45 protein-coding genes (1 of these 45 running past the window's edge) are annotated in these 57,671 nt (G+C 38.4%); 22 read left to right on the top strand and 23 right to left on the bottom strand.

Annotation, left to right across the window (positions count from 1 at the left end; all coding sequences use genetic code 11):
• On the top strand, positions 1–280 hold the 3' portion of the coding sequence (locus tag IW22_RS11255; protein ID WP_034726541.1) for a DUF417 family protein. The gene continues 170 nt to the left of window position 1, outside the view; the window shows 280 of its 450 coding nt (coding positions 171–450); its start codon lies off the left edge, out of view; its stop codon occupies positions 278–280.
• Positions 281–297: 17 nt separating this feature from the next.
• On the top strand, positions 298–1,401 hold the full coding sequence (gene msrB, locus IW22_RS11250) for a peptide-methionine (R)-S-oxide reductase MsrB (protein ID WP_034726810.1): 1,104 nt from the start codon (positions 298–300) through the stop codon (positions 1,399–1,401).
• A gap of 371 nt (positions 1,402–1,772) precedes the next feature.
• On the opposite strand, the gene IW22_RS11245 is transcribed toward msrB, so the two are convergent.
• The 3 genes from IW22_RS11245 to IW22_RS11235 all read right to left on the bottom strand — a co-directional run bounded on the left by IW22_RS11245 (position 1,773) and on the right by IW22_RS11235 (position 4,328).
• Positions 1,773–2,408 carry a hypothetical protein gene (locus IW22_RS11245; RefSeq protein ID WP_034726809.1) on the bottom strand — a complete coding sequence of 212 codons (636 nt, stop codon included), beginning with the start codon at positions 2,406–2,408 and terminating at the stop codon, positions 1,773–1,775.
• A 170-nt stretch (positions 2,409–2,578) separates the two neighbouring features.
• Positions 2,579–3,424, bottom strand: coding sequence for an ABC transporter permease (locus tag IW22_RS11240; protein ID WP_034726540.1), 846 nt, complete (start codon positions 3,422–3,424; stop codon positions 2,579–2,581).
• Positions 3,417–4,328 (bottom strand): ABC transporter ATP-binding protein, encoded by a 912-nt coding sequence (locus IW22_RS11235; protein ID WP_034726539.1) that lies wholly within the window; start codon positions 4,326–4,328, stop codon positions 3,417–3,419. The genes IW22_RS11240 and IW22_RS11235 overlap by 8 nt, the downstream gene beginning before the upstream one ends.
• A gap of 194 nt (positions 4,329–4,522) precedes the next feature.
• Between IW22_RS11235 and IW22_RS11230 the strand changes: the two genes are divergently transcribed.
• The 4 genes from IW22_RS11230 (at position 4,523) to IW22_RS11215 (ending at position 9,038) form a co-directional block, all read left to right on the top strand.
• Positions 4,523–5,518 (top strand): alpha/beta hydrolase, encoded by a 996-nt coding sequence (locus tag IW22_RS11230; protein WP_165571877.1) that lies wholly within the window; start codon positions 4,523–4,525, stop codon positions 5,516–5,518.
• Positions 5,519–5,827: 309 nt separating this feature from the next.
• Positions 5,828–7,192 (top strand): AAA family ATPase, encoded by a 1,365-nt coding sequence (locus tag IW22_RS11225; RefSeq protein WP_034726534.1) that lies wholly within the window; start codon positions 5,828–5,830, stop codon positions 7,190–7,192.
• Between the two features lie 239 nt (positions 7,193–7,431).
• The gene (locus tag IW22_RS11220) at positions 7,432–8,538 is read left to right on the top strand and encodes an NAD(P)/FAD-dependent oxidoreductase (RefSeq protein ID WP_034726532.1); all 1,107 of its coding nucleotides are present in this window, start codon (positions 7,432–7,434) and stop codon (positions 8,536–8,538) included.
• 17 nt (positions 8,539–8,555) lie between these two features.
• Entirely contained in the window at positions 8,556–9,038 is a 483-nt protein-coding gene (locus IW22_RS11215) for a hypothetical protein (protein WP_034726529.1), read from the top strand.
• A 7-nt stretch (positions 9,039–9,045) separates the two neighbouring features.
• On the opposite strand, the gene IW22_RS11210 is transcribed toward IW22_RS11215, so the two are convergent.
• Complete coding sequence (locus IW22_RS11210; RefSeq protein WP_034726526.1) at positions 9,046–9,327, bottom strand: hypothetical protein; 282 nt, start codon at positions 9,325–9,327, stop codon at positions 9,046–9,048.
• A gap of 255 nt (positions 9,328–9,582) precedes the next feature.
• Between IW22_RS11210 and prfB the strand changes: the two genes are divergently transcribed.
• Positions 9,583–10,695: a peptide chain release factor 2 gene (gene prfB, locus IW22_RS11205; RefSeq protein ID WP_034726524.1), complete on the top strand. Its 1,113-nt coding sequence runs from the start codon at positions 9,583–9,585 to the stop codon at positions 10,693–10,695.
• An 87-nt stretch (positions 10,696–10,782) separates the two neighbouring features.
• A complete protein-coding gene (locus tag IW22_RS11200) occupies positions 10,783–11,478 on the top strand; it encodes a DedA family protein (protein WP_034726522.1) in 696 nt (231 codons plus the stop codon).
• A gap of 42 nt (positions 11,479–11,520) precedes the next feature.
• Here IW22_RS11200 and IW22_RS11195 read toward each other — a convergent pair whose 3' ends face one another.
• Positions 11,521–12,390 (bottom strand): alpha/beta hydrolase, encoded by an 870-nt coding sequence (locus IW22_RS11195; protein ID WP_034726519.1) that lies wholly within the window; start codon positions 12,388–12,390, stop codon positions 11,521–11,523.
• A 279-nt stretch (positions 12,391–12,669) separates the two neighbouring features.
• Positions 12,670–14,058 carry a serine hydrolase gene (locus tag IW22_RS11190; protein WP_081873937.1) on the bottom strand — a complete coding sequence of 463 codons (1,389 nt, stop codon included), beginning with the start codon at positions 14,056–14,058 and terminating at the stop codon, positions 12,670–12,672.
• A gap of 163 nt (positions 14,059–14,221) precedes the next feature.
• On the opposite strand from IW22_RS11190, the gene IW22_RS11185 reads away from it, so the two are divergent.
• On the top strand, positions 14,222–15,121 hold the full coding sequence (locus IW22_RS11185; RefSeq protein ID WP_034726515.1) for a DUF808 domain-containing protein: 900 nt from the start codon (positions 14,222–14,224) through the stop codon (positions 15,119–15,121).
• A 102-nt stretch (positions 15,122–15,223) separates the two neighbouring features.
• On the opposite strand, the gene dnaJ is transcribed toward IW22_RS11185, so the two are convergent.
• From dnaJ to proS, 5 genes are all read right to left on the bottom strand, one after another.
• Positions 15,224–16,345, bottom strand: a complete 1,122-nt coding sequence (gene dnaJ, locus IW22_RS11180) for a molecular chaperone DnaJ (RefSeq protein ID WP_034726513.1) — start codon at positions 16,343–16,345, stop codon at positions 15,224–15,226.
• 81 nt (positions 16,346–16,426) lie between these two features.
• On the bottom strand, positions 16,427–16,963 hold the full coding sequence (locus tag IW22_RS11175; protein ID WP_034726511.1) for a nucleotide exchange factor GrpE: 537 nt from the start codon (positions 16,961–16,963) through the stop codon (positions 16,427–16,429).
• Positions 16,964–17,447: 484 nt separating this feature from the next.
• On the bottom strand, positions 17,448–18,779 hold the full coding sequence (locus tag IW22_RS11170) for an Nramp family divalent metal transporter (protein ID WP_034726508.1): 1,332 nt from the start codon (positions 18,777–18,779) through the stop codon (positions 17,448–17,450).
• 114 nt (positions 18,780–18,893) lie between these two features.
• Positions 18,894–20,192 carry an OmpA family protein gene (locus IW22_RS11165; protein ID WP_034726506.1) on the bottom strand — a complete coding sequence of 433 codons (1,299 nt, stop codon included), beginning with the start codon at positions 20,190–20,192 and terminating at the stop codon, positions 18,894–18,896.
• Between the two features lie 118 nt (positions 20,193–20,310).
• Positions 20,311–21,786, bottom strand: a complete 1,476-nt coding sequence (gene proS / locus IW22_RS11160) for a proline--tRNA ligase (RefSeq protein ID WP_034726503.1) — start codon at positions 21,784–21,786, stop codon at positions 20,311–20,313.
• 144 nt (positions 21,787–21,930) lie between these two features.
• Between proS and IW22_RS11155 the strand changes: the two genes are divergently transcribed.
• Both IW22_RS11155 and IW22_RS11150 read left to right on the top strand, forming a co-directional pair.
• Positions 21,931–23,067 carry a hypothetical protein gene (locus tag IW22_RS11155; protein WP_034726501.1) on the top strand — a complete coding sequence of 379 codons (1,137 nt, stop codon included), beginning with the start codon at positions 21,931–21,933 and terminating at the stop codon, positions 23,065–23,067.
• A 29-nt stretch (positions 23,068–23,096) separates the two neighbouring features.
• A complete protein-coding gene (locus tag IW22_RS11150; RefSeq protein WP_034726498.1) occupies positions 23,097–24,500 on the top strand; it encodes an OmpP1/FadL family transporter in 1,404 nt (467 codons plus the stop codon).
• Between the two features lie 86 nt (positions 24,501–24,586).
• Here IW22_RS11150 and IW22_RS11145 read toward each other — a convergent pair whose 3' ends face one another.
• Complete coding sequence (locus IW22_RS11145) at positions 24,587–25,306, bottom strand: ZIP family metal transporter (RefSeq protein WP_228384032.1); 720 nt, start codon at positions 25,304–25,306, stop codon at positions 24,587–24,589.
• Positions 25,303–26,031, bottom strand: coding sequence for a class I SAM-dependent DNA methyltransferase (locus tag IW22_RS11140; protein WP_034726496.1), 729 nt, complete (start codon positions 26,029–26,031; stop codon positions 25,303–25,305). The genes IW22_RS11145 and IW22_RS11140 overlap by 4 nt, the downstream gene beginning before the upstream one ends.
• 135 nt (positions 26,032–26,166) lie before the next feature.
• Between IW22_RS11140 and IW22_RS11135 the strand changes: the two genes are divergently transcribed.
• Together IW22_RS11135 and IW22_RS11130 are read left to right on the top strand one after the other, a co-directional pair.
• A complete protein-coding gene (locus IW22_RS11135) occupies positions 26,167–27,330 on the top strand; it encodes a class I SAM-dependent RNA methyltransferase (RefSeq protein WP_034726495.1) in 1,164 nt (387 codons plus the stop codon).
• A 202-nt stretch (positions 27,331–27,532) separates the two neighbouring features.
• A complete protein-coding gene (locus IW22_RS11130) occupies positions 27,533–27,928 on the top strand; it encodes a hypothetical protein (protein WP_034726493.1) in 396 nt (131 codons plus the stop codon).
• 287 nt (positions 27,929–28,215) lie between these two features.
• On the opposite strand, the gene IW22_RS11125 is transcribed toward IW22_RS11130, so the two are convergent.
• The 3 genes from IW22_RS11125 to IW22_RS11115 all read right to left on the bottom strand — a co-directional run bounded on the left by IW22_RS11125 (position 28,216) and on the right by IW22_RS11115 (position 31,167).
• Positions 28,216–29,139: a hypothetical protein gene (locus tag IW22_RS11125; protein ID WP_034726492.1), complete on the bottom strand. Its 924-nt coding sequence runs from the start codon at positions 29,137–29,139 to the stop codon at positions 28,216–28,218.
• A 169-nt stretch (positions 29,140–29,308) separates the two neighbouring features.
• Entirely contained in the window at positions 29,309–30,115 is an 807-nt protein-coding gene (locus IW22_RS11120; RefSeq protein WP_034726489.1) for an AraC family transcriptional regulator, read from the bottom strand.
• Between the two features lie 38 nt (positions 30,116–30,153).
• The gene (locus IW22_RS11115) at positions 30,154–31,167 is read right to left on the bottom strand and encodes an SDR family NAD(P)-dependent oxidoreductase (protein WP_034726487.1); all 1,014 of its coding nucleotides are present in this window, start codon (positions 31,165–31,167) and stop codon (positions 30,154–30,156) included.
• 189 nt (positions 31,168–31,356) lie between these two features.
• Here IW22_RS11115 and IW22_RS11110 point away from each other — a divergent pair, with 189 nt between their 5' ends.
• Positions 31,357–32,361 carry a glycosyltransferase gene (locus IW22_RS11110; RefSeq protein WP_034726486.1) on the top strand — a complete coding sequence of 335 codons (1,005 nt, stop codon included), beginning with the start codon at positions 31,357–31,359 and terminating at the stop codon, positions 32,359–32,361.
• A 482-nt stretch (positions 32,362–32,843) separates the two neighbouring features.
• On the opposite strand, the gene IW22_RS11105 is transcribed toward IW22_RS11110, so the two are convergent.
• Positions 32,844–34,070 carry an aminotransferase class I/II-fold pyridoxal phosphate-dependent enzyme gene (locus tag IW22_RS11105; protein WP_034726484.1) on the bottom strand — a complete coding sequence of 409 codons (1,227 nt, stop codon included), beginning with the start codon at positions 34,068–34,070 and terminating at the stop codon, positions 32,844–32,846.
• A gap of 159 nt (positions 34,071–34,229) precedes the next feature.
• Between IW22_RS11105 and IW22_RS11100 the strand changes: the two genes are divergently transcribed.
• The gene (locus IW22_RS11100; protein ID WP_034726483.1) at positions 34,230–34,688 is read left to right on the top strand and encodes an Lrp/AsnC family transcriptional regulator; all 459 of its coding nucleotides are present in this window, start codon (positions 34,230–34,232) and stop codon (positions 34,686–34,688) included.
• A 126-nt stretch (positions 34,689–34,814) separates the two neighbouring features.
• On the opposite strand, the gene IW22_RS11095 is transcribed toward IW22_RS11100, so the two are convergent.
• Together IW22_RS11095 and IW22_RS11090 are read right to left on the bottom strand one after the other, a co-directional pair.
• On the bottom strand, positions 34,815–35,840 hold the full coding sequence (locus IW22_RS11095) for a bestrophin family protein (RefSeq protein WP_034726482.1): 1,026 nt from the start codon (positions 35,838–35,840) through the stop codon (positions 34,815–34,817).
• A 128-nt stretch (positions 35,841–35,968) separates the two neighbouring features.
• Entirely contained in the window at positions 35,969–38,041 is a 2,073-nt protein-coding gene (locus tag IW22_RS11090) for a thiamine pyrophosphate-dependent enzyme (protein WP_034726480.1), read from the bottom strand.
• Positions 38,042–38,572: 531 nt separating this feature from the next.
• Here IW22_RS11090 and dnaE point away from each other — a divergent pair.
• From dnaE to IW22_RS11075, 3 genes are all read left to right on the top strand, one after another.
• Complete coding sequence (gene dnaE / locus IW22_RS11085) at positions 38,573–43,240, top strand: DNA polymerase III subunit alpha (protein WP_034726479.1); 4,668 nt, start codon at positions 38,573–38,575, stop codon at positions 43,238–43,240.
• 334 nt (positions 43,241–43,574) lie between these two features.
• Positions 43,575–46,676: a fibronectin type III domain-containing protein gene (locus tag IW22_RS11080; RefSeq protein ID WP_034726478.1), complete on the top strand. Its 3,102-nt coding sequence runs from the start codon at positions 43,575–43,577 to the stop codon at positions 46,674–46,676.
• Positions 46,677–46,875: 199 nt separating this feature from the next.
• The gene (locus tag IW22_RS11075; protein WP_034726476.1) at positions 46,876–48,468 is read left to right on the top strand and encodes a GEVED domain-containing protein; all 1,593 of its coding nucleotides are present in this window, start codon (positions 46,876–46,878) and stop codon (positions 48,466–48,468) included.
• A 286-nt stretch (positions 48,469–48,754) separates the two neighbouring features.
• On the opposite strand, the gene IW22_RS11070 is transcribed toward IW22_RS11075, so the two are convergent.
• A complete protein-coding gene (locus tag IW22_RS11070) occupies positions 48,755–49,582 on the bottom strand; it encodes an ion transporter (protein WP_034726475.1) in 828 nt (275 codons plus the stop codon).
• Between the two features lie 61 nt (positions 49,583–49,643).
• Here IW22_RS11070 and IW22_RS11065 point away from each other — a divergent pair, with 61 nt between their 5' ends.
• Together IW22_RS11065 and IW22_RS11060 are read left to right on the top strand one after the other, a co-directional pair.
• A complete protein-coding gene (locus tag IW22_RS11065) occupies positions 49,644–50,741 on the top strand; it encodes a Nif3-like dinuclear metal center hexameric protein (protein WP_034726473.1) in 1,098 nt (365 codons plus the stop codon).
• Positions 50,742–50,743: 2 nt separating this feature from the next.
• Positions 50,744–51,520 (top strand): zinc ribbon domain-containing protein, encoded by a 777-nt coding sequence (locus tag IW22_RS11060; RefSeq protein ID WP_034726472.1) that lies wholly within the window; start codon positions 50,744–50,746, stop codon positions 51,518–51,520.
• 209 nt (positions 51,521–51,729) lie between these two features.
• On the opposite strand, the gene IW22_RS11055 is transcribed toward IW22_RS11060, so the two are convergent.
• A complete protein-coding gene (locus IW22_RS11055; protein ID WP_034726471.1) occupies positions 51,730–53,508 on the bottom strand; it encodes an AMP-dependent synthetase/ligase in 1,779 nt (592 codons plus the stop codon).
• A 243-nt stretch (positions 53,509–53,751) separates the two neighbouring features.
• On the opposite strand from IW22_RS11055, the gene IW22_RS11050 reads away from it, so the two are divergent.
• Positions 53,752–54,891, top strand: coding sequence for an acyl-CoA dehydrogenase (locus tag IW22_RS11050; RefSeq protein WP_034726469.1), 1,140 nt, complete (start codon positions 53,752–53,754; stop codon positions 54,889–54,891).
• A gap of 23 nt (positions 54,892–54,914) precedes the next feature.
• Complete coding sequence (locus IW22_RS11045; protein ID WP_034726468.1) at positions 54,915–55,280, top strand: hypothetical protein; 366 nt, start codon at positions 54,915–54,917, stop codon at positions 55,278–55,280.
• A 94-nt stretch (positions 55,281–55,374) separates the two neighbouring features.
• On the opposite strand, the gene IW22_RS11040 is transcribed toward IW22_RS11045, so the two are convergent.
• Entirely contained in the window at positions 55,375–56,406 is a 1,032-nt protein-coding gene (locus IW22_RS11040; protein WP_034726467.1) for a cupin domain-containing protein, read from the bottom strand.
• A gap of 111 nt (positions 56,407–56,517) precedes the next feature.
• Positions 56,518–57,474 carry a DUF4349 domain-containing protein gene (locus tag IW22_RS11035; protein ID WP_034726465.1) on the bottom strand — a complete coding sequence of 319 codons (957 nt, stop codon included), beginning with the start codon at positions 57,472–57,474 and terminating at the stop codon, positions 56,518–56,520.
• Between the last annotated feature and the right edge of the window lie 197 nt (positions 57,475–57,671).

Here is a 57,671-nt window from a genome sequence, read left to right as displayed (position 1 = left end):
CGTATATAAAACAGCAAGCGTTCAAATGGTGTCAAATGCTATCGGAGCGATAGAAATTATCATTGCCTTATTACTGATATTTAGTGTGAAATTTGCATCTCTAAGAAGGTATGCCGGAATCGGGCTGATCATGACATTTCTGGTAACGCTGAGCTATCTTTTTACAACACCCGGAATCTGGAAAATAGTGGATGGTGTTCCTGTCACAGATTTTTTCATCCTGAAAGATCTGATGTTGCTGGGATTCGGGTTAATGATCGTACAAAACAATAAAAAGTAATGGATAAAAAGAAAAAAATGAAAAATATATTTATCGTACTCGGAATTATTCTGGGTATCGCAGTTTTTGCTGCAGGATCAGGGCTTTTTAAAAATTCTAAGTCCAAAGAGCTAACAAACGGAAAAGAAAAAGAAAATCAGGAAATTATGGATAATAAAAATGTCAGAGAAATCTATTTTGCAGGCGGATGTTTTTGGGGTACAGAGCACTTTTTTCAGCAGATTCGCGGAGTGGTGGGAACTGAAGTAGGTTATGCCAACGGGAATACCCAGAATCCAACATATGAAGAGGTGGTGAGCCATACCACAGGTTTTGCGGAAACGGTAAAAGTAAAATATGATCCTGAACAGGTTGATCTTAAACTGCTGATCGATCTTTATTTTAAAACAATCGATCCTACAACTCTGGATAAGCAGGGTAATGACAGAGGAAATCAGTACAGAACCGGTATTTATTTCACCAATAAACCAGATGAAACTTTAGTGAAAAATGAAGTTCTGAAATTGGCTAAAAACTATTCTCAGCCTGTGGTTGTGGAAACAGTAGCATTGAAAAACTTCTACAAAGCGGAAGATTATCATCAGGACTATCTCGATAAAAATCCGGGAGGTTACTGTCATATCGAGCCGGGACTTTTTGAAATGGCTAAAAATGCAAACCCGCTTCCCAAAGCAAAATACCAGAAGCAGGATAAAAAAGTTTTAAAAGAAAAACTGACTGCAGAACAATATAACGTAACGCAGGAAAATGCCACAGAAAGACCTTTTCAAAATGAATACTGGAACGAAACCCGTGAAGGAATCTATGTAGATATCACCACTGGCGAACCTTTATTTATTTCAACTGATAAGTTTGAATCAGGGTGCGGATGGCCAAGTTTTTCAAAACCGATCACTAAAAAACTGATCGATGAGAAAATGGACAAAACTGCCGGAATGGTAAGAGTGGAAGTAAGAAGTAAAACGGGAGATGCTCACCTTGGGCACGTTTTTACAGATGGTCCTACCGATAAAGGAGGCCTTAGATACTGTATCAACAGTGCTTCGCTGAAGTTCATCCCAAAAGCTGAAATGGAGAAAAAAGGCTACGGAGATTATATATCTCTGTTGGATAAAAAGTAATATGAAGAGAGACCGCTGAAAGGCGGTCTTTTTTGTTTCTACCACACAATAGAAATGAATTTATTTAATCATGATTAAACGTTTTGAAGTAAAACCTTGCTGAAAATCTTTGATTTTCTAGCGACTTAAAATATTCTCATTTTCAGTCATGCCTTGCGTCTTTGCGGTTTCCCAACAAAAAACCAAAATAATAAATGGATGTTGAAAATATCACGCAGATTTCACGGATGACACAGATTTCAGTACATTATTTACGCACCAAACCTTATAGGTTTTTAAAACCTATAAGGTTTCATTGTTATAAAATTACTGCAATAAACTCAAGAGTTTAAATTGAAGAAAGTCTGAAAATTGGTTGATAGCAATACTTTTTAATAATTCATTTGAAATCTTTCTTTAATGCTAAGCATTGAGATATTTACCAGGAATAAAAACCAGAACATGATGTAGAAAGCCTCCTTAGGAAGGTTGATTAAAAACTGCTGAATTTTATCAAATAAATTGAGTTTATAAACTTCATTTACAGAAATAACATCATGACAAAGAAAACATTCATATTTAAATTCTTCGATATTTGGATCGATGTAATTAACAGTGGCAAAGAAATGTCCTGTTTTTTCCAAATCATATGCATAGGTCTCTTGCTGAGCGATTGCCATATCATTTAATAAAGATGCAAAATCTCCATAGGTGTTATTTTTATCTAAAATAAATTCAATCCCTGTATCTTTTTTATTCCTTTTTTGAAGATTTTTCACTTCTGAAACATAAAAATTTGAATTTTCTTTTCCTTTACCGGGTTCGATTTTTATTTTTTTATAATCCCAGTTTCTCAAAGGTTCAAAAGTGAAATTAAGGTTGCTTTTATCTTTTGATAGTTTCGCGGGAAGTCCAATATCCATAACGGAAACATTGATTTCCTCAAATTTTTGATTTCCGTAATACCAAAACAGCAGCGGAATAAGTACAGCACTAATCAGTCCCGGCAGATAATATATTTTTTTCATTCCTGTCATTTTGATAAAATTAACGAAAAATTGAACACTCAAATGATCAAACCCGATTTTTAACACTCTACCCGTAGACAAAACAAAAAAGTGATCCAAAGGACCACTTCATTTTTAAATCAATTAAATCATTCAATCTTTAAATTTTTCAATCATTAAATATTAAGCATCTACCAATCCCTTTTTCTCAGAATCCAGTAAGAACCGAAAATAAAGATCACAGACCAGATAACGCAGGCAATCATACTTTCCGTAGGATAATGAGCGCTGTACTTTACTCCCATTATTTTTACCATATCCAGTCGCATTAATGGATTAGGGATCAGGTTTGACATACTTTCCAGCGGTAAGAGACTGGTGACAAAAAAGTCATTCTCAAGCACTGCTTTTCTCTGTTCACCCTGCATTCCTGTTAATCTCTGGTAAGCTTCGATACCTGTTAGAACCTTTTCTGCAATCCAATAGGCAAAGAAGCCCAGGAATACAAACATAGATTTTCTCAGCAATACGGAAAGGAACATCAGGAAAGAGAAGAATGTAAAGAGCTTGATAAAATAATTTCCGATGTAGTACACCTCCGCATAGATCTTTGAAGACTCAGTTACTTTAGAATAGTGGTGACCCAAAAACATGGTGATAATAAACACAATCAGCGTGGAAACCGTTGTGAAAATCGTGATCGTTAGAAGTTTTGAGCCTATAAATTCTTTTCTGCTCAGACCATCAATCGTGTTTTGTTTAAACATCCTGTTGGTGAATTCCTGCGAAATGGAGAATACAATGATCAGTCCAAGGAAAATCTTTAGCAAAGCAACGATCCATGTTGTAAAATTCCAGATCTCAGGAAAATTATAGATTCCCTGTTCCTTTAAGTTGATAGTTCCTCCGAAAATATTCAGATCTACCAGTCCGATGAAAAGAAGAGCGATCAGAATGGCAAAATACATGATAGAAAAAACCTTGAACGGTCTGTAGTTCAGATTTTTGTAATATTCTAGTTTTAATAGTTTAAGCATGGGTATTCGTGTTTTTTACAAGTTCAAGGAATTGAGATTCTAGAGACAGTTTTTTCTTCGTTAAATGAGACAGAAAAATTCCCTTTTCAGCAAGCTTTTGATTTAAAGCCGAAGCAGATATGGAAGCATCTTCCCGGATCTGAGCTTTGATAATCTCGCCGTCAGCTTTCACAGCATTAAACCACTGAAGTTCTTCCAATGCGCTTAAAAGCAAAGTGTTATTATCTGCCTTTAATTCAAAATACCCGTTATTCGCGGTCATTTCATCCACTCGTCCGCAGTAAATTGAATTTCCTTCTTTCAATACGATCACATGGCTGCATATTTTTTCAATTTCGTCCAGAAGATGGCTGGCAATAATAATGGTAATGCCCTGTTTAGCGATATTACTGATGATCTCGCGGATCTGAATAATTCCCTCTGGGTCCAGACCGTTCGTAGGCTCGTCAAGAATCATTACTTCAGGATTATTCAGCATGGCAGATGCAATGGCCAGACGTTGTTTCATTCCCAGAGAGTATGTTTTGAAAGCATCATTTTTCCTTTCAAAAAGACCTACCGTTTTTAGAACTTCTGCAATTCTGCTGTAAGGAGTTTCTTTAATTTCAGCTACGATCTTAAGGTTTGTTTCAGCATCCAGATAAGGATAAAAATTAGGCTGTTCAATGATGGCACCAATTTTTTTTAATGTATCCGGTTCTGTTCCTTTCTTTCCAAACCAGTACCAGTCACCGCTGGTAGGATTGATGGTGGAAAGCAGCATTCCGAATGTGGTAGATTTTCCGCTTCCATTAGGACCAAGCAGGCCGTAAACGTTGCCTTTTTCTACATCAAAGGAGATATTATTGACAACTGTTCTCTTGAATTTTTTAGTCAAATTCTTTACTGACAAAATTTTTTCCATGTAATTTGTTTTACATAGTAGTAGTCTATGTAATTAACAGAATGTTACAATATTTGAATTTTTTTAGTCAATATTTTTATTCGTTGCCATCAGATTCGATGTAACAGGATTCACAGGATCATTGTTTTATGGATGTAACTATTTTTATGGAACAGAGACCTATTGTAGAATCATCACATCAAAAAAATATAACTATGAAAATTATGAAATGGACGAAGCGTATTCTTATGGCGCTGTTTTTAATCATTATTGTACTGTTGATTACAGGATTTGCTTTTGAAAAAATATGCCGTGCACGAGCGGAAAAAATTAAGCCGGACGGACAGTTCGCAGAAGTTGAAAATCATAAAATGCATTACCTTAAAGAAGGAACAGGCGGTCCGACAGTCGTTTTTGAAACGGCTTTTGATCCTGCGGGTCATTTGCAATGGTATCATATTCAGAAAGATCTTCCAAAAACTTACACTACTTTTTCCTATGACAGATCCGGAATTTTGTGGAGCGAGCGGGGAACCAATCCTAAAACAGGTGAGAAAATAGCAGAAGAACTTCATACATTACTTGAAAAATCCGGGGCACCGAAACCTTATATTTTGGTTGGACATTCTTTTGGTGGAATGCTGACGAGGTTTTTCGTTAAAAAATACCCTCAGGATGTGGCAGGCGTGATATTGGTAGACAGTCAATATCCTGCTGATGAAAAATTTCTTTCCCCGGAAATGCATAAAATGGTGAATCAGGGCCTTCCCGGAGGATTTTTGAAGTTCGCGAATACGTTCGGAGCAGCGAGACTGATGTTTAAAAATATGTTTCCTCTGGGAGAACAGTATAAATACCAAAATTCATTGATGCCTGCGCTGCTTTACAAAAGTGCCGATGCTACCTTGGAAGAACAGGATCATATGAAATCCATTAAAAAAGAAGCGGCGGCTATCAGTTCTTTTGGCTCCATTCCTTTGTACGTGATCACGGCAGGAGATAAGACAAGATATGATACCTTCATTAAAGAGCAAAAATTGAAAAACGAAATGCTTGGTGCATGGGATAAAATGCAGAAAGATCTATTGAATTTATCCACCGACAGCAAACAGATTATAGTCCCTGCGAGCGGTCATTATATCAATCAGGATCAACCCAAGGTCATAGAAGAAACAGTGAATGAAATGGTGAAAAAAGTTACAGCTCAATAGCAAAATTTCAGGCTGAGGCTGAGAAATGTGAATTGTCAATTTTGCTTCGCAAGTGAAGGGTGAATTTTAGGTTATGAGAGCCAGGAATCAAGATACAAGAACCAAGATTTCAGATTTCAGACCGCAGATTATTAACTCAATAACTATGAACTTGTAACTAGCAACTAACAACTAACAACATTCTCCAAACCCAATTTACACTAAAACGCTCAAACGCTTAAACCCGAATCCAGGCTCATCAATTTTACCACATTTTCAATAGATGTTCAAGATTAAAATATTAAATTTGATAGAATTAATCGTTTGTTTATGAAGTTAATTGAATTAGCGAAGGAGCTTAATGTTTCGGCAGAAGCCATCAAACAGTTTATCCAGGATTTTGATCTGGAGCTGGGAATCTGCATCAGTACCAACTTTGAAGTGAAGGAAGATTTCGAGAAGTTTGCCCGTGAAAATCTGGATTTTTTAAAGCTTTATGAAAAAGATCTGGACAAAAATAAAACCCTGGAACAGATCGCTGAAGTGATCAACCAGCCGAAGGAAAAAGTAGAAGAAGCCATCAAGGAAACTAATCCCAATATTTTTGACAACGGTTTTTTCCGTTCGTCTATCTCAAGTTACGGCATTGATAATAAACTCGGTGGCAATTATCAGTTTGTCTACGATTATTTTGGTCATAAAACCAGCCTGATGCACCGGGATTTTATCGGGTACAGAGATTTATTTTTTTATATATCGGCGGTTTTGGAACCTTTCCTGAATCCTCAGCAGATCAAAGACTGGGGAATCCACAAACCGGCAGGAATAATCCTTTACGGACCTCCGGGAAGCGGGAAAATTTTCTGGGCGACTAAAATTGCTGAAATTATAGGCTATAAGTTCAAGGAAGTTAAAAAGCATTATCTGGGAACATCGTTCATTGATGGGAACGCAACCAATTTCACTGATTTCCTTCTCACCATGATGAAGGAAGAAAAAGTCCTGCTTTTCCTCGATGATTTCGACGAAATTATGATGGAACGAAAAGCAGAAACAGATCTGGCTTCCTGTAATCTTGAAACCCAGGAACTCATCCTGCATTATATCGGAAAATTTGAAAAAGAAGAACTGTTGATGGTAGGTTCCGCTAATTCCGTTTCGGAAATCGATGAAGAAATTCTCGCTCCGGGAAGATTTGATGTGATGATTCCGGTATTTCCACCCAACGCGGCAGAACGTTCAGAAATCATTTTATATGCGATGACCAGAGGACTTGAAGAAGATTCTCTTCTCTATAAAATTCTTAAAAAGAACAAAGCCGATAAAGTTCCTTTCTGGCACGAGATCTCAGCTAAAATGAAAGCTTTCAGTAATACCATGCTGGTTGATTTTACACAGAGTCTTAAAAAACGTCTTAAAAATCAATACCAAAGAACCAAAAACGAAAACCTGAAGATTGATCAGGCTCTTCTGAATGCAGCTTTAAGAGATGCCGGCGGAAAGCTTACGGAAGAATATCTTGATCAGGTAGCAAGATTCCTGGCAGATGCCATTATCAATAATTTCGACGAATTCCGATTCAGAATTCAAGCCCTGAAAAAAGAACTGGAAACCTATAAAGTAGTAGAAGAACCTAGAAGAGAGATTGGGTTTCATCATAATGGGGAAGAGGAAAATGGCGGAGCACAGGGGTAATTAGGGTTTAAGAGTTTGAGTGTAGGAGGGTTTTAGAGTGGGAGAGTCTTGGAGTTGGTAAGGGGAAATCTGACGTTTGGTATCTTGGTTCTTGTATCTTGATTGACTTCGTCGAACTGACGTTTCTTGGCTCTCATAATCTAAAATTCACTATTCACTTGCGCAGCAAAATTGACCATTCACATATCTTAATCTCTGCCTAGAATCAAAAATTACTCATCACTTATTACTCATTACTCATGAACAGCGTTTGGGAACTTGAAACCTTTTACAGAAAAAGAGACATTGTTATTATTGGCTCCGGATTTTCCGGGCTGTGGACGGCTGTGTCCATCAAGGAAAAATATCCTGAAAAATCGGTTTTAATTATTGAACGAAATACAGTTCCACTGGGAGCTTCAACCCGCAATGCAGGATTTGCCTGCTTTGGAAGCCTTACGGAAATTATCGCTGATTCTCAGACAATGGGCTGGGAGAAAACACTGGAACTTGTTAAGATGAGGTTTGAAGGTCTTCAGAAAATCAGAAGATATTTTAAAAACAGTGAAATCGATTTTGAGCTGAACGGAGGTTATGAAATTTTGAATAATGACGAGCCTTTACAGCAGCTTGATGTCGTTAATGAAAAACTGAAAGCAATAACCGATCTCGATAAAACCTACGCTCTGAATCAGGAGAAGCTCAAAGAATTCGGTCTCGGAAAATCGGAATTTCTTGTAGAAAACCCGTGCGAAGGAAGTTTGCATTCCGGGAAACTTTTGCAACAACTTCTGGAGAAATGTTATGAGCTGAAAGTTGAGTTTCTTTTCGGAACAGAAGTGAAAAATATTGATGAAAATGTTGAAGAATTAGATATTCACCTTTCGGAAACGCTTTCTGTAAAGGCTGATAAGATGATTTACTGTACGAATGCTTTCAGTTCAAAATTCCTTGAAAAAGAAGAAATCATTCCTGCGCGCGGACAGATCATTTTAACGGAACCGATTGAAGATTTAAAACTCAGAGGAACTTTTCACTATGATGAAGGATTCTACTATTTCAGAGATCTTGGAAACAGAATTCTGCTGGGCGGTGGCCGTAATCAGGATTTTAAAACAGAAGAAACCACCAGTTTTGAAACCACAGAATTTTTACAGAACCATTTGGAACAATTTTTAAAAGAAGTTATCCTACCGAATCAAGACGTTAAGATCTCTCTCCGCTGGTCAGGCATTATGGCCATGGGTTCCGAAAAAACTCCGATTGTAAAGCAACTTTCTAACAGACAGTTCTGTGCAGTACGACTCTCAGGAATGGGAGTGGCTTTAGCTCCAAAAATAGGGGAAATGATGGCTGAAATGATTTAAATGCAAAGTCTACACAAATGAAATATTTACCTTTTGAACGTATTATTTACAAAACAAATTTATCAGAGCAGGAAGTAATAAAAAGGCTTTCAGATTTTGTTGAACCAAAAAAATTTAGTTTGGGAAGAACATCAACTAAAGAATATGAAGGATTTGTTAATAATAACCGTTTTGAAATAAGTAGAATTATCAATTACAGAAATTCTTTTCTTCCTCAAATCATTGGTACTATTCAAAAAAATAACGATAGAACTCAAATTGAGATAACCATGAAATTGCATGTGTTGGTGTTAGTTTTTTTAATCGTTTGGTGTGGGTTTACTCTGTTTTTCTTAGTTGGTGTATGCTTTGCAGAAAAAAAAATATCCACGGTTGTTTTTATGCCCATACTTATGCTTTTATTTGCCTATGGTTTAACGATGCTTGGCTTCAAAACTGAAAGTAAAAAGTCAAAAGAATTTCTAAAGAAAAGCTTTGAGGCAGAAATGATAATTAAGTAGATATAGATTAATTACTTTCCCACCAGTACATAATTTCATTTGTTATTTTTTCTGAGTTAAATTCATTCCGATAAAGCCCATATCCTACACATAATTCTGATTCAATGATGTTCTGTATTTTCTGCATATCTGCTCCTTTTTCTAATTGCTGAAGCATTTTTTCTGCAAGATGAGCACAGAAATTTTTATCCATTCCCGAGGTTATATTCATTGATATAATGAGCTTTTTTAACTGCTCAAAATTTGTGTAGTGCTCATTAATTAAAATATTCATGTAGTTTATATCCATACAATACCGTTTTTAAGTGATACAAATATAGATTTAAATGGTAAATCTGATAAAAATTTTAGACACTGGATTTCAGACTAAGAATTAGATTAAAATGATTATTTGAACCCTACAACTTTCCTACACTCAAACGCTCAAACGCTCAATCCCGAATCTCTAAGACCCTCAAACGCTCCAACTCTAAAACCCTCCCACACTCAAACTCAAACTCACAAACCCGAAAAATTCCGTATTTTTGTATAAAATAAAAATTTCGTGATCAACAACGACCAGATAAAAGAAGTTCAGTCTAGAATTACAGACTTACATAAATACCTTCAGATCGACAAAAAGAAGATAGAAATAGCGAATGATGATGAAAAAACCGCCGCTCCTGAATTTTGGGATGCTCCAAAAGAAGCAGAAGTTTTTCTGAAGCAGCTTCGTTCCAAAAAAAGATGGGTGGAAGATTATGAGGAGATCAGCACCCAGTTTGAAGACCTGCAGGTGCTGGCAGAATTTGCCAAAGAAGATCCTGATTCCGAAAAGGAGCTGGATGAAACATTTCCCAAGCTTGTAGAAAAAATAGAAGACCTTGAATTCAAAAATATGCTTTCCAATGAAGGGGATGAGCTTTCTGCTGTCCTTCAGATCACAGCGGGAGCAGGAGGTACGGAAAGTTGTGACTGGGCCTCAATGCTGATGAGAATGTATACGATGTGGGCGGAAAAACAAGGTTATAAAATCCGTGAGCTCAACTATCAGGAAGGAGATGTAGCCGGAGTAAAAACCGTTACCCTTGAAATTGATGGTGAATATGCCTTCGGATATCTGAAAGGCGAAAACGGTGTACACAGACTGGTAAGAATTTCACCTTTTGACAGTAATGCAAAACGTCATACAAGTTTCGTTTCCGTATACGTTTATCCTTTGGTAGATGATACGATTGAAATCAACATTAATCCTGCAGATATTTCATTTGAAACCATGAGATCTTCCGGGGCAGGAGGTCAGAATGTGAACAAGGTAGAAACAGCCGTACGTCTTCGTCACGCACCCACCGGAATTATCATTGAAAACTCCGAATCCCGTTCTCAGCTTCAGAACAAGGAAAAAGCCATGCAGCTCCTTCGTTCCAGACTTTATGAAATGGAGCTTGAAGCACGTATGAAAGCCAGAACCGAGATCGAAGCCAATAAGATGAAAATAGAGTGGGGAAGCCAGATCAGAAACTACGTCATGCATCCGTATAAACTGGTAAAAGATGTTCGTTCTGCGCATGAAACTTCAGATGTGGATTCTGTAATGAACGGAAATATCACACCATTCCTGAAAGCCTTCCTGATGGCCGATGGGACCGCTGTTTCAGACGATGATATGAACTTGTAAAATATCATGTCTCTATTTTAGTTAAAATCTTATAATTAATTTTTGTTTAAGACATTTTACGCTTACTTTTGTTGTCAATCGTTATATATGGAAGATTTCAATAGCTGGAGAGATTTACTGAACCCCGAGTTTTACATTAAAATGGGTGGGTTTTGGCTTATTTTATTTATTGTTTTTGCTGAAACAGGACTTTTTGTAGGATTTTTCCTGCCTGGAGATTCACTACTGTTCGTGTCAGGAATTTATGCCGTTGATATCATCAAAGAGACTTTTGGCTCTACAGGGAGCGATTTATTAGATACTACTATTCTTGCTTCGTGTGTAGCGCTTGCTGCCATTATTGGAAACGAGGTTGGCTATTATTTTGGAGTGAAAACAGGTCCTGCTTTATACAAAAAGCAAGATACCATGCTGTTTAAAAAGAAATATCTTTATCAGGCCCATGACTTTTTTGAAAAACACGGTGCACTGGCTATTATTATGGCGAGATTTTTACCGGTAGTTAGAACCTTTACGCCCATTGTTGCAGGGATCGTAAAAATGGACAAGAGAGAATTTTTGAGAGATAATGTTATCGGAGCTGTTCTATGGTCATTTGTATTGATCTTTGCAGGACATTACTTAGATAAGTTATTCCAGGAACAGTTCGGAATCAATTTAAAAGAGAAACTGGAGCTAATCATCATTATCATCGTTCTGGTAACAACGCTTCCGGTGATCATCAAATTTGTATTCGGTAAAAAAGAAGACCATTCGAAATACGAAAACAAAGATTTAGATTAAGAAAAACCAAACAATCATATCAATAACCTGCTTTACTGCGGGTTATTTTTTTATCCATTCCAGAATATTGGGGTAGATGATACTGTCTCTTTTTATCTTGCTGAAAAATCTTGGTACATGACCTGTTCTTTTCATAAAGATCAGTTTGTGAGGAATATTCTGTTTCGTGAGGGCAGAATCCATAGACAATCCCTGGTGTTGGTTTACCAGAAAATCATTGTTTCCCTGAAACAGCAGTGTAGGAACATTGGAGATATTGGCTATCGGACTGGCTTCTTTAAAGGCTTCAGATATATTTTTCCGGTCAAATTTCTCTCCGACCACCTTCTGGAAAGTGGGAGAAGTATATTTTGAATAGAATGAATTAAGATATTCGGGGCTGAAAAAATCTGTTGGCCCGCTCAGAGAGATAATCTTTTTGATCTGCTCCGGATGTTTATAGCCGTAGAGTAGGGCAAGATGTCCACCGGCACTTTCCCCAAGCAGAATATAATTATTGGGTTGAAGTTCTGCTTTTTCGGCCAGTGAATTGAACTTTTCAATGGCATATCCAATGTCTTCCAGTTGCTGTTTATACGTAATGTTTTTCTGTTTCGAAACAAGCCTGTAATTCATATTAATGCTTGGAATCTTATGTTCAAAAAGCATTTTCTGAATCTTGATCATATGCTCTTTCTTTCCAAGAGTCCATGCTCCGCCATGAACGATAAGGACTACAGGAGCATCTTCAGCATAATCCAAAGGAAGGAATACGTCCATCTTCTGTCTTTTATGATCGCCGTATTTTAGATTGTAAATTTTCTGCTGGCCACCGGTGCCTACCCAAACCCTGAATCTTGTATTGCATGACTGTAACAGGAAACTGAGGCATCCTATGATGAAAAAATGGTATCTGAGAATGAGCTTTTTCATTACTTAAATTTACGAAAAAATTACGGGTTTCGGGTACAGATTTGAGTGTAAGAGAGTTTGAGTGTCTTAGTGTAAATTGGGTTTGGAGAATGTTCTCAGTTGTTGTTACTAGTTTGTAATTATTGAGTTAATAATCTGCTGTCTGAAATTTGAAATCTTGATTCTTGGTTCTTGTATCTTGATTCTTGATTGACTTCGTCGAACTGACGTTTCTTGGCTCTCATAATCTAAAATTCACCATTCACTTGCGAAGCAAAATTGACCATTCACCATTTTTGCTTAAAGTTTTTCCGCCGTTTTAGAAGAAAGCCCTTTTTTGATCATAACAACATCTTTTTCACCCTTTTTGAAAGTGAAAGAGATTTCCGTATCATCATCCTGCAGGAAAAATACATCCTCTTTTTCGGCCAGCATTCTTACCTTGGGATCATTATCGTTTTGAATAAAAAGCTGCCCGTTTTCATTCAGAATATGAATGACATGATCATCTGAAAGGGCATAGTTACCGACATATTTTTTGAGTAAATCAGCACTTAAAGTAATTTCTTTCTTAGGCTGCGGAAGCGTGTAAGGCTGTCTTAAAATAGACGCTAAAATAGTATTTCCTGCCTTCTCCAATTTTTTGCTGGTGATATTGTTGAGCAGTATAATGCAGAGATCCTCATCGGGAAGCATCGCAAAATAGCTTGTGGAACCTTCTATATTTCCACCGTGATTGATCAGTTTTTTCCCATAAAGATCATCAACGAACCAACCATAGGCGTATCCACTCAGATAAGGTGTGGTTGCTTTTTTAAATGACTCTTTGGAAACTATGGTATAATCCCTTAAGCCTTTATAATACTTGTAAAGATCTTCAGCAGTGCTGTAAATCTGTCCTGCAGGACCGGTTAACGTAGGATTCCATATTTCTGTTTTGTCCTGCTTCGTTTTTGAAATATAGGAATAGGGAACCGTTTTGTACGGGCTTTTCAAAGCAAGATAATCAAAACCGGTATGCGTCATCTTCAGAGGATTTAAGATGATTTTTCTTACGGCGTCTTCATAATAAAGTCCTGTTACTTTTTCAATAATTACACCCAGTAAAATATATCCGGAATTGGTATATGAGAACTGAGTGCCGGGTTCAAAATCCAACGGTTCATCTTTGAAAAAAGAAAGTTCTTTGCTTTTGGTAATGGTTTCCCCGGTGTGAAGCAGGCGGAAGTACTCCTTATTTCGCAGCGCTTCGTAAATTCCTGAGGAATGAGTAAGGAGATGCTCAATGGTTATTTCTTTGCCTCTCGGATAATCAGGAATAAACTTTGAAATAGGGTCTTTGAATGAGAGTTTTCCTTCTTCGCCGAGCTTTACAATGGTTAAAGCAGTGAAAGATTTAGTTAAAGAAGCGATCTGGTAGATACTTTTGTCCTGATTGGGTATTTTTTTTTCTGCATTTTGCCAGCCATAAGACCTTTCGAAAATGGTTTTATTCTGATAATGTACTAATGCCGTTCCGTTGAACTTATTAATAGCGGCATATGCTTTTATAATACTGTCTATTTCCTTCTTCCGCTCCTGATTAATATTGCTTACATTAGAATTAGCCTGAGCTTTAAGAGAAGATGAGAATGTACTGAACATAAAAATCATACATCCTAAAACGAAAATATAAGATTGATGGCGCATGGTATCTGGTTTTAAAAAACGGTTAAAAGTAAGCAGACTTTTGTTTACATCAACGGTCCGTCCGCAGAAAATATTTAAAATTAATATCCAGAAACAAATAAAAATAGATTTTAATAATTATTTTTGCTCCACTTAACATATATTAAAAAAATATTAAAATAATATGGCATCTGGTTTTTTTGCAATTTTAGATGATATTGCCGCGCTGATGGATGATGTAGCTGTTACAAGTAAAATAGCAACACAGAGAACAGCAGGTATTCTGGGCGATGACCTGGCTGTGAATGCTGAGAAAGCTACAGGTTTTCTTTCTTCACGGGAAATCCCGGTTTTGTGGGCCATTACAAAAGGCTCCTTTATCAATAAACTGATCATTCTTCCTGTGGTGTTCCTTCTCAACTGGCTCTATGCCCCGGCGATTAACTATGTGCTAATCCTGGGAGGTTTATATCTGGCGTTTGAAGGCGTTGAAAAGATCATAGAATTTCTTTTTCACCGGGATAAAAAAGGTCACGAAGTGGTAGAAGAAATTGTAGAAGATGAAAAGAGTGATGAAGAAATAGAAAAAGCAAAAGTAAAATCGGCCATTACCACAGATTTTATTTTATCTGTTGAGATTGTGATCATTGCTTTGGGAACCGTTCTGGAAGAAAGTCATCCTTTCATTACCCAGATTTTGGTAACCAGTCTGGTTGCCTTTATCGCTACGGTAGGCGTGTACGGAATTGTTGCTTTGATCGTAAGAATGGATGATGCAGGATTTAAATTAATCAAAAAAAGTAATGATAAAGGTTTCTTTGGAAAGCTTGGACACTTTTTGGTAAATGCTTTACCGGTTGTTATTAAAGCTTTGGGAGTAATAGGTACCATTGCTTTGATTATGGTAGCGGGTGGTATTTTTGCACACAGAATAGAATTTCTTCACCATGTCTTGCCTTCATGGTCTTCTAATGAGTTGCTTACTATTCTTAAAGAAATTATTCTCGGACTTATAGGAGGATTATTTGCTGTAGCACTTTTTACGATAGGAAAAGGAGCTGTTTCTTTAGTAAAAAAGAAATAAGAACCTGATATATAATAAACGACTCGGCGCGGCTTCGTAGAAGCCGCGCCGAGTCGGTTAAGATCAAAAAAAGAGGCTTGTAAAAAGCCTCTTTTTATATTTTTAGTTGAATAAGTCTTTCACTTTATCGAAGAAAGTTTTTTCCTTTCCGGAAGGTTCTGCAACCATTTCTCCGCTTGACATCTGTTTTTCAAAGAAATCTTTCTGATCCTTTGTCAACTTCTGAGGGGTCCATACATTGATGTGGATAAACATATCACCTTTTCCATAGCTGTCGATGCTTGGAAGGCCTTTTCCAGCCAGTCTCAGGATCTTTCCGGACTGTGTCCCCGGATCAATGGTAATTTTAACTTTACCACCTACCGTTGGCACCTCTTTCTTGGTTCCTAAAGCAGCTTCTGCAAATGAAATATATAATTCCTGGTGAAGATTGTCACCTTCTCGCTTGATTGTCTTATCTACTTCCTCTTCAATGATCACCAATAAATCACCCGGAATTCCTCCGAATGGCGCATCATTTCCTTTTCCTCTTACATTCAGCTGGATACCGTCTCTTGCACCCGCCGGAATATTGATTGAGATTTCCTCTTCATCTTTGATCAGTCCCTGTGCATTGGCACCTGCTGGAATTTTATCAGCTACTTTACCGATTCCCTGACAGGTTCCACACGTAGTCTGTGTCTGCATCTGTCCGAACATCGTGTTCATAACCTTAAGCTGAACACCTGAACCGTTACACGTAGGACAGATTTTTGAAGTGGCACCTTCCGCCATCTTCATTTTTTTTACTTTGATGGTTTTCTGCGTTCCGTTCACCATTTCTTCAAGGTTCAGCTTGATTCTGATTCTTAAATTAGAACCTTTCACCTGCTGACGTCCTCCGCCACCGCCGCCAAAACCACCGAAGCCTCCGCCTCCGAAAATATCTCCAAACTGGCTGAAAATATCTTCCATGTTCATTCCGCCGCCGAAGCCTCCGCCTCCGAAGCCACCGTTTCCGCCCATTCCGGCATGACCGAACTGGTCGTATCTTGCCCGTTTCTGGTCGTCGCTCAGTACTTCATAGGCCTCTGCAGCTTCCTTAAATTTTTCCTCAGCCTCTTTGTCACCTGGATTTTTGTCCGGGTGAAATTTGATGGCCATTTTTCGGTATGATTTCTTTATCTCTTCGGCCGATGCAGATTTACTGATCTCAAGAACTTCGTAATAATCTCTTTTTGACATAATGCTTATAATTGATTATTGATGACTGATTAGTGCTGCAATAATACATCATTAATCAGTCATCATTTATCATTGATATTTTTAGTTTCCTGTTACTACTTTTGCAAAACGGATCACTTTATCACTTAAAGTATATCCTGTTTCAATAACGTCTACGATTTTGCCTTTTAGATCTTCCGATGGTGCAGGAATCTGAGTAATCGCCTCGTGGAAGTCTACATTGAATGTATCACCTGCTCTTACTTCCATAGCTTTTAAGCCTTTTTCAGTAAGTCTGTTCTTAAATTTCTGATAGATCAGTTCTACACCCTGAAGGTCAGATGAATTTCCATTTTTAGCAATTTCCTTTAAAGCTCTTTCGAAATCATCCAGAATACCCAGCATAGAAATCATCATATCCTGATTGGCATATTGGAAGAATTCCATCTTCTCTTTTGCCGTTCTTTTTTTATAATTTTCGAATTCAGCGTACAATCTGATGTAACGGTCTTTTTCTCCTGCCAAAAGTTCCTCTGCAGAAGGTGTCGCTGTCACATTTTCCTCAGCTGCCACTTCGTTCTGAACATTGTTTTCTTCCTGATTATTGATGCTTTCTTCGTTAATATCCTGATTTTCCATAATTCAATATTTATTTAAATAATTGTTTGACAAAGAACCTGCCAAATAGAAAATATGGACATTAAGGCAGAAAAAGGAAACAGAAATTGGTTGTGAATGGTCAATTTTGCTGGGAAAGAAGGAGGTGATTGTGAAAAGTCAATTTTGCTTCGCAAGTGAATGGTGAATTTGTTGCGTTTGGAAAATTCACGATTGACAATTAAGAATTCACTTTACTGTTGTGAAAGGTCAATTTTGCTGCGCAGGTCAATGGTGAATTTGTTGCGTTTAGAAAATTCACGATTTACAATTTAGAATTCACTTTACCGTTGTGAAAGGTCAATTTTGCTTCGCAAGTCAGTGGTGAATTTGTTGCGTTTAAAAAATTCACGATTGACAATTGACCATTCACTTTACCGTTGTAAAAAGTCAATTTTGCTGCGCAATTGAATCGTGAATTGTTGGTACTGAAAAATTCACAATTGACAATTGACCATTCACTTTTTTATCCGGCGAATGTCTGATACAGCAGATACAGGTTCAATACAATGATCACTACAGAAATAATCCAGACACAGACTTTTAAAACAGGCTTATTGACAAATTCTCCCATTTTGGCTTTGTCATTGGTGAACATGACCAGAGGAACTACTGCAAAACTAAGCTGCATAGATAAAATCACCTGGCTTAAAACCAATAAATCTGTGGTGCCCTGTTCTCCGTAAATGATAGCGACTATTAAAGCCGGAATGACAGCGATAAGTCTGGTGATTAGTCTTCTTAGCCATGGTTTTAAACGGATGTTTAAAAATCCTTCCATGACGATTTGTCCAGCAAGCGTTCCCGTAAGCGTTGAGTTTTGTCCCGATGCCAGCAAAGCGATCGCAAAAGCAATACTTGCCATGGAAGCCCCTAAAATTGGAGTTAACATTTTGTAGGCATCATGAATATCCGCAACATGTTTATTTCCTGTAGTATGAAAAGTGGCAGCAGCCAGGATAAGAATCGCAGCGTTGATAAAGAAAGCCAGCATCAGAGAAACGGTACTGTCTAAAGTGGCGAACTTGATTGCTTCTTTTTTCCCTTCTTTGTTACGCTCATAATCTCTCGTCTGAACAATACTGCTGTGCAGATACAAGTTATGGGGCATAACGGTAGCTCCCAAAATTCCGATGGCGATATATAACATTGCCGGGTTTTGGATAATCTCCTTCTGAGGAACCAGCCCTCCAAGGATTTCATTAAAAGCAGGCTGCGAAATCACAATTTCATAGATAAAACAGGCCAGAATAATAAAGATAAGCCCGCCTACAATGCTTTCTATCCATCGGAAACCTTTAGCCTGAAGCAAAAGAATAATCAGAACGTCTACCGTTGTGATGACAATTCCCCAGGTCAGCGGAATGTGGAATAAGAGATTTAAGGCAATGGCAGAACCAATCACCTCCGCGAGATCACAGGCAGCGATGGCAATTTCACAAAATACCCACAGAATAAAATTGGTAGTAGGACTGAAGTGGTCACGACAGGCCTGCGCCAGATCCCTTTCAGCAACAACACCCAATTTTACAGACAGGTGCTGCAAAACCATTGCAAAAATATTCGAGATAAGAATCACCGAAAGCAGGGTGTACCCGAATTGAGCTCCTCCCGCAATGTCGGTAGCCCAGTTTCCCGGGTCCATATATCCTACGGCAATCATTAGTCCAGGACCTGCAAATGCAAGGTATTTTCTCCAGAAAGAACCTTTTCTGGGAACTTTTATGGAGGAGTATACCTCTGGTAATGAGTGGGAAGTTTTATCTTTACGCCAGGCGTTATTTAAATTGAAATTCATAAATGTTAGAAATGACTAACAAATTTACTTAAATAAATGTAAATACGAAAGTCGGTGACAAAAAAAATCCCGAAAACTAATTTTCGGGATCCTATTTTTAAAGATTCTAAAGATCTATTTTGCAAATCTTACAGCCATTTTTCTGTCTGCAGCTCTTTCTGCATCAGAAGCTTTAGCGTCTACTTTAGCAAATTTGCTTCCGTAACCTTCTGCTTCTAAAACCTGAGCTCCAACGCCAGCTTTAGCTAAAGCACCTTTGATAAATTCAGCTCTTGCTTTAGATAATTTTACATTGCTTGCTTCATTTCCTGTTTTATCAGTATAGCCTCCGATTTTGATTTTTGCATCCGGGAACGCTTTTAAAATAGCAACCAGGTTGTCAAGCTGTCCCTGAGAACCAGCTTCAAGATCTGTAGAGCTTCCCATTTTGAAGTTTACATGGTCAAAATCGTACCACTTATCTTTTAATGCGGCATCATCAGCTGCATTTTTATAGTTACCGGATTTCAGGAAAGTAATCATCTGATCTTCCATACCTCCTTTGTAACCTTTCAGCATAACTCCGTTAAGATCGATATTTTCATCTGTCTTAGCTGCTGGTGTAGTCGTAGCAGAAGTATCTGCCGGAGTGGTGGTAGCTGCTGTATCTGTTTTGGCAGCTGTAGAATCAGTGGTTGTAGTGGTTGTTGTCGTCTGTTTCTTTTCACATTGTTTCCAAAGGAAATAACCCGCGGCAATTAAAAGTAAAAGCGGAAGCAACCATTTCCAGATTGAACCTCCGCCTTCATTATTATTTCTGTCAGGATTAGTTCCTGCAGCTGTAGTACTTCTTGTAACTTCTATTTTAGGCTCTTCCGGTTTTGGAGCTGCTTCTGCATGAGAAGTTGAAGAACCTCCGCCAAACCAGCTTCCTAAATTCAGAGATGCCAGAGAAAGTCCTGCGGGAAGAAGTGAAGAAACAATTCCTTTCTGCTCACCCAACAGGTTTGAAATACCTGATTTGTCTAAATTATTATCAGCAGCATATTTTCCGATAGATCCTACCGTAGCTCCTGTTACCAAATTAAGCAGTGAACTGGAAGAGTTATTGCTGATTCCTGCATAGGTAGCAATAGCATTCACTATTCCACTGATTTTGTCTCCAAAAATAGAGGTCAGCAATGTAGAGATAACAGGGCTGCTGGATGAACCACCTATTAAATTTCCTAAAATTCCGCTTGACGAGGCATTGGTAATTGCATCCAAAACTCCCGGGTTATCAGAATTATTTGCCAGTCCTCCTACAACGGCAGGAAGTATACCTCCAATTGCTTTTGAAATACCGGATTCACTTTCTCCAAACTGTGAAGCTGCTTGTGAAACCAAAGCGGGACCTAATTGTCCTTTAATTAAATCAATGACATTTAAAGACATAATAAATTATTTTTTAGATTAATGTTGAATAAATTTAAACAAAAATCTGTCCAAAAGTCACTTTTTTTTGAATATTTATTTAATTTCCCGCCAGGTTTTTGAAAATCAGCAAGGGTTTTTAATAAGCTTTTGCGAATAATACACGTCTATTAGACGGCTTTCCGCTCACCATAGAAATACCTTCTTCTACATCATCATCCATAGGAATACATCTGATGGTAGCCTTCGTTTCATCCTTGATCTGCTCTTCTTCTTCAGCAGTTCCATCCCAATGTGCGTAGATGAACCCACCTTTTTCTTCAAGAACCTTCTTGAATTCTTCGTAAGTATCCACTCTTGTGATGTTATCTTTTCTGAAGTTGAACGCTTTTTCGTAAAGGTCTTTCTGAATAGTCTGCAATAATTCTTCAATATATACATCCACTCCCCCAATAGAGCGAACTTCTTTTGTTAAATTATCTCTTCTTGCGATTTCAACAGATTTATTTTCAAGATCTCTTGGTCCCATTGCGATTCTTACAGGAACTCCTTTCAGTTCATATTCTGCAAATTTCCATCCCGGTTTGTTATGCGTATCGTCATCAAATTTTACAGAGATGCCTTTTGCTTTTAATTTAGCCACGATATCCAGTGCCACTTCGCTGATCTGAGCCAATTGCTCGTCTCCTTTAAAGATAGGAACAATCACTACCTGAATTGGAGCCAGGGTAGGAGGAAGTACCAGTCCGAAATCGTCGGAATGTGTCATAATTAATGCTCCCATCAAACGTGTGGAAGTTCCCCAAGATGTTGCCCATGCATGTTCAATCTTACCTTCTTTGTTGGTGAATTTTACGTCGAATGCTTTTGCGAAATTCTGACCTAAGAAGTGAGAAGTTCCTGCCTGAAGTGCTTTTCCATCCTGCATCAATGCTTCGATACAGTAGGTTTCGTCAGCTCCTGCAAATCTTTCAGAAGGTGTCTTTAATCCTTTAACAACCGGCATCGCCATGAATTTCTCTGCAAAATCTGCATATACATCATTCATTTTTTCGGCTTCTTCCACTGCTTCATCTTTGGTAGCGTGTGCCGTGTGGCCTTCCTGCCATAAGAATTCTGCTGTTCTTAAAAACAGACGGGTTCTCATTTCCCAACGGACAACGTTTGCCCACTGGTTGATTAATATTGGAAGGTCTCTGTAAGACTGAATCCAGTTTTTGTATGTATTCCAGATAATCGCTTCAGAAGTAGGACGTACGATAAGCTCTTCTTCCAGTTTAGCATCCGGATCTACAATCAGTTTGTGTGGATTGTCCGGATCTGTTTTTAATCTATAATGGGTAACTACTGCACATTCTTTAGCAAAACCTTCTGCATTTTTTTCTTCTGCCTCAAACAGGCTCTTGGGCACAAAAAGCGGGAAATAAGCATTAACGTGACCTGTTTCTTTGAATCTTTTGTCCATTTCATCACGCATTTTTTCCCAGATTGCATAGCCGTATGGTTTGATCACCATGCATCCTCGCACTCCAGAGTTTTCAGCTAAGTCAGCTTTTACCACCAACTCATTATACCATTTGCTGTAATCTTCGCTTCTTGAGGTTAATTTTGCCATTATTTTTTAAAATTTTTTTAACTTTTGTACATTATTGTTATCTAAAAATAAAAATCTATTTTTGATAGATTTATTTACCAGTGTTTTGGTACATTTTTGGTACAGATTGCAAATATAATTTAAATTAAAAATCTTTACGTTATCATGAAAAGAAATATACATAAAAATTTGCTCGGTCTGTTAAAGTCCAAAGGGATTTTAGCGATATCGGGTGGATTGCTGCTTGTGTCCTGTGGCGCTCAGATGGGCGGATATACAGAGACCGATGGGGTATACTACGACCCCAATAAAGATACGCTGCCTGAAGGGGTGATCATCAATAACGGCGGAAACAGAGTGGGGGAAAACTATGATTATTACCAGGACTCTAATGTGATCCAGAATGCACAGACCAATTCCAGAGAACAGGACAACAGATATGATACATGGAGTGATAACAACTGGAATGCCAATGCTACAGACTCAGACTGGGGTGCTTTTGCAGGATCTCAGACCAACTATTATGACAATTCCTGGGGTTCACCTTGGGGATGGTATGGTGGTTATAGCCCTTATTGGGGTATGAACCGTGGCTGGGGCTGGGGAGGCTCGTTCGGATGGGGTAGCTCATTTGGATGGGGCGGATCCTTCGGCTGGGGCTGGGGAGGCTCTATGGGCTGGGGCAGTCCTTACTGGGGATACGGATATTCTCCTTATTGGGGTGGATATTATGACCCGTTCTGGGGTGGCGGTTACGGTAACCCATATTGGGGCTGGAACGGTGGCTACTGGGGGAATGGCTACAGACCCATCTACAGAAGAAGTGGCGGTGGCGGATTCAGTAACCCTGGTTTGACCAATAATATTTACAGAAACAATAGTTATAACGGAGGTTTCAGAAACAGCAACAGCAATGGAATGAATAATTCATCCAATGGCGGCTTCAGAAACGGAAGTACAAACGGAGGTTTCAGAAACAGTTCAAACGGAGGCTTTAGAAACAGCAACTCTACTAATAACGGAGGATTCAGACAAGGAAATGTAAATGGTGGTTATAGAAACCAACAGCAGTCCGGAGGATTCCGTAATTCAAATTCTCAGCCAAGACCTAATTATAATACACAGCCAAGCTATAACAATAACAACAACGGAGGATTCAGATCCAATGATGGTGGTGGTTTTAGATCAAGCGGTGGTTCATCCGGTGGAGGTTTTAGAGGCGGCGGTTCTTCAGGTGGTGGAGGCGGTGGCTTCAGATCATCTGGCGGCGGCGGAGGCGGCGGCTTCAGAGGTGGAAGATAATTTCAAACTTAATAACTATTAAATAAATAATGTTAAAAAAATCTTTAGTATTAATGAGTGTTGCTGCTGCATTTTATGCGCAGGCTCAGGATGTTTCTATATTGAGAAATACTGTAGATGTTTATTCCAGTACTCCGATGGTGGGTTCGTCAAAATTCAATGCAATGGCTGGAGCTAACGGAGCATTAGGAGGTGATGCCAATTCCATGCTTACGAACCCTGCTGGTTTGGGAGTTGCCATTTCAGGAGAAGTTTCCGGAACATTGGCCATCGCGGGAAATAAAAATAAAAGTACATGGGCCGGATCTACGATTGACTATAGCAAAACGAATACAGATCTTGGAAACGTAGGTGCTGTGATTACTTTTCCGCTGATGAGTGAAACAGGATGGAAGTTTATCAACATCGGGATCAATTATTCCAATCAGTCATTGGATAACTATGTAGAATCTCCTGGAAGTGATAATGTCATAAAAGATTTTACTGATAAAAGTTCATCTTTAGCAGGTCATGCTTACAACAGATATGGAAACCTTTCCAAGACCAGTTTTGGGGTTGGGGCGAACTATAATCATAATGTCTATTTAGGAGCTTCATTGAACTTTTTCAATGCCTCTATTGACCAATATGATACGGCAGCCTTTAAATCGCTGGCTGACGGATCTATGGAATATTTCGACAGACAAAATACACCTATGTTTGAAAGATCTTCCGGTTTTTCTGCCACTGTTGGGGTAATTGGAAAGCTGAGTCCTAATTTCAGAATCGGGGGTGCTATAGAAACACCTACTTTCTGGCGAATAGACAGAGATTATAATTTTTATAACGATCCCAACTATGGAGATGCGACAGGAAGTGAATCCCGAGATCTTACCACACCGCTTAAAGCGACCGTAAGTGCTGCATTCGTTGCCAGCAAAAACTTCTCACTAAATGTAGATTATACATTAGGATTGACAAGACCTAAATACACAGTAGTTACAGGTATTGAATCCGAACTGAACAGTTTCTTTAAAGATAATTATAAGAATGTTTCAGAAGTAAGAATCGGTGCAGAATACAGAGTGAAGCAGTTCAGACTGAGAGGAGGTTACTCTTACGTATCCAATCCTTTTGATGCTTTAACAGTAAGCCAGGTAAATCCTGACGCTTCTACCTCTAATAACTCGTACAGCAATATGATGCTTAACAGCAGAAATCTTGCTTCGTTCGGTATTGGATATGATTTCAAAGCATTTTATATAGACGCATCTTATCAGTACATAACGTCTAAATACAGCAATCCTTATTTAAGAGGTATTGAAACAGGAAATCCTGATACAGATACCGCTTATTATTCTCCTACCAGAATCATGTCATCTGATTACTTTGCCGTTTCAGATGTGAAAAATAACAGAAACAACTTCTTTATTACATTAGGCTGGAAATTCTAATTCCAGATCGTGTAGTGAGTGATTAAATTGAAGGCTCCGGATCGTAAGATCCGGAGTTTTTTATTTCGTTTAAATTTAAATAAACATTAATGTGCAACAGGATGAGAATGGAAAAGATGCATAATCAGGGCTAAAGAAACACCCAGAATCACAAGTCCAATCTTTATCCAGTCGATATTATGATTCTTATTGCTCTCAAAAATAATCACAGAAGAGATATGCAGGAAGATTCCACCTACGATAGCCAGAAAATAAGGCTGAAGATCAGGGTTGAAATAATTTCCAAGCAGCATTCCCATCGGAGAAGCAAGAGCAAACAAAGCAACGATCAGAATAGAAGGATACGGTGAGCTTTTGGACTCATTTTTTCGGTTAAACAGAAAGGCTCCAAGAATAAATGAGATCGGAAGATTGTGAAATACAATTCCCAGAAGATAAGGTGACAGCTGTTGTTTTTCATTGGCCAAAGGAATTCCCTCAATAAAAGCATGAATAAACAGGCCAACCATCAGCGCCATCGGAAGGATATTGTTTTCACTGTGATGGTGAAAATGGCCATGCTCGAAACCTTTCGTTAAGGCTTCAAGAATCATCTGAAGCAAAACTCCGGCGATCACGAAAATTCCCAGGCTGCTTCCGATTTTGGAAGTATAGACCTGTGGAAAAACTTCATTCAGACAGATGGTGATCAGAAATCCGGCACTCAGGACCAACAGATTTTTGGCCAGCTTTTCTTTTTTTCCGAAATGCTTGCCGAGAAAAACGCCCGTAATGACACTTAAGATCAGTAAAACGACGGTTATCATGCTTTTTTCTTAAATAAATTGATACAGCGTGTAGAAACCTCACGGTCAAATTCATTCAGCTGATAATCGCCCCAGATCTTAACTCTTTCAAAACCGCAGTCTGTAGCATATGAATTAATGGCTTCCAAAGTATGAAGTTTTACTTTTTCAAAGAAGTGAAAAGGTTTTCCATCCGCTTCAAAACGGATGTCCTTGATGATATGTCTTCCCTCAATCTTTTTCAGGATCTTAAAATCAATATCACCACGCGTTATTATAGTCTCAGGAACTATTTTTGTTCGCACGTACTCTTCGTTCAGATAATCCAGGACAAAATATCCTCCGGGTTTTAAAACATTATAAACCGACTGGAACACTTTTTTGTCGTCACTTTCATTATCAAAGTACCCGAAACTGGTAAATAAATTGAAGACCGCATCCATAGGATCCGCATCAATAGGGTTTCGCATATCATGAACATTGAACAAAAGCGTCTGGGTTTCAAACTGTTTATCGAATTCGATACTTTGTCTGGAAAGATCCAATCCCAGTACGTCATATCCTAATTTATTCAAAAAAACAGAGTGTCTACCTTTTCCGCAGGCCAGATCAATAATCTTGGATGAAGGCGGTAACTGAAGGTCTTCAGTGAGTTTTGTAATGAAATTTTCGGCTTCCGTATAGTCTCTGTTACTATAAAGAAGATGATAATAAGGTGTATCAAACCAAGATTCAAACCATTCCATAATGCAAAAATAACTAAATTTGTGCGGTTAAAAGCAAAGTATTTAAATATTGAAAGATCGAAAGATTCAATTAAGCGCAAAATTGAACCTGTAATCTTTTAATTATTAAATCATTAAATCTTTTAATTATAATTTATGGACACAGAAAATCTAAAGATTCAGATAAAGACATTCTTCGGACTGGAGCAGATCCTTGCTGAAGAGATCAAAAAATTAGGCGGGAAAAACGTTGAAATTAAAAACCGTGCGGTCAATTGTGAAGGTGACCTCGGCTTTCTTTATAAAATTAACTACTCTGCAAGAACAGCATTAAAAATATTAATTCCTGTTTTTGAATTTAAAGCATTTAATCAACACCAGTTTTACAGTAAACTCTCTGCTATCGCATGGGAAGATTATATGCGTATAGACCAGTCTTTCGCGATTGATTCTACCGTGAACTCTGAAACCTTCAAACATTCACAGTTTGTGACGTTGAAAATGAAGGATGCGATCGTGGATTATTTCCAGGAAAAATTCAACAGACGCCCTGATGTAGAGACGAGAAGTCCTGATATCAAGTTCCACCTGCATATTGACAGAGAACTGGTAACGATTTCTCTGGACTCTTCAGGAGATCCTCTGTTTAAAAGAGGGTACAGAAAAGAGCAGGGTGAAGCGCCTATTAATGAAGTTTTGGCAAGCGGAATGCTTCAGCTGGCAGGTTGGGACGGAAAAGGGAACTTTTTAGACCCAATGTGCGGTTCAGGAACCCTTCTTGTGGAAGCAGCAATGATTGCAATGGATCTTCCAGCACAGATTTTTAGAAGAAGATTTGCTTTCCAGAACTGGGCTAACTATGATGCTGATCTTTTTGCAAAAATCAAAGAAGTCAGAGTAAACAGAGTAAGAGAATTTACCGGGAAGATCGTAGGATATGATATTGATGGAAGAATGCTGAATGCAGCCAGAACCAATATTGAAGCAGCCGAGATGGAAGATGTTATCCAGGTGAAAACACAGGATTTCTTCGAATCCAAAAAAGAACTTTTCCCGTTACTGATGGTGTTCAACCCACCTTATGACGAGAGAATCTCTATTAATGACGATGATTTCTACAAAAAAATCGGAGATACCTTCAAGACAAGTTATCCGAACACATTAGCCTGGCTAATCTCTTCTGATCTGGAGGCTGTGAAGAAAATAGGTCTTCGTCCTTCAAGAAAAATCAAACTTTTCAACGGAAAGCTTGAAACCAGATTCCTGCAGTATGAAATGTATGAAGGGACGAAAAAACTTCATAAACTGGAAAAAGAATAATCAGATTTTACATAGAAACCTTCCGTAGCCGGAAGGTTTTTTTTATTTGAACACTATTAGAATGTAGAAGTTATTTAAGGACTTACAGAAAAACTGAAACCCAGTAGTAACTTCCGTCCTCCCTCTTCCAGCTTCCTTCCTCAAAATAATCAGGTATTTTTCCAAAAGATTTTTTATTTTTGCTTTAACTCAAATTTTAAATATGGCGTGGGATCTTCTTGAAACTTTAGGAAATGTACTGGATGTTGCCAGTAGTTCTTCATCTTCAGCAAGACTGAATTATAATAGTAAGACTTCAAAAAAGAAAAAATCAAAGTATTTCACCGAAAAAGTAAGTGCAGGTTTAATAGCGGTGGCTGGCGTTTTACTTTTTTTTGTGTTTAAGGATCCGTTACCTGCAGAAAATTACACTCAGACTTTAATAGTGGCTTCACTTATAGGAACTGTCATTTCGGGTATCCTGTTTTTTCTTTTGTATTTAATGGAATTTTATTATTTCAAAAGCTTTTTTAAATTATTATTTTTCAGTGGTTCAGTCATTTTGTTCTTTATTTCTCTTGTGCTTTGCGTTTATTTCAAATCGGGAGTGTTTATTTAAAGACAGAATTAATAATGATCGTTTTGCGTGAAATATTTTCCCGCAGATTCCGCGGATTGCACAGATTTTCTATGTGAAAATTTATAGAGTTTACCCTTACATACATCGCTCCATCAAAATCAACAAAGTTGATTTCCTCTTTGCCTCCTCAAATCTGAAGCAATAATAATTTCTTTGCGTTAAATATTTTCTCGCAGATTCTGCAGATCATTCAGATTTGTATTTGTATTAAACAAAAAAGCCCCTGTTAAGGAGCTTAATTTTAATCTGTACTGTTATTCTAATAATTATAGTGTCGTTTTCGTAAACATCTGTATAGACATATATCCACGTCCCCAGTTGAAGTTAGGATCTACCGTAGACCACATATTGAATCTGATCGTTGCCGTATCCGCAGTTGGCTCCACATAGCCATTCAAGGCATAAGTGACATTCACGGGTGAAGCGGTATTGTTGACAACTGTATCTCCTACTGTAGCATTCACTGAAGCCATTCTTGAGCTGGCACCCGAAGAAACTGCCGGAACCGTATATTTTCTGGAACCTGCCGGAAGCTCAGCTCCATTCTTCAAAAAGCGGACTCCGTAATACCCCCCGAAATTGGTTGCTATCGTCGTTGTACCCATCGGAACGCTATAAGTCGTCACCAGTTTTGCCTGGGTAAAAGCCGGAATAGTAATCGTTACACTCAAACCTAAATTGATATTGTTCACGGCAGTAGTGGCTGTCACAAGCTGATCTATGGGTGCTGTGGCTGTCACATCAAAGACATTGTCAAGTTTCCAGGCTGTTTTGTCACGCTGTTGATACGTAATCCATTGCGGAAGCGCAGGAGTTCCGTAATTGGTATAAAAACCTTCTTCCATATTGGTGGTGACGTTCGTGTTGTAAACGATAAGTCCCTTCGCAGGAGATGGAATAGTGGTTCCGTCATTGGGAGCTGACAAAGTGACCCTTGGAATAAGCATCCCTTTATTAGTGGCATTGATTTGAAATTTGGCCGAAGCATCCACTGTTGTGGTTCCCAGCGCTGCCGACCCTGCCGAAGTGACAATGAAGTCGTTGTCAGTCTGGGCAGCAGTAGGTGAGGCTGCATTATCTTTATTTCCATCCACGTGGAAAGCTCCGCTTGGATTATTTGTTCCAACTCCAACCTGTGCGTTTGAAAAAATACAAAAGAGTAATGAAATGGCTGCTAAATTTGCTTTCATAGATTGTGATTTTTGAATTAAATAATATTTAAATTGAATGTTTGATGATTGGGTTTTAATCAAAAATACTGAAATCTATTTAATGATATGTCTTTACTTGTGTGTTTTGTTTATAATTAATCTTTTATTTGAGAAATAATTACATACATAAGGTGTATTTTTAATTGAATCAGTTTAAAGCAGATGGTGCCAGTCCATACTGTTTTTTGAAGGCATAAGAGAAATGCGAAAAATCTTCAAAGCCGACTTCCATGAATACATCCGAAGGTCTTTTATGCTTTTCCTTTAAATGATAATAGGCCAGTTCCAGCCGTTTTTGAGTAAGCCATCGCTGAGGCGTAGTGTGAAAAACCTTTCTGAAATCCCTGTTAAAAGTAGAAAGACTTCTTCCCGTAAGATACCCGAACCTTTCCAAAGGCATATTGAACATGTAATTTTTTTCCATAAAACCAATCAGATCTACTTTTCCGGGTTCTTCAAAATCGGCCAGAATAAGGTCTGCATCGGGATCAATTTCTCTTAGAATGCTGATAGCTTCTGTGATTTTAAGTGATGCAATATGCTCCGGGAAAGTTCCCTCCACCTCAAAATAAGGGATGAGAGAAGCAAGACAGCTTTTTAACAAAGGGTGACTTTGAAAACTGAAAATTTTAGCATCGTGGCCTGTCGTTTTGTGCTTTAATTCAACAGAAGAATAAAAATGTTTCAGTTTTTCTGTAGTAAGATGCATGACTACGGCTTTATGAGGAAGCCTGTCCTTAGGATAATTGATAATGGTCGCGAGATGGTTTCTGGGAATCAGAAAAATATCTCCCGTTTTGAACAGATAGGTTTTGTCAGCCTGAATGATTTTGGTTTCGCCGGAAATAAACCAGACCAGCATATGGTATTCAAAAACCGTTTCCGTTTTGAAAAGCTTATCATCATAGGTTGAAAGCTTGATGTCCGGAGTAATATACTGTATCTGGAAGTCCATCGTTTTAGTTTATAAGTACAAATGTATTTAAAAAGTGATTATTCTGCATCGAAAGTAAAGCCCAACACTTCTTCACTCAATTTCCATAATCTCTCTGCATTTTCTCGGTCAATGGAATACGGTTGCACGCCACGAATCGTTGCCGGCTCATCATACCGGTGTTCTATCTGCCCGAGATCGATTTCGGCGATATCACAATTTTCACAATACACTCCGCCGATATTCTGAAGATCAGGACTTGTTGCGCACCAAACGGTTGTAGCGGCACCTTGCGGAATTGTTTTTAATTTAGCTTCAACTTCAGGTTTTATTTTTCCATCCCTGTCATGCGTTCCCATCTGGATATAAAGATCAATAGGTTCTTCTCTCCCCAAATCGGTTCCATACACAGAACCCGGATGTAGTGAATACGCTCTGATATTAAATTTCTTTCCCTTTTCATCCAATGCGACGGAAAATAAATTACATGCCGTTTTCGATTGGCCATAACCTGCAAGAGTCTGGTATTCTCTGTTTACAAAATTCGGATCTTCAAAATCAAATGGGGCCATCTGATGTCCGTAAGAAGAAACAATGAGAACACGGGCGTTTCCAGCTTTTTTCAATGCCGGCCAAAGTCTTGAGGTCAAATGGAACTGCCCAAGATAATTTGTGGCCAGCTGAGATTCAATACCTCTGTCATCTCTTCGAAGCGGAACCCACATAATGCCTGCGTTATTGATCAGAAGATCAAGCTTTCTCTCGGAGGCCAGGAATTTTTCACTAAATGCATCGATAGAATCAGGATCCATCAGATCCATTTTTTCCAGTTCTATAGGGTCAATACCGGTAAGGTTTTTACCCGCTTTTTCAATATCTCTGGCCGGAATAATCACGGTTGCTCCGGCGGAAACCAGCACTTTCGTCGTTTCAAGACCAATTCCTGCGTAACCTCCCGTAATGATGACTGTTTTTCCGGTAAGGTCAATTCCATTGATAATTTCCTGTGCTGTTGATGCTGCATTAAACCCTGAATGAACAGGCTGTTGTAATGGATTGATATTCTGTATCATTTTTTATTGTTTAAAGTTCTACAGCAAAGGTATTGGGTATTCATGATGATCATTTTGTTTAAAATGTCAAATTACTGTGTTGAGAATTTCAAAGCTATTTTTCACACGTTAAAAGTTAATTTCTTTGAATAAGCTGTTAAACTGTTTGTAGATTCCTCAGCGAATAAGTAATTTTGAAAAATTTTCAATTTGAGACCTACTATTTCCATTGTCGTTGCTATTTTCAACCGAAAAGACGAACTTTTTGAACTGCTGAATTCTTTGACATTTCAGACAGATAAAGAGTTTGAAGTGATTATTGTAGACGACGGTTCTCTTATTGACCTTAAGCCGACCATTCAGAATTTTGATGAAATACTGAACATCAAATATTTCAGAAAAGATAATTCCGGTCCCGGACTTAGCAGAAACTACGGTGCCAAGAGAGCTCAGAATGACTGGCTGCTTTTTGTAGACAGCGATGTGATCGTAGAAAAAGATTATATCGAAAATATTAAAAAAAATATTGAAACCATTCCATGTGATGCGTTCGGAGGAGCGGATAAAGCCCACAAAGGTTTTAATCTGATGCAGAAAGCCATTTCCTATTCAATGACCTCAGTTTTTACAACAGGAGGAATCAGGGGTAGCAAAAAAGCAGTTTCCAGATTTCAGCCCAGAAGTTTTAATATGGGCGTGAATAAAGCAGTTTTTGAGAAAGTAGGCGGTTTCTCCGAGATGAGAATCGGGGAAGATCCGGATCTGTCCATGACCCTTTGGGAAAAAGGTTTTACGACGGCATTTTTCGATGATATTGCCGTATTTCATAAGAGAAGAGTAGATCTGGGTAAATTTTCAAAACAGGTATATCAGTTTGGGTGTGCCAGACCGATTCTTAATCAGAGACATCCCAATTATGTAAAAATCTCTTTTGCATTTCCCACTCTGTTTATGCTAGGGTATATTTTCGGTTTTATAGAATATTTTGTTTTAGGCAGAGGGATTATTCTGGCGTTTTACGGATTGTATACTTTCCTGGTGTTATTCCATGCGATGATAGTGACAAAAAATATAAGTATTGCTGGAATGGCCGTGATTTCAACCTACATTCAGATGTTTTCGTACGGTTACGGTTTCCTGAAATCATGGGTGCTTCTTAATATTTTCAGAATGAAACCCGAAGACGCTTTCCCGAAACATTTCCATATCAAATAGATCATATTTTTTCACACAAAGATTTATTAGATTAAGCAGCTGGATAAATACACGTCCGGTTATATTAAATAAAAAAATATTTTCTCTATTTCAGACTGTCATATCGGCCTAGGAATTTGGAGCGTTAAAAAAATAAATATTGTGAACGTTTAAAAAATTCTTCTGTTTGAAGCGCGAGACCCAATTCGAATCGAATAACCCATATGGAATTCGCGCAAGTTTAGAATTTTTAGAGAACAAAATTTATTTTTAGCGGAAGATTCCAGCCTTGAAATATCATTCGTCGACTTTATGGAGACAATTTTTCGTTCTTTTGTTTGACTACGTCGAATCTGTGATTTCAAGACAAAAGGACATTAAAAATAAAAAAAAATTGCTGAATCCTTGGATTTGCATCATATCCAAAAAATATAAATTTAAACAGGTTTTAATTAAAAAAAATAAAAGCTGCCAGAAATTCCGACAGCTTTTATAACAATAAATTAGGATATAAATATAGTTTCATGGTTGAGAACGCCTGTTTTTAGCATGCATTCCCGCATTTTTTCATAAGTTCTGGCGATATCATGATCCAGTCCAATGGAGAACCTGATCAGTCCATCTGATATGCCCATTGCTTCACGTTCTTCTTCCGGAATCTCCGATGAAGTTGAACTTCCCGAACAGGAAAATAAAGTCTTATAGAATCCTAAGCTTACCGCCAGATAACCAAGGTTTTCCGCCTGCATCATTTCCATCAGCTCATTCGCTTTGTCAGTAGTTCCGGCATCTAGCGTAAGAAGTCCTCCGAACCCATATTCTTCGTACATCATAGATTTCATCAGCTCATGATCCTTATGGGATTTCAGTCCCGGATAAGATACTTTCAGTCCGTCTTTTTCAAATCTTTCTGCAAGATACATTGCGTTGTGACTGTGCTGTTTCATTCTGATGTGAAGCGTTCTCAGGTTTTTCAGGATGCTTGCAGACCTGAAGCTGTCCATGGTAGGTCCCAGCAGCATACAGGCTCCGTTATTAACGTTTTTGGTATCATTAATGAATTCCTGTGTTCCGCAGTACACACCGCCTACCGTATCACTGCTTCCGTTGATAAATTTGGTTAAACTGTGAATAACGATATCAGCACCTAACAATGTCGGTGAAACAGAAAGAGGGGAGAAGGTATTATCTACAATCAGTTTAAGGTTGTGTTTTTTACAGATCTCTGAAAGTTTTCTAAGATCTGCCACTTCAAGAAGCGGGTTGCTTACACTTTCGCAGTAGATCACTTTAGTATTGGGAGTTATAGCATTTTCTATAGACTCAAAATTACTGATGTCTACAAAAGTGGTATCGATATGGAATGGAGGTAGGAAATTTTTAAGGAAGGCATACGTTCCACCGTAAATGGTTCTGCTGGAAATAATATGGTCACCGCTTTTACATACCTGCATTAAAACAGAAGTAATCGCTCCCATTCCGGATGCCGTAACGTTGGCTGCTTCTGTGTTTTCCATTTTAGCCAATGCCTGAGCAAGGTACAGATTCATCGGGGATGAATGTCTGGAATATAAATAACATCCTTCAGCATTGCCTTCAAAAGTATCAAACATAGTTTTTGCAGAAAGGAAGGTATAGGTAGAGCTGTCAGAAATCGATGGATTTACGCCTCCGAATTCGCCAAAATATTGCAGATCCTGGATCTCATTGGCTGCATTAAAATTTTCCATAAGCTTTAGATTTTATTTGTCCGGGTTAAATATGCTCTGTTTTCATAATTATTACAAGAGATATTTAAATATGTGGAATATAAATCTGAAATTTTTGCTTTTATTAGAAAATATGTTTATTATATTTGATTTTGTTAAACTTTATCCAAAAAATTATCTATGAACTTTGATGAAACTGATAAAAAATTGCTCCTGTACCTTCAGGAAGACTGCAAACAGACCACCAAAGAACTGTCTTACAAGCTTGGTTTGTCTGTAACGGCTGTGTATGAACGGATAAAAAAGCTTGAAAATCTAGGCGTAATCTCGAAGTATGTTGCATTATTGGACAGGCATAAAATAGACCGTGATTTTATTGTACTATGTCATATCAAATTGACACAGCACAAAAAAGAATTTGTGCTGCAGTTTGAAAGGGAAGTCATGAATCTGCAGGAAGTGACAGAATGTTTCCATGTAAGTGGTGATTATGATTATATCCTTAAAATAGGGGTAAAAGATATGGAGGATTACCGGAATTTTATGCTCAGCAAATTAACGGCGCTTCAGCATATTGCCAGCACTCACAGCTCTTTTATGATCTCTGAAGTGAAAAATACTACGGCTATTGTTCTGTAATTTAACCTGAGTTTTGTGGTTGTTGGTTGCTGGTTTATGAGTTGCTGGTTGGACGTAATTAAGCTATTAAATGATTGTCTGATGTCTGACATCTGAAAAAATATCTTATCCCAAACTCACCGTAATTTATACGAGGACTCCGTTCTTTGAAGCGATAGGTTCCGGAAGATCGTCATGTTCTCCAATCATTTGAAGGACATCGATTTCAATGGTCCGGCATATAGAAAGCATCGGAATGTCAAACATCATCCCTTCAAACGGGTTTTCTGAGTAGTCACCAACGAGTTCCATCACGATATAGATCCATCCGATAATGACACAGAAAGGAACGCTGATCAATATTCCCCAGTTTCCTAATTTGGCGAATTCATTCACCAATCCCAAAGGAAGAAGCATAATGAAGATGACATTAAAAATAAAGGCTGTACTGGCAAACTGTCTGGGTGAAGGGAATTTTTTAATTCTTTCCGCCTGTCCCTGATAATCATAAAACAAATTAAGAGCCTCCTGAAGCTGCATCTGATTGAAATCTGTGATATCACCTAAATTTTTCAATTCGTTCACATCCTTGGCCTGTTTTGAAATCAGATACGTGGCGAAATTTTTATATTCCGGCTGAAGATCCAGTTCCTTTTCCGAAAGGTATTTATGAAGGAAAATAGGTGTTCTTCCATAATCAGGGAATCCGGCTTTAATCAGTCGGTGTCTTCTGATATTAATATCCCCGAAATGTCTTTTCTGAGACATATGCTCCCATTCCGTAGGTACCAATAACTGTTCACGGAAAGTATATAGCCATGCAATATGACGGTATGCAATTTTCTTTTTGATGCTTTCGGTTTCGCTGTTGCCTTCACCTGTGGTATTAAAAGCATACAGCATGGAAACAAAAGAACGGCTGGAATTCACGATTCCACCCCATATTTTCCGGGCTTCCCACAATCTGTCGTAGGCCTGGTTATTTTTGAAACCTACATAAAAAGCTTCTGCAGTACCAATCAGGGCTACAGGTACCCATGGAATGATCATCCATTTCCATTTAAAAAAATAAAAAAGAGCGGCTACTAAAGTACACCAGGCCGTAAGCCAGATGATATGTCCGCCTGCGAGATTGAGAACCTGTTTGTAATTAAAATATTTGGTGGTGATCATATTGTTTCATCAAGTTGGGTGTGCATAAGCAAAAGAAATACCAAAAACAGGGTGGCCTTTTGCTTGAATAAATGTAATAAAAAAACCTCTAAAAAAATTAGAGGTTTCGTATAATTAATATGGGATGATTAATATTTCAGCATTTCTTCAATCTTTTTGCTGAGTTTTTCAGCATTAGGAAGCATTTCTTTTTCCAGTATTAAGTTGATAGGAACAGCCGGAACATCCAGAGAGCCCATGGTTTCTACAGGTGCGTCCAGATATTTGAAACAGTTTTTCGAGATACGGTGGGCAAATGCTTCAGCGAATGAATTATTCAGCTGCTCTTCAGTAAGAACAATACATTTTCCGTGAGCTTTCACTCTTTCGAACACAAGTTCTTCATCGAGTGGAATGATGGTTCTCAGATCGATTACTTCCACTTTTCCACTGAAATTCTTCACAGCTTCCTTCGCCCAATAAACACCCATTCCGTAAGTGACAACCAATAAAGTTCTGCCTTTTTCAGTTTCATTCTGATCAGCTTCAATGATCACTTTTCCTTTTCCAAAAGGAAGGATGTAATCTTCTGCCGGTTCAATCGTTTTAGCATCTTCAGTTCCCGGAACTTTGCTCCAGTATAAACCTTTGTGCTCTAACATGATCACTGGGTTCGGATCATAATAAGCTGCTTTTAATAAACCTTTGAAATCGGCCGCGTTGCTCGGGTAAGCGATCTTGATTCCTTTGATGTTAGCTAAGATACTTTCAACGCTTCCACTGTGGTAAGGTCCGCCACCGCCGTATGCACCGATTGGGACACGAATGATATTGCTTACAGGGAATTTCCCCTGACTTAAATAACTTGATTTTGAAATTTCAGTGATCAGCTGGTTGATTCCCGGATAAATATAATCCGCAAACTGAACCTCTACGATAGGCTTTAATCCTACAGCACTCATTCCGGCAGTTGATCCGATAATATAAGCTTCCTGAATAGCCGTATTGAAAACTCTTTTGCTACCGAATTTTTTCCCTAAAGTCACAGTCTCTCTGAAAACACCTCCGATTCTTTCTCCTACATCCTGTCCGTAAAGAAGGGCTTCAGGATGCTTCCACATTAGCTCCTGAACCGCATGAATGGCAGCATCTACCATAACGATTTTTTCACCGCCTGCAGGCTCACGTGTTCCCGTTTCCTCCGTAATCGGAGTAGGAGCGAAAACGTGTTGCATAACCGTTTCCGGCTTTGGATCTTCTGCATTTTTAGCTCTCTCAAAAGCTTCTTCAGCTTCCAAACGTGCTTTTTTAGTGATCTGCTTTAAAAGATCTTCATCAGTTCCTGATTCCAGTAGTTGTTTTCTAAGGATTTCGCCCGGATCTTTAGCTCTATGTTTTGTTAAATCTTCCTCGTCTCTATAGAATTCTCGTCTTACTCCTGATGTATGGTGACCGATAAGTACGGTTTTTGCACAGACTACCAAAGGTTTTCTTTCGTTTCTTACAAAATCTACCGCCTTTTTCATCGCTTCAAAACTTTCAACGAAATCTGTTCCGTCTACACGCATTCTGCTAAGACCTGTAAATCCTGCCACGAAGTCGTAAGCATCACATGTTCTTGCTTCTTCTTTGGTTACGGAAATTCCCCATTCGTTATCCTGTACAAGGAAAATGATAGGAAGCTGGTGAAGGGCAGCAAACTGTAAAGCTTCACTTACTTCACCTTCCGTTACGGAATTGTCTCCAAGACTACAAACCACAACCGGATTGTTTTCAAAAGTCTGTAAATTGAAATCCTGAATATACTTGATTCCCTGTGCAACTCCTGTAGTAGGAATGGTCTGCATTCCTGTAGCAGAACTCTGGTGGATGATCTTCGGTTTGTTTTCGTCTCTGCTTGAAGGGTGAGAATAATACGATCTTCCTCCTGAAAAAGGGTCTTCAGCTTTTGCCAGCAATTGAAGCATCAGTTCATACGGCTCAAAACCGATTCCCAAAAGAATACTTTCGTCTCTGTAATAAGGAGAAATCCAGTCTTCTTTTTTAAGCTGATAGGCGGTTGCCAGCTGAATAGCTTCATGGCCTCTTGATGTACTATGAACATATTTACAGATATTTCTGTTTTCTTCATAGATATCTGCCATTGCTTTAGCCAGCATCATGTGATTGTACGCTTTTAGCAAAATATCCTGAGAAACTTTTTCGTGAAGTGTATTTTCCATAGGAAGCAAATATACACAAAAAAACAAAATACGAACAAGTGTTAGTGTTTTCTTGAGATTGCCGTGAGTAAGGGCTTGTCCTCTAATTAGTTTTTTGATCAGAGACCTTCAAAACGGTGTTGTTTTTAACGGTTTAAACCCTAAAAAACCGCTTCCAGAAAAATTGAAAACGGCCGGGGAATTAATGAAAAGTTGATTTGTTATATTTATATGCTTTTGTATTATTATGACGTAAGATTTGTTACTTGGTTATATTTTCAAACCAAATATAAAAGATGTTATTTCAAACCACAATGAAATATTGTTAAAATTTTAAATAAAAATATATTTTATTAATATTAATTTATTTTAATTATGTTTTAATCTTAATTATTAGTAATTTAAGTCTGTTTTTAAAGTGAAATTCATTTTTCATTTATAAGGTGAAATTTGTGAAAAGTTATTCGCCTTTCTTTTGTATTTTACTGCTGAATTTTTGAAAAAATGGAGTAACTTTACATTCTCTTTTTTTTAGAAAAGTTAGAAACGTATATGTATTTAATTTTTGACACAGAAACAACCGGTTTACCTAAGAATTTCAATGCTCCGCTTTCAGACTCTGATAACTGGCCAAGAATGGTTCAGATCGCGTGGCAGATACATGATGATGAAGGTAAGTTAATTGAAAATCAGGATTATATTATAAAACCTGAAGGGTATGATATTCCCTTCAACGCCGCAAGGATTCACGGGATTACGACCAAGATTGCGAATGAAGAAGGACGTGACCTAAAGGAGATTTTGGAAGAATTTTCCAAAGTGCTGGACAGGGTAAGAATTGTTTCCGGGCACAATGTAGAGTTCGATTACAATATCGTAGGAGCAGAATTCTACAGAAAAGATATAAAAGACAACCTTCAGGCTAAACCTAAAGCTGATACCATGATTCTGGGAACGGATTATTGTAAGCTGGGTGGCGGAAGAGGCGGACGATATAAATCTCCTAAACTGGAGGAGTTGTACGAAAAACTTTACGGTCATAAATTTGACGAAGCACACAACGCAGCAGCCGACGTAAATGCAACAGCCAGAGTATTCTTCGAAATGATGAGGATAGGTGTGATTCCTTCTGAAGTACTAAAGATCTCTGAAGATCAGCTTGAATATTTCAAAAGACTTCATCCGGATCCGATAAAGCCGTTTCCTATTGTTATCAGGCGGCAGGTTGCTGATTTTAACAGTAAGAAAAAACATACAGACTCCCGAAATATTGACGAAGTTGATATCGGGAAATATTTCAATTTCAACAGCCACAGTGTTTTCTCAACATTGATGGCGACTTCCAGCATTAATGACCTGATCAAAAAAGCTTCTGATGAAAACTTTCCTGCTGTAGGAATGGTAGACATTGGAAACATGATGGGGGCTTTTAAATTTGTATCAGCGGTAGAATCTACAAACTCCGACCGTTCAAAAAAGCATAAAGAATTCCTGACTAAAAAACAGGAAGCTGAAGAAAATGGAACAGAATTTACAGAAGAAGAGCCGGTTTCAGAGCCGCTTATTCCGATTGTAGGTTGTGAGTTTTACATCTCAGACCGTTACGAACAGAAGCAGTTTACCAAAGATGATCCGGACAGAAGAACGCAGATGGTTCTTTTGGCAAAGGATTTTAACGGATATAAAAACCTGGCGAAACTGTCGAGTATAGGATTCTTAAAAGGGTTCTATTTCGGAGTACCAAGGATCAGCAGAGAATTGATTGCTGAATATAAAGAGGGACTGATCGCTGTAACTTCCGGAATTTTGGGTGATATTCCCGATGCAATCCTTAACACAGGAGAGCAGAAAGGGGAAGAGCTTTTTAAATGGTGGAAAGAAACTTTCGGTGATGATTTCTATGTGCAGCTTCAGAACCATAAACTGCCTGAAGAAGAGCATTTAAATGAAGTTTTACTCTATCTGGCTGATAAATACGGTACTAAAATTCTTGCCCAAAACGAAACTTTTTACAGTCAAAAAGATGATGCCAATATCCAGGATATCGTAAGCTGCATTAAGGATGGTGAAAAGCTGACAACTCCGGTAGGAAAGGGCTTCGGAAAACGAAGAGGGCTTACCACGGGAGAATATTATATCAAGAACAGTGATGAAATTAAGGAAGCATTTCTGGCTTATCCGGATGCTTTTGATGCGTATGAAGAGTTTCTTGCCAAATTCAGTCCATATACTTTAAAAAGAGATGTTCTCCTTCCTAAATTTGACATTCCGGAAGAGTTTATCCATGCTGAAGATGCTGTGGATGGCGGGAAAAGAGGGGAGATGGCTTATCTTACACACTTGACGTATGAAGGAGCAAGAAAAAGATATGCTGATACCGGAATTACAGATGAAATCAAAGAACGTCTGGACTTTGAACTTGACGTAATTGCCAATACCGGTTACCCAGGATATTTCCTTATTGTACAGGATTTCTGTAACGAAGCCCGAAACATGGGGGTTTGGGTAGGGCCGGGAAGGGGTTCTGCAGCAGGTTCTGCGGTAGCTTACTGTATTGGAATTACCAACGTTGACCCTATTAAGTATGATCTCCTTTTTGAGAGATTCCTGAACCCGGAAAGGGTTTCCATGCCCGATATTGATATTGACTTTGATGATGAAGGCCGGGACAGGGTGATCAAATGGGTAATCGAGAAATATGGGCAGAGTCAGGTAGCACAGATTATTACTTACTCAGTTTTAGGAGGAAAATCGGCTATTAAAGATGCAGGAAGGGTATTGGATCTTCCGATTCCTGATACCAATAATATTGCAAAACTGATTCCGCCAAGTCCCGGAATGAACATCGCAAAAGCTTTAGCCAAATATGATAAGCTGAAGCCTGAAGATCAGATGCTGGTGGATGAAATGAGAATGGTCCTCGATAATCCTGATGATCCGCGTTTCGATGTATTGGCGAGTGCCAAGAAAATGGAAGGCTGTATCAGGAATACCGGAATCCACGCCTGTGGGGTGATTATTACACCTGAAGATGTAAGTAACTTGGTTCCGATCACCATTGCAGCGAAAGATGCAGATATTTTGGTTTCCCAGTTTGATAACTCGGTGGCGGAAAGTGCCGGACTTCTGAAAATGGACTTCCTGGGACTTCGTACGCTGACGATCATTAAAGATGCCATGAAACTGGTAAAGCAAAGGCATAATATAGACCTTGATCCGGATGAAATTCCGCTGGATGATACAAAAACATACCAGTTGTTTAAAGAAGGTAGAACTGTCGGGATTTTCCAGTATGAAAGCCCCGGAATGCAGAAGTACATGAGAGAGCTTAAACCTACGGTTTTTGCCGATCTTATTGCCATGAACGCCTTATACCGTCCGGGACCGATCAAATATATCCCGAACTTTATCAACAGGAAGCATGGGATCGAAGAAATTGTTTACGATTTACCAGAGACCGAAGAATATTTAAAAGAAACCTACGGAATTACCGTATATCAGGAGCAGGTAATGCTTTTATCCCAGAAACTGGCCAATTTTACAAAAGGTGAGGCTGATACGCTGAGAAAAGCGATGGGTAAAAAGCAGATCGACGTTCTGAATAAAATGTACCCGAAATTCATTGAAGGAGGACGGAAAAACAATCTTAACGAAGAGCGGTTAGAAAAAATCTGGAATGACTGGAAAGCCTTTGCGGAATATGCCTTCAACAAATCTCACTCTACATGCTATGCATTAATTGCTTACCATACTGCTTATCTTAAAGCCAATTATCCGGCTGAATATATGGCGAGTGTAATGAGTAACAACATTAACAATACGGACTCTATTACCATGTTTATGGAGGATTGCAAGAGTATCGGCGTAGATGTTTTGGGGCCGGATGTGAACGAATCCCAGTATAAATTCTCAGTAAACGAAAAAGGACAGATCCGTTTCGGTTTGGGAGCAATTAAAGGGATTGGAGAAGGCCCGAGTGAGGCGATTACAAGAGAAAGAGCCAATGGAAGGTTTAAAAATATTTATGATTTCTTCGAGAGAATCCAGCCTTCTCAAATGAATAAAAGAGTGGCGGAAAGTTTAGTATTGGCAGGAGCTTTCGATGAACTTGGTTCTTACCACAGGGGTCAGTATTTTGATATTGATATGGCTGGTAAAACTAATCTGGAAAGGCTGATCAGATACGGACAGAGTTTTCAGGAGAGTAAAAATGAAATGGAACACTCCCTTTTCGCAGACTTTGCCGATGAGGTACAGATCGAACAGCCGAAACTGCCGCCTTGCCCGGAATGGCCGAATATGCATAAGCTTAATAAAGAAAAAGAGATCATTGGTTTCTATCTGTCTGCGCATCCGCTGGATGAATTTAAGTATCACTTCCAGTTTATGCAGGGGCAGTTATCTAAAAAGTCTGTCCTGGAAAAAGATGAAGAGGAAAAGCTGGTGACAGATGAAGTTCCTATTTTGGAAAAAGATTCTTTGGATGAAACGGTGGATCTTATTGAAGTCGTTTCTGATGAATTGTCCATAGGAGAAGAGGAAGTGATAGAAGAAGTCACGAAAAAAGCCGAACCGAAGGGGAATTTCATGTTCCTGAATCTCGATGAGGTTGATGCTTATAAAGAGCAGGCTTTTGCCAATAAACAGGAAGAATTGTTCGAAGAGAAGAAGAAAGACTGGAAAACACTTCAGAAAGAAAGAGAAAACGGCGGTGGTGGAAAAGAATATACCGTAGCCGGACTTATTACTGAGTATAGAGTGCAGGATGGTTTCAGAAGCGGTGAGAAAGTAGCTTTTGTAACGCTGGAAGATTATTCCGGATCCTATTCTTTCAGGCTTGGAGACAGGGATTATATGCGTTTGAAAGAAAAACTGGAAGTTCAGCGATTTGTGATTTTTAAAATAAAATTTGCACAGGTAAAAGACGGAAGGGTTTTCGTGAATGTAAATGATGTTATAGAGCTTCAGGAAGCTTTTGAAAGGTTTGCAAAAAGCATTTCTCTGGTGATGGATGTCATGGATGTACGTGCTGAAGATCTTGATTTTTTCAGAACCGTTCTTGACAGGAATAAAGGAAATCAGAAGCTTAAATTCTATATCAAAAATATTGAAGATGATTCCCAGATAGAAGTTCAGTCTATGAAACATTCGGTAGATTTGAACGGAGATCTGATCAAGGAAATTCAACTTCTCAATAAATATGAGTTCTATCTGAATTGATAATAGGGAATGATTAAAAATATAAAAGCGGCATTTTGTCGCTTTTTTTGTTTTTTAAATTGAAAATGAGGGGAATAGATTTTAGAAATTATTTTATGTTAACTTAATATTTTTCCTATTTAAGTGATTTTAATTTTTAGTATAAGTTATTGATATTCAATATTGTTTAATTTATCTTATAATTGTGAATTTTAAGTTAAAATTAAACATATATTTAATTTTGTTCAAAAAATTAGCTTTTTTGATTGTTTTGATATAATATTTTATGTTAATTTTTGACTTGTAGTGAAATATTTAAGTACATTTACAACCCTAATTTTTATTTTTACTACACATGAAAAAACTTTTACTCACGTGCCTATTTTTTCTGATAGCCACAATTGTGAATGCTCAAATTACTTTGGGCAGTGGAACAACTACGGGAGCTTATCCCATAGCATCAAACTGGGGGTATAATTATACTCAGCAAATTATATCCAAAGCAAAAATTAATGCAGATGCTGCCGGTTCTATCACAGGACTGAAATTTTATCTGCCTGCTGCGGCTGTTTTAGACAAATCTAACCAGTGGGAAGTGTTTGTAGGACATACGGCCCTTACAGCTTTCGCAGGTACTGCAGCTACCAATTGGGTTGCTACATCAGCCATGACTCAGGTATTCTCAGGTACTATTACCAATAATGCAGGAGTAGTGGAAATTACTTTCACGGCGCCATTTGCCTATAATAATGTGGATAACCTTGTTATAGCCGTTCATGAGAATACTCCGAACTTTAACACTTCTTCAGACTATTTCTATACATCTGCTTCAGGTACGACTAACAGCAGTATGTATTACAGAAATGATACTGTAGATTTCAACCCGGCAGCTCCGGTTTCCGCAGGAGGACGTGCTGCTACACTTTCGAATGTTACTCTTTTAGGTCTTACTCCTAATGCAGTTCCAACATGTCCTACTGTATCTGCACCGGCTGCAGCTGCAACAGGTGTTTCTGTTACTCCTGCTATTACATGGGGAGCCATCAGCAATGCTACAGGATACAGACTGTCTATCGGAACTACTGCGGGAGGAACGGATGTGATGAATAATGTAGACTTAGGAAATGTCCTTACCTACACTCCTGTAACCCCACTGAATTATAATAAACAGTATTATTATACAGTAAGTGCTTATAATGGAGCAATTCCATCTGTAGGATGTACTGAAAGATCTTTCACAACTCTAAATATTCCTTGTCCTTCAGTTTCTGCACCAACTGCAGCTGCTACAGGCGTATCTCTTACACCTACTATTACCTGGGCTGCTATTACAGGAGCAGCAGGATATAAACTGAGAGTAGGAACCACTGCCGGTGGAACCGATATTGTAAATAATGCAGATCTTGGGAATGTAACTTCTTATACATTCGGTTCTGCTTTACTGAACAGTACAAAATATTATTACAGTGTAAACTCATATGACGCCAATGCAGGAGCATCTACTTCTTGTTCTGAAAGAAACTTCACAACTGTTTGTGGTGCTTTATCTGCTCCCTTTCTGGAAGGATTCAATACGGGTACTTTACCAAGCTGTTGGTCTAATTCCAGTACGAACAATGCAGGTTACGCATTATGGCAATTTACAGGAACTCAGGATTACGGGACTACAGGTAGCGGAGCCTCAGGAACTGTTGCTTTTATAGATGCATCTTCTCCATATACTGGAATTCATGATGTTACTTTAACTTCTCCTCAAATTAACCTCGCAGGACTTACGACGCCTTACGTTCAGTTCAGATGGTTTAAAAATCATGCTTCTGCTGTAGGAGGAACTCAACCTGCATACGATAATAACCAACTTACTGTACAGGTTAAAAATGTAACAGGTTCTACATGGGAGACTATATTTACTTCAGCTACCAACAGTACTTTGTGGAGAACAGAAGGTATTGTTTTACCTGCTGCTTATAGCGGTGCTACTGTACAGGTAAGATTTGTGGTGGACAAAGATGTTGCAGGTAATGGATATTTCTATGATAATTTATTGTTAGACGATGTAGAAATTAAAGAAGCTCCTTCATGTTTAGCTCCTGTCACTCCTGTTGTTGCAGCGACTACCACTACAACAGCAACTATCGGTTGGACTGCACCTGCTACCGCACCAGCCAATGGATATGATATCTACTACAGTACTTCAAGTACAGCTCCTACAGCTGCATCTACACCTAATATGACGGCTATTTCAGGAACAAGCTATGTAATTAATGACGCTGTTGCAGCTACTACCTATTATGTTTGGGTAAGATCCCGTTGTTCAGCCAACGATCAAAGTGCATGGGTAGGACTTATTAACTTTGCTCTGGCGCCTGCAAATGATAACTGTGCAGCTGCTGTTGCTTTAACATTGAATACAGGTTTAACATGTACTGCAACAACTGCAGGAAATACACTGGGTGCTACGAACTCAAATGTGCCAGTTGGTACTTGTAGCGGAACACCGGACGATGATGTTTGGTATTCTTTTATAGCAGGATCTACGCTGCATATAGTTTCACTTTCCAATGTTGTTTCTACTGGAACTACATCATCTACAAGCTTATATACTCAGGTGTTTAGTGGTGCTTGTGGATCTTTAGCAAGCGTTCAGTGTGGAACTACAAACTCTACAAGTGTATCTGGCTTAACAGTTGGGCAAACTTATTATGTAAGAGTATATAACAGCAATGGAGCTGGTGCTAATAACAGCTTTAATATTTGTGTATCAACTCCGCCGCCGCCGCCAGCTAATGATATCTGTTCAGGTGCTGTAGCTTTAACAGTTGGAGGTAACTTCAATGCTCATGCTATTGTTGGTTCCAATGTATCTGCTACTACAGACGGTACTACAACTTGCCAGACAAGCAGAGCCAATAATGTTTGGTACTCAGTAGTCGTTCCGGCTTCCGGATCTGTAACAGTAGAAACTGCGGCAGTTACCGGATCAGGATTTATAGATTCTGTATTATCAGCTTACACAGGAGTTTGTGGAACATTAGTAAATGCTGCCTGTAACGATGACGTTTCTGCAGGAACCAATAACTTCTCAAAAATTGCATTAACAGGACAGACACCAGGTTCTACACTTTACTTCAGCGTTTGGAGATATTCTTCAGGTGCCGGTGTAGACGGAGAATTCCAGATTTCTGCTTATGACTCATCACTTTTAGCAACTTCAGAAGTTTCAGCAGCTAAAAATGAGCTTAAAGCATACCCGAATCCTTTCGCAGATGTTCTGAATATTTCTGACATTTCTAAAGTGAAGTCAGTATCTATTGTTGATCTGGCAGGAAGAGTGGTAAAAACAATTGATAATCCTTCTTCAGCCCTTCAGTTGGGTGACTTGAAACAGGGAATGTATCTTGTAACTCTGAATATGAAAGACGGATCCAAGCAGACCATCAAGGCCATTAAAAAATAAAATTTTATTGACCATATTCTATAGAGCAGCAGCCGAAAGGCTGCTGCTTTTTTGATGATAACTGTTGAATAAGATCAGTTAAAAAGAATAATAATTCAATAATGAATGATATTTGTTAAAAGTATTATTTTTTAAATTTAAAAAATGATTATGTTGTGTTTTTTTTATTAAATTAGCGAATACCATAAAAAAATATTACATGAAAAAGATTTTACTTGCGAATCTGTTAATGATTAGCGCATCTGTATTTGCGCAGACCTATTGTATCCCTGAGTTTTCGAGCGGTTGCGATGGAGGAGACGTGATTGACAGCTTTACGATTCCGGCAGCCGGATTTAGCCATTTGGATACAGGTTGCTCCCAGGGAGCGTACGGAGATTATACCACGCAGACCATCAATATGAATGCAGGTGTTAATTATGCATTTTCTATCTCCCACGGCTATTCTCAGCAGAATGTCAGAGTCTGGATTGATTTTGATAACAACGGAACCTTTGATGATACAGCTCCTGAATTGGTTGCTGAAGCCGCCAGTACAGGCCCGGATACCAATTCAGTTACCAATGGAACAATCAGTATTCCTTTGACCGCTACACCGGGAACTTACAGAATGCGGGTAGGAGACCGCTATTCCAGTCAGCCGGAGCCCTGCAATACCTTCGGTTATGGAGAAGCGCATGATTATACAGTGGTCATCGGTGCAGCTCCAAGCTGTCTTTCACCAGGTAATTTATCTTCAAGCACAATTACTTCAAACTCAGCATCTATTTCCTGGACAGCTCCTACGAGCACCGTGGGTGTAGGTTATGAATATTATCATTCTGACACCAGTACAGGACCTACAGGTACGACTACAGCTACAGGAAGTGTAGGAACATCTGCTCTCAGTGCATCATTATCCTCACTTTCTCCTGCCACTACCTACCACGTATGGGTAAGATCCGTATGCAGTGCTTCCGATAAAAGTGCATGGTCTGTAGGAACATCATTTACAACCGCATGTGCCACTGTAGCGCCCACAGTAGCTTATATCAATGATTTTGCAGCATTCCCGGGCAACTGCTGGGAGCTGGCTTCAGGAGGAGATCCTGCTACGGGCCCTGATGATACCGATGAATTATGGTATGATGGAGACTTCCTGAACGCTGATGACGGTAACAATTCTGCTAAGATTAATCTTTACTATACAGGTAACGCAGGATGGCTGAAAACAGTACCTTTCGATCTGTCAGCAGGAGGCTACAGAGTTAAGTTTGACTATGGAGTTACTGCGTTTTTAGATACTTCAGCATCCAATATGGGATCTGATGATGTTGTTCAGTTTCTGGTATCAGGAGATGGAGGAAGCACCTGGATGATTCTTCAGACCTGGGATGCGGCAAATGGACCAACCAATACTTCTACTACCTATTCTTATAATCTGACTTCTTACACAGGAGCGAATACCATCTTTGCATTTTACGGATCTGACGGAACTGCAGATGATCCCGAAGACTATGAATTCTTTGTAGATAATTTTAAGGTGGAAACTGCGTCATTGTCAACATCTGAAGTTTTCAAAGCAAAAGATATTATTAAAGCCTACCCGAATCCTTTCACAGAGGTACTGAATATCTCAAAAGCAGACCTTGTGAAATCAGTTTCCGTATCCGATGTTTCAGGAAGATTGGTGAAAACCATTGATAATCCTTCTTCAGCCCTTCATCTGGGAGATCTGAAACAGGGATTATATTTTGTAACCCTGAATATGAAAGATGGTTCTAAGCAAAGCATTAAAGCCATTAAAAAATAGAAAGAAAAAATCATAACACTACAAAAAAAAGACGGCTAATGCCGTCTTTTTATATTACTCATTACCCATCACTCATTATCCATCATTTATTAGGTACCGACTGTATATCACCTGTAGTCATATGTTCAAAGAGGGTTGGGAAAAACATAACAAGGATAAAATAGATAATGATCATTAATACAATTAATGAAAAAAGGATAATGACCAAGCTATTGGGCTTATTTTTCTTTTGTGGTTCCATGATTTTTGTGGTATTTGGTTAATAGATTAATATCAATACCAAATACTAAGCTAATTTCTTGCCACACTGTTTGCAGTATCTTGCGTCATCATCAATATCTTCATTGCCGCACTGCTCGCAGATCTTTTCCAGATTCTGTCTTTTATTCCGCATTTCGGCAGTAACGATTCCCGTAGGAACGGCGATGATGGAATAACCTGCCAGCATCAGAATAACGGCAAAGAATTTACCCATCGGTGTAATAGGAGAGACGTCTCCATACCCTACAGTGGTCACGGTAACTACGGCCCAGTAAATAGACTGCGGAATGGTTTCAAAACCAGGTCTTCCGCCTTCCACCATAAACATCAGGGAACCCACGATCACGGAAAAAATAATCAGGAATAAAAGGAAAATATAGATCTTTCTGGAACTGTGTTTTAAGGCCCTTACGATGAGGTAACCGTCGTTCATAAAATCCAGAAGATTGAAAATTCTGAAAACCCTCAGCATTCTCAGCATTCTGAAAATCAGAAAGTATTTAGTCACCGGAAAGAAAAAGCTGAGGAAGAAAGGAACCAGTGCCAAAAAATCGATGATTCCGAAAAAACTAAAAATATAGTTTTTCTTATTCTTTACCACACTGATACGCATCCAGTATTCAACCGTGAAGAAAATGGAAATAATCCATTCAAGGATCAGAAAAGTTCTGTGAAATTTTTTGTCGAGTTGAGGTACGCTTTCCATCATAATAATGGCTGTACTTATCAGGATCAGAGATAATAATGTAATGTCAAATAACTTCCCGAGTCTGGTGTCGGCACGGTAGATGACCCTGTAAAGAAACCTTTTCCAAAGCTTGTCTTCAGGAACAAGATTATGTTCTCTTTCCATTTGTAATGTTTTTTAAAATTAACAAATTATCGTTATTTTCGTAGCAAACATACAGAATAAAATGACAATAAGCGAAGTAATTTCAAAAATAGAACAGCGCATTCCACTGCAGCAGGCAGAAGATTTTGACAATGTAGGATTGTTGTGCGGAGTGCCGGACCGGAATGTAAGTGGGATACTGGTTTGCCACGATGCTCTGGAGAATGTTGTGGATGAGGCTATTCAGAAAAACTGTAATCTGATCGTATGTTTTCATCCTATTATTTTTTCAGGATTAAAATCGCTTACGGGAAAGAATTATGTAGAAAGAGCTGTATTAAAAGCTATTGAAAATAAAATTGCCATCTACGCCATCCATACGGCATTTGATAATGATTTCTTTGGAGTCAATCATGGAATCTGCAGCCAGTTGGGATTAAAAGACCTGAAAATTCTTCAGCCTAAAAAAAACAATTTAAAACAACTGGCGGTTTTTGTGCCGAAAGACCAGTCTGAGCAGGTGAAAGAAGCGCTTTTTTCTGCAGGAGCCGGAAACATAGGCTTTTATGATGAATGCAGCTTCACCCTCAACGGAAAAGGAACATTCAGACCAACAGAAGGCTCAAATCCATTTTCGGGACAGCAGGATGTTCGTGAAAACGCTGATGAAGATATGATTTCTGTGATTTTTGAAGGGTACAAACAGGGGAGAATCATTTCAGCCATGAAGGCAGCGCATCCTTACGAAGAAGTCGCTCATCAGATTTATCAGTTGGAGAACAATAACCAGCATACAGGTTTGGGGATGTATGGGGATTTGGAAGAAGAAATGGAGGAACAGGATTTTTTAAAGTTTGTAAAAGAAAAATTCGGGCTGGAATTGATTAAACATTCTGATCTTACGGGCAAAAAAATCAAAAGAGTAGGGGTTCTTGGCGGATCAGGTGCAAGCGGAATCAAGGCTGCTTTGTCCCAGAAATGTGATGCTTACGTCACCGGAGATATTAAATACCACGACTATTTTCTGGCAGAATCCAAAATGATGATCTGTGACATAGGCCATTATGAATCAGAACAATTTGTAACTCAACAATTATTTGAAATTTTATCACAAAAATTTAGTACATTTGCAATTTCAAAATCTATTGAAAAAACAAACCCAGTAAATTATTTCATTTAAATATGGCAAAAACCAACGATATTTCAGTTGAAGAAAAATTAAGAGCTTTATACGATTTGCAGATCATTGATTCAAGATTGGATGAAATCCGAAATACCAGAGGAGAATTGCCAATTGAAGTTGAAGATCTTGAAATTGAGATTGAAGGACTTGAAAAAAGAGCTGAAAAATTTCATGCAGACATCAAAGATCAGGACGATCAGATCAAAACTAAGCATGAAGTGATTAACCATGCAAAAACTTTAATTGAAAAATACAAATCTCAGCAGGATAACGTAAGAAACAATAAAGAGTTTGAAGCATTAGGAAAAGAAATGGAATTCCAGGATCTTGAAATTCAGCTTGCTGAAAAAAGAATTAAAGAATTCGGAGCTAAAATTGCTCACAAAAATGAAACTTTAAGCGAACTTAACAGTAAAATAGAAGATCTTAAGAACCATTTAAAATTCAAAAAAGAAGAATTGGATGGTCTTGTATCTGAAACTCAAAAAGAAGAAGAGTACTTAATAGAGCAGTCTAAAGAGTATGCAGGTAAGATCGACGAAAGATTACTGGCTTCATATAACAGAATCAGAAAGAGCTCTATCAACGGACTTGCTGTAGTAGGATTAGAAAGAGGAGCACCGAAAGGTTCATTCTTCACAATTCCTCCTCAGAAGCAGATGGAAATCGCTCAGAGAAAGAAAATTATTATCGATGAGCATTCAGGAAAAATCCTGGTTGATGACGAATTGGTAATGGAAGAAAACGACAGAATGAAATCTGTAATTAAATTTTAATTACAATTCAAACCATATAAAAAGTGCTTCAGCAATGAAGCACTTTTTTTGTGTTTAATGGTTTAATAGTCTGCTCTGAAATACTTAATTTATAATAATATTCAATAAGGACGCGCTTTAGCCCGTTTTTTAATGGTAAACATCAAAGGCTTTAGCCAAAACATAAAACATAAAAAAAGCTGCCTCATTTGAAACAGCTCATTGTATTTTTAATTGTGATGTTCATACATTTTATTGTAGAGATCCATGAATTTTTCTTTAACCGCTTTTCTTTTCAGCTTTAAAGTAGGTGTCAGAAGTCCTGTTTCGATGGCCCAAACTTCAGGGGTAAGCTCGATTCTTTTGATTTTTTCCCAGTTGCCGAGGTGTTCGTTAATACCTTCTATTTCCTTTTCAATTCTTTCTTTTAATTCAGGGCTTTTGGCGATTTCTGCCGGAGTAGAACCGATATTCAGGTTGTTCCTCATCGCCCAGTTTTTAGCAAACTCAAAATCAGGCTGTACTAAGGCACACGGCATTTTTTCTCCGTCACCTACCACCATGATCTGTTCTATAAATTTTGAAGCTTTTGCTTGGTTTTCAATGGTTTGTGGGGCGATATACTTTCCTCCCGATGTTTTGAACATTTCTTTTTTACGGTCAGTGATCTGAAGGAATCCTTCCGCATCAATATGTCCGATATCTCCTGTTTTAAAGAATCCGTCTTCTGTAAAAGCTTCTTTAGTCATATCTTCAGCTTTAAAATAGCCTTTGAAAATAGAAGGTCCTTTTACTGTAATTTCACCATCTTCCTGGATCTTCACCTGTAAGTTATCCAATGGTGCACCAACGGTTCCTACCTTCATTTTCTCAAAACTGTTAACAGCAATTACCGGAGACGTTTCTGTCAGTCCGTAGCCTTCCAGAATAGGAATTCCGGCATTCTGGAACATCATATTCAGTCTGGTAGACAAGGCGGCAGAACCGGAAACCAGGGTTACGATTTCTCCACCCATACCTTCTCTCCACTTGGAAAATACCAACTTGTCGGCAATGATTTCCTGCAGTCCGGATGGTTTCGAGATGGTTTTCTTTTTGCTGATCAGATTTAAAGCCCAGAAGAATATTTTAGATTTCAGGCCTCCCGCAGAAGAACCTGTATTGTAGATCTTATCGTATACTTTTTCTACCAGTCTTGGTACCACAGTCATATAGTGAGGCTTCACTTCTTTGATGTTTTCCCCCATTTTATCAATGCTTTCAGCGAAATAGATGGAAAATCCATTGTACTGATACAGATAGAAAAGCATTCTTTCAAAAATATGACAGATCGGAAGGAAACTTAAAGCTCTGGAATCTTTGTAATCAAGGCTTTTTCGCTTAGGAATTCTTGGAATTGAACCCAGAACATTCGAAACGATATTATGATGGGTAAGCATCACTCCTTTGGGCCTTCCCGTAGTTCCTGACGTATAAATAATAGTTGCAAGATCTTCAGAATTAATCGCATTGGAAAGATCCTCCACTTCAATTTGGGTGGAATCATCTTCACCAAGATCCAGAATTTCTCTCCAGTTGGCAGCTCCGCTTATGGTATCAAAAGTGAAAATACCCTGTAAAGAAGGGATATTATGTTTTACCTTCATCACTTTCGTCAGAAGTTCTTTATCGGACACAAAGCAATATTGTATTTCAGCATTATTAAAAATGAATTCATAATCTTCAGCAGAAATACTCGGATATACAGGAACGGAAACTACACCGATCTGAGATAGTCCAAAATCCATTACCGCCCATTCTGTACGTGAATTGGTAGTAATAAGAGCAATCTTATCCCCGGGTTTTATTCCCAGTTTCAAAAGTCCCCTGGATATTTTATTTCCCTGATTGATAAACTCTAACGTTGAAGTTTTTTTCCATTCGCCCTGATATTTGGTTACAAACATATCCGTTTTAGGAAATTTTTCTAAAGCGTAGTGTGGAATATCGAATAATCGTTTGATCGTCATGATTTTTTAAGCAATTTTTAAAGAATTTTAAATATAAGCATTTTTTTTAATTGTAGTAATCAGAAATCACCAATTGAAAATTAATTGAATGCCTGCCATAATATCCGGAGCTTTTCAGTTATTGTACTGCTAAAATTTGAAACTACCTGCCGCTAACTTCTAACTTCTCATCTCTAACTTATAATTCTATTTTCAGATTTCGTTAAAAAGTGTAAATTTACGGCTATCTAATTATTATTTTTTATGGACTTTAATTTATCGGAAGAACAGCTGATGATTCAGCAGGCTGCAAGAGATTTTGCACAAAATGAACTATTACCCGAAGTTATCGAAAGAGACCGCGAGCAAAAATTCCCTACAGAGCAAGTAAAGAAAATGGGAGAGATGGGACTTCTGGGAATGATGGTAGATCCTAAATACGGAGGTGCTGGTATGGACAGTGTTTCTTACGTTCTGGCCATGGAGGAGATCGCGAAAATAGATGCTTCTGCAGCTGTGGTAATGTCTGTAAACAACTCATTGGTATGTGCAGGTCTTGAAAAATTTGCTTCCGAAGAACAGAAAGTGAAATACCTTACACCTCTTGCAAGCGGAAAGGTAATTGGAGCTTTCGCATTATCTGAGCCTGAAGCAGGTTCTGATGCTACTTCTCAAAAAACTACAGCAGAAGACAAAGGAGATTACTACCTTTTAAATGGTATTAAAAACTGGATCACGAATGGTGGAACGGCTTCTTACTATATCGTAATTGCACAAACGGATCCTGAGAAAAAACATAAAGGAATCAACGCTTTCATCGTAGAAAGAGGATGGGAAGGCTTTGAAGTAGGAGTAAAAGAAGACAAATTGGGAATCAGAGGAAGTGATACACACTCTTTGATCTTCAACAATGTAAAGGTACCTAAAGAAAACAGAATCGGGGAAGACGGTTTCGGCTTCAATTTTGCAATGGCAGTATTGAACGGAGGAAGAATCGGTATTGCTTCTCAGGCTTTAGGAATTGCTTCAGGAGCTTACGAACTGGCTTTAAAATATGCTAAAACAAGAAAAGCGTTCAAAACGGAGATCATCAATCACCAGGCGATTGCGTTCAAATTAGCAGATATGGCTACTCAGATCACGGCGGCAAGAATGCTGTGTTTCAAAGCTGCATTTGAAAAAGATTCCGGTAAAGATATCTCTGAAAGTGGAGCTATGGCAAAATTATACGCTTCTCAGGTGGCAATGGATACTACTATTGAAGCGGTACAGATCCACGGTGGATACGGATACGTGAAAGAATACCACGTAGAAAGAATGATGAGAGATGCCAAGATCACGCAGATCTATGAAGGAACTTCTGAAATCCAGAAAATTGTGATTTCAAGAAGCATCGCAAAATAAATATTTAAAACACACTACTTATTATGAAAAAAACTTTGTGGATCAGTCTGGGCGTAGTCCTTATCCTGGTAAGCGTTTTTGTATGGTATAAATACTTTTTCGTTTTTGGAGAGGGCGTAAAATCCGGCTACCTGAATTATGCCATGAAAAAAGGCTATGTTTTCAAAACCTATGAAGGAAAATTGATCCAGGAAGGTTTTGGAAAAGGGAAAACAGGAACCATTACAAGCTACGAGTTTGAATTTTCTGTAGATGATCCTGAAATTTTTAAGCAGTTGGAAACCAACAGCGGTAAAACTTTTGATCTTCATTACAAAGAATACAATGGAGCACTTCCCTGGAGAGGAAACACAAAGTTTGTTGTAGACAAAGTAGTGAATATGAAATAGCGAAAGGCTCCCATTTGGGAGCCTTTCATTTACAAACCACTTACTTTAATAATATATAAGCGCTCTTTCAAGCGATATTATTCATTTTAATCTTTTATTTTATAATCAGCTGACCTGATTTTGGAAACTGATCAATAATATCATCACCTACACCGAAATTACCTTTTAAAATATCCTTCGGATTTCCACTGATCCAGCTGCTCAGGTCAATCGCTTCGTAAAGGCCGTTATTAAATCCTAACAGAACAATCAGTTTTTCAGATCCGATGTTTTTGATATAATGTCCGGCTCCCATTGGAACGTAGCCTACATCGCCTTTTTCAAACTCATCCTTTACAAACTGTCCTTCAGCAAGGAAGACACCCATTTCTGCACGCCCCTGAATATAATACTGCCATTCATCTGCATTCGGATGCCAATGCATTTCTCTCAGGCCGCCCGGTTCTATCTCGAAAATACTACCTGTAATTGTCTTTGCAATAGGGAACTCTTTCTGGGTAACCACTCTTTGCAAACCTCCGCCCGGAACCGTAATCGGCTGTTGTGCCACAAGAGGGTAGCGATGCGTTGATACCAATGAAACTTCACTTCTTGGCGTTGAAAGTCCCGAACGGATATCAGGAAGTTCACATTGGGCAAAATAGGCTTCCCCTTGATATAGCTTTTTAACCTCTTCTTCAGTAATTCCAAGATTCTGAGCAGCAATTTCTACAGGAACACTTGAAATAAAATCTGTAATGCTGAACGTATGATCTTCGGAAAAATCGCCGTTGTCAAATATCAGAATGAAATGACAGCTTGTACAGCTGATGCACTGCAAAACATGACCAAACCCTCTCGGGAAATACCAAACATCTCCCGGATTAAAAATATCAACAGAAATATGGCCCTCCGGATCAATAACCGTTGTCCTCATCTGTCCTTCCAGCACATAACCCCATTCCGCAGCATTGGCATGCCAGTGAAGTTCGCGGATGGCTCCCGGATCAAGATGCATACTCACTCCTGCAAGATTTTGTGAAGCTTCAAATTCCTTCACGGAAACACCTCTCGTAATCCCGCCGGGGCCTAATCTGGGCTCCTTTTTTTCCAGTTCATATTTAAAATTGGGAAGCGTCTTATCCATCGGTTATTATGCTTGTCTTAATAAATATAAATATAGGAAGAAGTAATGGTTTTAAATTTTTGTATTCATTAAAAAAATATTAAAAAAATCCATCTTTCGATGGATTCTGTTTTATTGAGGATGGTCGTCTGTCGTTTTTTTGTTTTTCTTCTTATAAAAATAGTATCCTATTCCGCCGATAACGAATAAAGGCCACAGGGGAAGAATGAAAAGAAAGGCAGATGTGATCACTCCCCAGCCGGATGAGATAGCGGCCAGTGATTTCCCACCGAAAGTTTTAGGTTCCTTTTCAATATCAGATTTATCTGTCAGGGTTACTGTTATCGTGCATAGGGTATTGTCTGCATAGTTATTTCCGGCAACCTGTATGTTTTTGGTTTCAATATCACCGATAGTGCTCAGGTCATTCATTAAGGTATCAAAATTGCGGATCGGAACTTTAATGTCCATATAATATACTCTTTGTGTGTTCTCCATGTAAGAAGATTCCCTTCTGACAGGCTCTGCGGTAACATAGGCAAGCTCTTCACTTTTTACATACCCGTTATTTCTCAAAGTTTCTTCCCTTACCAGCTCTTTTACGGTATCAGCATTGTCAGCCTTTACGGACAGCACTCCGGTTTTTACCATTCTGTTTTTCGCATTGAGCTCATAGCTGTCGTTTTTCGGCTGGTCTTTGTAGATGATTTTGGTTTCTTTGATCACTTTCGGAGATGGAACATTCACAACAATCTTTTCAGTTTTTTTCTCCGCAGAATCTTTTTTCTCAATTTTCGATTCCAGTTTGGTGGAGGTAATTTTATCGGAAAGAGAGTCAACTATTTTCGAAGTATGTTCTATTTTCTGCTGAATCTCACCTTTCGCATCTTCAAAATCTTTTATTCTGACGTTCGCAGAATCGAGAGCTTTATCCGCAACATTGCTCATAGAATTAACGGTTTCGCTCACTGCCGCAGCTGTACTGTCTGCTGCGTGTAATGTATCTTCTATCTTGGATTGGGTACCTTCTGCCTTTTTACACATTATAAAAGTGCTGGATATCGCCACGAGTAATATGAACTTTTTCATAACATTATTTTTTTTGATGAAGTAAAATTAGCGGTGAATAGAACCAAACTTTTGTAAATGGAAAGTATTGTACTGGTAAAATTGTAATTAACTTGTTTTCAATATTTTGTTTTTATTTTACAAAAGATTTACAAAGGATTTGCTGGTGAACTCATGTCTGTTTTCAGGCAGAAATAAAGAAATCACTGGAAAATTTC

It is taken from the genome of Chryseobacterium sp. JM1 (assembly GCF_000737715.1).
GTDB lineage: Bacteria > Bacteroidota > Bacteroidia > Flavobacteriales > Weeksellaceae > Chryseobacterium.
This window is presented reverse-complemented; position numbering and strand designations above follow the sequence as displayed.

What these genes read in the sequence shown, in the direction of transcription:
- IW22_RS11140 (WP_034726496.1), bottom strand. Translation starts at nt 26,031, where the DNA reads ATGGAATGGTTTGAATCTTGGTTTGATACACCTTATTATCATCTTCTT.
- IW22_RS11195 (WP_034726519.1), bottom strand. Translation starts at nt 12,390, where the DNA reads ATGAAAAAGCTCATTCTCAGATACCATTTTTTCATCATAGGATGCCTC.
- IW22_RS11245 (WP_034726809.1), bottom strand. Translation starts at nt 2,408, where the DNA reads ATGAAAAAAATATATTATCTGCCGGGACTGATTAGTGCTGTACTTATT.
- IW22_RS11165 (WP_034726506.1), bottom strand. Translation starts at nt 20,192, where the DNA reads ATGTCTTTAAATGTCATTGATTTAATTAAAGGACAATTAGGTCCCGCT.
- IW22_RS11215 (WP_034726529.1), top strand. Translation starts at nt 8,556, where the DNA reads ATGAAATATTTACCTTTTGAACGTATTATTTACAAAACAAATTTATCA.
- IW22_RS11190 (WP_081873937.1), bottom strand. Translation starts at nt 14,058, where the DNA reads ATGCGCCATCAATCTTATATTTTCGTTTTAGGATGTATGATTTTTATG.
- dnaJ (WP_034726513.1), bottom strand. Translation starts at nt 16,345, where the DNA reads ATGTCAAAAAGAGATTATTACGAAGTTCTTGAGATCAGTAAATCTGCA.
- IW22_RS11135 (WP_034726495.1), top strand. Translation starts at nt 26,167, where the DNA reads ATGGACACAGAAAATCTAAAGATTCAGATAAAGACATTCTTCGGACTG.
- IW22_RS11200 (WP_034726522.1), top strand. Translation starts at nt 10,783, where the DNA reads ATGGAAGATTTCAATAGCTGGAGAGATTTACTGAACCCCGAGTTTTAC.
- IW22_RS11055 (WP_034726471.1), bottom strand. Translation starts at nt 53,508, where the DNA reads ATGACGATCAAACGATTATTCGATATTCCACACTACGCTTTAGAAAAA.
- IW22_RS11170 (WP_034726508.1), bottom strand. Translation starts at nt 18,779, where the DNA reads ATGAATTTCAATTTAAATAACGCCTGGCGTAAAGATAAAACTTCCCAC.
- IW22_RS11100 (WP_034726483.1), top strand. Translation starts at nt 34,230, where the DNA reads ATGAACTTTGATGAAACTGATAAAAAATTGCTCCTGTACCTTCAGGAA.
- IW22_RS11080 (WP_034726478.1), top strand. Translation starts at nt 43,575, where the DNA reads ATGAAAAAACTTTTACTCACGTGCCTATTTTTTCTGATAGCCACAATT.
- IW22_RS11210 (WP_034726526.1), bottom strand. Translation starts at nt 9,327, where the DNA reads ATGGATATAAACTACATGAATATTTTAATTAATGAGCACTACACAAAT.
- IW22_RS11240 (WP_034726540.1), bottom strand. Translation starts at nt 3,424, where the DNA reads ATGCTTAAACTATTAAAACTAGAATATTACAAAAATCTGAACTACAGA.
- IW22_RS11115 (WP_034726487.1), bottom strand. Translation starts at nt 31,167, where the DNA reads ATGATACAGAATATCAATCCATTACAACAGCCTGTTCATTCAGGGTTT.
- IW22_RS11175 (WP_034726511.1), bottom strand. Translation starts at nt 16,963, where the DNA reads ATGGAAAATCAGGATATTAACGAAGAAAGCATCAATAATCAGGAAGAA.
- IW22_RS11150 (WP_034726498.1), top strand. Translation starts at nt 23,097, where the DNA reads ATGTTAAAAAAATCTTTAGTATTAATGAGTGTTGCTGCTGCATTTTAT.
- IW22_RS11090 (WP_034726480.1), bottom strand. Translation starts at nt 38,041, where the DNA reads ATGGAAAATACACTTCACGAAAAAGTTTCTCAGGATATTTTGCTAAAA.
- proS (WP_034726503.1), bottom strand. Translation starts at nt 21,786, where the DNA reads ATGGCAAAATTAACCTCAAGAAGCGAAGATTACAGCAAATGGTATAAT.
- IW22_RS11145 (WP_228384032.1), bottom strand. Translation starts at nt 25,306, where the DNA reads ATGATAACCGTCGTTTTACTGATCTTAAGTGTCATTACGGGCGTTTTT.
- IW22_RS11220 (WP_034726532.1), top strand. Translation starts at nt 7,432, where the DNA reads ATGAACAGCGTTTGGGAACTTGAAACCTTTTACAGAAAAAGAGACATT.
- IW22_RS11035 (WP_034726465.1), bottom strand. Translation starts at nt 57,474, where the DNA reads ATGAAAAAGTTCATATTACTCGTGGCGATATCCAGCACTTTTATAATG.
- msrB (WP_034726810.1), top strand. Translation starts at nt 298, where the DNA reads ATGAAAAATATATTTATCGTACTCGGAATTATTCTGGGTATCGCAGTT.
- IW22_RS11155 (WP_034726501.1), top strand. Translation starts at nt 21,931, where the DNA reads ATGAAAAGAAATATACATAAAAATTTGCTCGGTCTGTTAAAGTCCAAA.
- IW22_RS11230 (WP_165571877.1), top strand. Translation starts at nt 4,523, where the DNA reads ATGAAAATTATGAAATGGACGAAGCGTATTCTTATGGCGCTGTTTTTA.
- IW22_RS11060 (WP_034726472.1), top strand. Translation starts at nt 50,744, where the DNA reads ATGGCAAAAACCAACGATATTTCAGTTGAAGAAAAATTAAGAGCTTTA.
- IW22_RS11185 (WP_034726515.1), top strand. Translation starts at nt 14,222, where the DNA reads ATGGCATCTGGTTTTTTTGCAATTTTAGATGATATTGCCGCGCTGATG.
- IW22_RS11235 (WP_034726539.1), bottom strand. Translation starts at nt 4,328, where the DNA reads ATGGAAAAAATTTTGTCAGTAAAGAATTTGACTAAAAAATTCAAGAGA.
- IW22_RS11125 (WP_034726492.1), bottom strand. Translation starts at nt 29,139, where the DNA reads ATGAAAGCAAATTTAGCAGCCATTTCATTACTCTTTTGTATTTTTTCA.
- dnaE (WP_034726479.1), top strand. Translation starts at nt 38,573, where the DNA reads ATGTATTTAATTTTTGACACAGAAACAACCGGTTTACCTAAGAATTTC.
- IW22_RS11050 (WP_034726469.1), top strand. Translation starts at nt 53,752, where the DNA reads ATGGACTTTAATTTATCGGAAGAACAGCTGATGATTCAGCAGGCTGCA.
- IW22_RS11120 (WP_034726489.1), bottom strand. Translation starts at nt 30,115, where the DNA reads ATGGACTTCCAGATACAGTATATTACTCCGGACATCAAGCTTTCAACC.
- IW22_RS11065 (WP_034726473.1), top strand. Translation starts at nt 49,644, where the DNA reads ATGACAATAAGCGAAGTAATTTCAAAAATAGAACAGCGCATTCCACTG.
- IW22_RS11075 (WP_034726476.1), top strand. Translation starts at nt 46,876, where the DNA reads ATGAAAAAGATTTTACTTGCGAATCTGTTAATGATTAGCGCATCTGTA.
- IW22_RS11095 (WP_034726482.1), bottom strand. Translation starts at nt 35,840, where the DNA reads ATGATCACCACCAAATATTTTAATTACAAACAGGTTCTCAATCTCGCA.
- IW22_RS11040 (WP_034726467.1), bottom strand. Translation starts at nt 56,406, where the DNA reads ATGGATAAGACGCTTCCCAATTTTAAATATGAACTGGAAAAAAAGGAG.
- IW22_RS11045 (WP_034726468.1), top strand. Translation starts at nt 54,915, where the DNA reads ATGAAAAAAACTTTGTGGATCAGTCTGGGCGTAGTCCTTATCCTGGTA.
- IW22_RS11225 (WP_034726534.1), top strand. Translation starts at nt 5,828, where the DNA reads ATGAAGTTAATTGAATTAGCGAAGGAGCTTAATGTTTCGGCAGAAGCC.
- IW22_RS11070 (WP_034726475.1), bottom strand. Translation starts at nt 49,582, where the DNA reads ATGGAAAGAGAACATAATCTTGTTCCTGAAGACAAGCTTTGGAAAAGG.
- IW22_RS11105 (WP_034726484.1), bottom strand. Translation starts at nt 34,070, where the DNA reads ATGGAAAATTTTAATGCAGCCAATGAGATCCAGGATCTGCAATATTTT.
- IW22_RS11130 (WP_034726493.1), top strand. Translation starts at nt 27,533, where the DNA reads ATGGCGTGGGATCTTCTTGAAACTTTAGGAAATGTACTGGATGTTGCC.